The organism is Antarctobacter aquimaris, from assembly GCF_900184945.1.
GTDB classification, from domain to species: domain Bacteria; phylum Pseudomonadota; class Alphaproteobacteria; order Rhodobacterales; family Rhodobacteraceae; genus Maliponia; species Maliponia aquimaris.
The window spans coordinates 55,596-106,850 of the sequence record NZ_FXYF01000015.1 but is presented as its reverse complement, the minus strand read 5'-3'; the positions used below and the strand labels follow the sequence as shown (position 1 = coordinate 106,850).

At 65.8% G+C, this 51,255-nt stretch carries 55 protein-coding genes, 1 tRNA gene and 1 pseudogene (1 of these 57 cut by a window edge); 22 read left to right on the top strand and 35 right to left on the bottom strand.

The features are described from left to right. Positions 1-123: 123 nt before the first annotated feature. Positions 124-798 (bottom strand): ankyrin repeat domain-containing protein, encoded by a 675-nt coding sequence (locus MAA8898_RS21160; RefSeq protein ID WP_094023024.1) that lies wholly within the window; start codon positions 796-798, stop codon positions 124-126. Between the two features lie 146 nt (positions 799-944). Between MAA8898_RS21160 and MAA8898_RS27340 the strand changes: the two are divergent. After that, a pseudogene (locus MAA8898_RS27340) lies at positions 945-1,238 on the top strand (transposase); the annotation flags it as partial. 354 nt (positions 1,239-1,592) lie between these two features. Next, positions 1,593-1,796 (top strand): hypothetical protein, encoded by a 204-nt coding sequence (locus MAA8898_RS27335; protein ID WP_370738636.1) that lies wholly within the window; start codon positions 1,593-1,595, stop codon positions 1,794-1,796. Positions 1,797-1,943: 147 nt separating this feature from the next. On the opposite strand, the gene MAA8898_RS21145 is transcribed toward MAA8898_RS27335, so the two are convergent. From MAA8898_RS21145 to MAA8898_RS21110, 8 genes are read right to left on the bottom strand one after another with little or no spacing between them, the layout of a single operon-like run. Beyond that, on the bottom strand, positions 1,944-2,846 hold the full coding sequence (locus MAA8898_RS21145; RefSeq protein ID WP_094023022.1) for an FAD:protein FMN transferase: 903 nt from the start codon (positions 2,844-2,846) through the stop codon (positions 1,944-1,946). Positions 2,847-2,855: 9 nt separating this feature from the next. Continuing rightward, positions 2,856-3,404, bottom strand: coding sequence for a nitrous oxide reductase accessory protein NosL (locus tag MAA8898_RS21140; protein ID WP_176445265.1), 549 nt, complete (start codon positions 3,402-3,404; stop codon positions 2,856-2,858). Further along, entirely contained in the window at positions 3,401-4,222 is an 822-nt protein-coding gene (locus tag MAA8898_RS21135) for an ABC transporter permease (protein ID WP_094023021.1), read from the bottom strand. Before MAA8898_RS21135 ends, MAA8898_RS21140 begins: the two co-directional genes overlap by 4 nt. Continuing rightward, positions 4,219-5,106, bottom strand: a complete 888-nt coding sequence (locus MAA8898_RS21130) for an ABC transporter ATP-binding protein (protein ID WP_094023029.1) — start codon at positions 5,104-5,106, stop codon at positions 4,219-4,221. The genes MAA8898_RS21135 and MAA8898_RS21130 overlap by 4 nt, the downstream gene beginning before the upstream one ends. Then, the gene (locus tag MAA8898_RS21125) at positions 5,081-6,427 is read right to left on the bottom strand and encodes a nitrous oxide reductase family maturation protein NosD (RefSeq protein ID WP_094023020.1); all 1,347 of its coding nucleotides are present in this window, start codon (positions 6,425-6,427) and stop codon (positions 5,081-5,083) included. Before MAA8898_RS21125 ends, MAA8898_RS21130 begins: the two co-directional genes overlap by 26 nt. A gap of 2 nt (positions 6,428-6,429) precedes the next feature. Then, positions 6,430-8,373: a TAT-dependent nitrous-oxide reductase gene (gene nosZ, locus MAA8898_RS21120; RefSeq protein ID WP_094023019.1), complete on the bottom strand. Its 1,944-nt coding sequence runs from the start codon at positions 8,371-8,373 to the stop codon at positions 6,430-6,432. A 1-nt stretch (position 8,374) separates the two neighbouring features. After that, complete coding sequence (locus MAA8898_RS21115; protein ID WP_094023018.1) at positions 8,375-10,552, bottom strand: NosR/NirI family protein; 2,178 nt, start codon at positions 10,550-10,552, stop codon at positions 8,375-8,377. Further along, on the bottom strand, positions 10,552-10,977 hold the full coding sequence (locus tag MAA8898_RS21110; RefSeq protein WP_141194910.1) for a DUF2946 family protein: 426 nt from the start codon (positions 10,975-10,977) through the stop codon (positions 10,552-10,554). Before MAA8898_RS21110 ends, MAA8898_RS21115 begins: the two co-directional genes overlap by 1 nt. A 200-nt stretch (positions 10,978-11,177) precedes the next feature. Here MAA8898_RS21110 and MAA8898_RS21105 point away from each other — a divergent pair, with 200 nt between their 5' ends. The 3 genes from MAA8898_RS21105 to MAA8898_RS26410 all read left to right on the top strand — a co-directional run bounded on the left by MAA8898_RS21105 (position 11,178) and on the right by MAA8898_RS26410 (position 12,282). Beyond that, a complete protein-coding gene (locus MAA8898_RS21105) occupies positions 11,178-11,618 on the top strand; it encodes an RrF2 family transcriptional regulator (protein WP_094023016.1) in 441 nt (146 codons plus the stop codon). A gap of 301 nt (positions 11,619-11,919) precedes the next feature. After that, the gene (locus MAA8898_RS26415) at positions 11,920-12,057 is read left to right on the top strand and encodes a hypothetical protein (protein WP_176445264.1); all 138 of its coding nucleotides are present in this window, start codon (positions 11,920-11,922) and stop codon (positions 12,055-12,057) included. Then, a complete protein-coding gene (locus tag MAA8898_RS26410; RefSeq protein WP_176445263.1) occupies positions 12,058-12,282 on the top strand; it encodes a hypothetical protein in 225 nt (74 codons plus the stop codon). An 11-nt stretch (positions 12,283-12,293) separates the two neighbouring features. Here the strand turns inward: MAA8898_RS26410 and MAA8898_RS21100 are convergent, their stop codons facing one another. Then, complete coding sequence (locus MAA8898_RS21100; protein WP_217900526.1) at positions 12,294-17,255, bottom strand: RecQ family ATP-dependent DNA helicase; 4,962 nt, start codon at positions 17,253-17,255, stop codon at positions 12,294-12,296. 777 nt (positions 17,256-18,032) lie between these two features. Between MAA8898_RS21100 and MAA8898_RS21095 the strand changes: the two genes are divergently transcribed. After that, on the top strand, positions 18,033-18,749 hold the full coding sequence (locus MAA8898_RS21095) for a Crp/Fnr family transcriptional regulator (RefSeq protein WP_094023015.1): 717 nt from the start codon (positions 18,033-18,035) through the stop codon (positions 18,747-18,749). Positions 18,750-18,764: 15 nt separating this feature from the next. Here the strand turns inward: MAA8898_RS21095 and MAA8898_RS21090 are convergent, their stop codons facing one another. Next, positions 18,765-18,995 carry a DUF1858 domain-containing protein gene (locus MAA8898_RS21090; RefSeq protein WP_370738635.1) on the bottom strand — a complete coding sequence of 77 codons (231 nt, stop codon included), beginning with the start codon at positions 18,993-18,995 and terminating at the stop codon, positions 18,765-18,767. A 103-nt stretch (positions 18,996-19,098) separates the two neighbouring features. Between MAA8898_RS21090 and MAA8898_RS21085 the strand changes: the two genes are divergently transcribed. From MAA8898_RS21085 to MAA8898_RS21060, 6 genes are read left to right on the top strand one after another with little or no spacing between them, the layout of a single operon-like run. Next, a complete protein-coding gene (locus tag MAA8898_RS21085; protein ID WP_094023013.1) occupies positions 19,099-19,551 on the top strand; it encodes a c-type cytochrome in 453 nt (150 codons plus the stop codon). A 12-nt stretch (positions 19,552-19,563) separates the two neighbouring features. Further along, a complete protein-coding gene (locus tag MAA8898_RS21080) occupies positions 19,564-20,913 on the top strand; it encodes a cbb3-type cytochrome c oxidase subunit I (RefSeq protein WP_094023012.1) in 1,350 nt (449 codons plus the stop codon). Between the two features lies 1 nt (position 20,914). Further along, the gene (locus tag MAA8898_RS21075; RefSeq protein WP_094023011.1) at positions 20,915-21,709 is read left to right on the top strand and encodes a CbbQ/NirQ/NorQ/GpvN family protein; all 795 of its coding nucleotides are present in this window, start codon (positions 20,915-20,917) and stop codon (positions 21,707-21,709) included. 5 nt (positions 21,710-21,714) lie between these two features. Then, complete coding sequence (locus MAA8898_RS21070; protein ID WP_094023010.1) at positions 21,715-23,601, top strand: nitric oxide reductase activation protein NorD; 1,887 nt, start codon at positions 21,715-21,717, stop codon at positions 23,599-23,601. A gap of 1 nt (position 23,602) precedes the next feature. Next, positions 23,603-23,776, top strand: a complete 174-nt coding sequence (locus tag MAA8898_RS21065; RefSeq protein WP_094023009.1) for a protein NnrT — start codon at positions 23,603-23,605, stop codon at positions 23,774-23,776. Further along, the gene (locus tag MAA8898_RS21060) at positions 23,773-24,042 is read left to right on the top strand and encodes an NnrT protein (RefSeq protein WP_094023008.1); all 270 of its coding nucleotides are present in this window, start codon (positions 23,773-23,775) and stop codon (positions 24,040-24,042) included. Before MAA8898_RS21065 ends, MAA8898_RS21060 begins: the two co-directional genes overlap by 4 nt. Before the next feature lie 675 nt (positions 24,043-24,717). Here MAA8898_RS21060 and MAA8898_RS21055 read toward each other — a convergent pair. The 7 genes from MAA8898_RS21055 to MAA8898_RS21025 form a co-directional block, all read right to left on the bottom strand. Then, a complete protein-coding gene (locus MAA8898_RS21055; RefSeq protein WP_094023007.1) occupies positions 24,718-24,966 on the bottom strand; it encodes a ParB N-terminal domain-containing protein in 249 nt (82 codons plus the stop codon). A 182-nt stretch (positions 24,967-25,148) separates the two neighbouring features. After that, positions 25,149-25,223, bottom strand: a tRNA-Gln gene (locus MAA8898_RS21050). Positions 25,224-25,283: 60 nt separating this feature from the next. Next, on the bottom strand, positions 25,284-26,282 hold the full coding sequence (locus MAA8898_RS21045) for a GGDEF domain-containing protein (RefSeq protein WP_094023006.1): 999 nt from the start codon (positions 26,280-26,282) through the stop codon (positions 25,284-25,286). Further along, positions 26,279-26,881, bottom strand: a complete 603-nt coding sequence (locus MAA8898_RS21040; protein WP_094023005.1) for a heme NO-binding domain-containing protein — start codon at positions 26,879-26,881, stop codon at positions 26,279-26,281. The genes MAA8898_RS21045 and MAA8898_RS21040 overlap by 4 nt, the downstream gene beginning before the upstream one ends. A 170-nt stretch (positions 26,882-27,051) precedes the next feature. Next, positions 27,052-28,623, bottom strand: coding sequence for a trimethylamine methyltransferase family protein (locus MAA8898_RS21035; RefSeq protein WP_094023004.1), 1,572 nt, complete (start codon positions 28,621-28,623; stop codon positions 27,052-27,054). Positions 28,624-28,800: 177 nt separating this feature from the next. Next, on the bottom strand, positions 28,801-29,511 hold the full coding sequence (locus MAA8898_RS21030) for an HAD family hydrolase (protein WP_094023003.1): 711 nt from the start codon (positions 29,509-29,511) through the stop codon (positions 28,801-28,803). Further along, the gene (locus MAA8898_RS21025) at positions 29,508-29,792 is read right to left on the bottom strand and encodes a DUF3572 domain-containing protein (RefSeq protein ID WP_094023002.1); all 285 of its coding nucleotides are present in this window, start codon (positions 29,790-29,792) and stop codon (positions 29,508-29,510) included. Before MAA8898_RS21025 ends, MAA8898_RS21030 begins: the two co-directional genes overlap by 4 nt. 112 nt (positions 29,793-29,904) lie before the next feature. Here MAA8898_RS21025 and MAA8898_RS21020 point away from each other — a divergent pair, with 112 nt between their 5' ends. Further along, positions 29,905-31,365 (top strand): diguanylate cyclase, encoded by a 1,461-nt coding sequence (locus MAA8898_RS21020; protein ID WP_094023001.1) that lies wholly within the window; start codon positions 29,905-29,907, stop codon positions 31,363-31,365. A gap of 19 nt (positions 31,366-31,384) precedes the next feature. Here the strand turns inward: MAA8898_RS21020 and MAA8898_RS21015 are convergent, their stop codons facing one another. From MAA8898_RS21015 to MAA8898_RS21000, 4 genes are all read right to left on the bottom strand, one after another. Continuing rightward, complete coding sequence (locus tag MAA8898_RS21015; RefSeq protein WP_094023000.1) at positions 31,385-31,903, bottom strand: periplasmic heavy metal sensor; 519 nt, start codon at positions 31,901-31,903, stop codon at positions 31,385-31,387. 4 nt (positions 31,904-31,907) lie between these two features. Continuing rightward, a complete protein-coding gene (locus MAA8898_RS21010) occupies positions 31,908-32,309 on the bottom strand; it encodes a hypothetical protein (RefSeq protein ID WP_094022999.1) in 402 nt (133 codons plus the stop codon). After that, complete coding sequence (locus MAA8898_RS21005) at positions 32,302-32,895, bottom strand: RNA polymerase sigma factor (protein ID WP_094022998.1); 594 nt, start codon at positions 32,893-32,895, stop codon at positions 32,302-32,304. The genes MAA8898_RS21010 and MAA8898_RS21005 overlap by 8 nt, the downstream gene beginning before the upstream one ends. Before the next feature lie 78 nt (positions 32,896-32,973). After that, positions 32,974-33,558 (bottom strand): EF-hand domain-containing protein, encoded by a 585-nt coding sequence (locus MAA8898_RS21000; RefSeq protein WP_245853531.1) that lies wholly within the window; start codon positions 33,556-33,558, stop codon positions 32,974-32,976. A gap of 217 nt (positions 33,559-33,775) precedes the next feature. Between MAA8898_RS21000 and MAA8898_RS20995 the strand changes: the two genes are divergently transcribed. Genes MAA8898_RS20995 through MAA8898_RS20985 form a run of 3 tightly spaced genes read left to right on the top strand, consistent with a single transcriptional unit; the run spans position 33,776 to position 35,707 of the window. After that, a complete protein-coding gene (locus MAA8898_RS20995; protein ID WP_094022996.1) occupies positions 33,776-34,165 on the top strand; it encodes a DUF983 domain-containing protein in 390 nt (129 codons plus the stop codon). An 8-nt stretch (positions 34,166-34,173) separates the two neighbouring features. Beyond that, positions 34,174-34,881 (top strand): NUDIX hydrolase, encoded by a 708-nt coding sequence (locus tag MAA8898_RS20990; protein ID WP_094022995.1) that lies wholly within the window; start codon positions 34,174-34,176, stop codon positions 34,879-34,881. 58 nt (positions 34,882-34,939) lie between these two features. Next, entirely contained in the window at positions 34,940-35,707 is a 768-nt protein-coding gene (locus tag MAA8898_RS20985; RefSeq protein WP_094022994.1) for an alpha/beta fold hydrolase, read from the top strand. A gap of 160 nt (positions 35,708-35,867) precedes the next feature. Here the strand turns inward: MAA8898_RS20985 and MAA8898_RS20980 are convergent, their stop codons facing one another. After that, positions 35,868-36,833: a LysR family transcriptional regulator gene (locus MAA8898_RS20980; RefSeq protein WP_094022993.1), complete on the bottom strand. Its 966-nt coding sequence runs from the start codon at positions 36,831-36,833 to the stop codon at positions 35,868-35,870. A gap of 65 nt (positions 36,834-36,898) precedes the next feature. On the opposite strand from MAA8898_RS20980, the gene hisD reads away from it, so the two are divergent. Beyond that, on the top strand, positions 36,899-38,209 hold the full coding sequence (gene hisD, locus MAA8898_RS20975) for a histidinol dehydrogenase (RefSeq protein ID WP_094022992.1): 1,311 nt from the start codon (positions 36,899-36,901) through the stop codon (positions 38,207-38,209). Between the two features lie 12 nt (positions 38,210-38,221). Here the strand turns inward: hisD and MAA8898_RS20970 are convergent, their stop codons facing one another. Further along, positions 38,222-38,572: an arginine transporter gene (locus MAA8898_RS20970; protein WP_094022991.1), complete on the bottom strand. Its 351-nt coding sequence runs from the start codon at positions 38,570-38,572 to the stop codon at positions 38,222-38,224. A gap of 247 nt (positions 38,573-38,819) precedes the next feature. On the opposite strand from MAA8898_RS20970, the gene MAA8898_RS20965 reads away from it, so the two are divergent. Then, entirely contained in the window at positions 38,820-39,440 is a 621-nt protein-coding gene (locus tag MAA8898_RS20965; protein ID WP_094022990.1) for a hypothetical protein, read from the top strand. A 90-nt stretch (positions 39,441-39,530) separates the two neighbouring features. Here MAA8898_RS20965 and MAA8898_RS26405 read toward each other — a convergent pair whose 3' ends face one another. Next, positions 39,531-40,853, bottom strand: coding sequence for a hypothetical protein (locus MAA8898_RS26405; RefSeq protein WP_094022989.1), 1,323 nt, complete (start codon positions 40,851-40,853; stop codon positions 39,531-39,533). A gap of 153 nt (positions 40,854-41,006) precedes the next feature. On the opposite strand from MAA8898_RS26405, the gene lepA reads away from it, so the two are divergent. Continuing rightward, positions 41,007-42,812 carry a translation elongation factor 4 gene (lepA, locus tag MAA8898_RS20955; RefSeq protein WP_094022988.1) on the top strand — a complete coding sequence of 602 codons (1,806 nt, stop codon included), beginning with the start codon at positions 41,007-41,009 and terminating at the stop codon, positions 42,810-42,812. A 269-nt stretch (positions 42,813-43,081) separates the two neighbouring features. Here the strand turns inward: lepA and MAA8898_RS25935 are convergent, their stop codons facing one another. Both MAA8898_RS25935 and MAA8898_RS20950 read right to left on the bottom strand, forming a co-directional pair. Beyond that, positions 43,082-44,128, bottom strand: coding sequence for a hypothetical protein (locus MAA8898_RS25935; protein ID WP_141194907.1), 1,047 nt, complete (start codon positions 44,126-44,128; stop codon positions 43,082-43,084). 265 nt (positions 44,129-44,393) lie between these two features. Beyond that, positions 44,394-45,329: a methyltransferase domain-containing protein gene (locus MAA8898_RS20950; RefSeq protein ID WP_094022987.1), complete on the bottom strand. Its 936-nt coding sequence runs from the start codon at positions 45,327-45,329 to the stop codon at positions 44,394-44,396. A gap of 179 nt (positions 45,330-45,508) precedes the next feature. Here MAA8898_RS20950 and MAA8898_RS20945 point away from each other — a divergent pair, with 179 nt between their 5' ends. Then, complete coding sequence (locus MAA8898_RS20945; RefSeq protein ID WP_094022986.1) at positions 45,509-45,832, top strand: hypothetical protein; 324 nt, start codon at positions 45,509-45,511, stop codon at positions 45,830-45,832. A 4-nt stretch (positions 45,833-45,836) separates the two neighbouring features. Here MAA8898_RS20945 and MAA8898_RS20940 read toward each other — a convergent pair whose 3' ends face one another. From MAA8898_RS20940 to MAA8898_RS20930, 3 genes are all read right to left on the bottom strand, one after another. Continuing rightward, positions 45,837-46,142 (bottom strand): c-type cytochrome, encoded by a 306-nt coding sequence (locus tag MAA8898_RS20940; RefSeq protein ID WP_094022985.1) that lies wholly within the window; start codon positions 46,140-46,142, stop codon positions 45,837-45,839. A 39-nt stretch (positions 46,143-46,181) separates the two neighbouring features. Then, a complete protein-coding gene (locus MAA8898_RS20935) occupies positions 46,182-46,457 on the bottom strand; it encodes a hypothetical protein (RefSeq protein ID WP_094022984.1) in 276 nt (91 codons plus the stop codon). A 566-nt stretch (positions 46,458-47,023) separates the two neighbouring features. Next, the gene (locus tag MAA8898_RS20930) at positions 47,024-47,893 is read right to left on the bottom strand and encodes a DUF1353 domain-containing protein (protein ID WP_094022983.1); all 870 of its coding nucleotides are present in this window, start codon (positions 47,891-47,893) and stop codon (positions 47,024-47,026) included. A gap of 142 nt (positions 47,894-48,035) precedes the next feature. On the opposite strand from MAA8898_RS20930, the gene MAA8898_RS20925 reads away from it, so the two are divergent. After that, positions 48,036-48,215, top strand: coding sequence for a CTP synthetase (locus tag MAA8898_RS20925; protein ID WP_094022982.1), 180 nt, complete (start codon positions 48,036-48,038; stop codon positions 48,213-48,215). Here MAA8898_RS20925 and MAA8898_RS20920 read toward each other — a convergent pair. Next, positions 48,206-48,652 (bottom strand): low molecular weight protein-tyrosine-phosphatase, encoded by a 447-nt coding sequence (locus MAA8898_RS20920; protein WP_094022981.1) that lies wholly within the window; start codon positions 48,650-48,652, stop codon positions 48,206-48,208. The two genes, MAA8898_RS20925 and MAA8898_RS20920, sit on opposite strands and share 10 nt — an antisense overlap. A 46-nt stretch (positions 48,653-48,698) precedes the next feature. Here MAA8898_RS20920 and MAA8898_RS20915 point away from each other — a divergent pair, with 46 nt between their 5' ends. Next, positions 48,699-49,415: an NAD-dependent deacylase gene (locus tag MAA8898_RS20915; RefSeq protein ID WP_094022980.1), complete on the top strand. Its 717-nt coding sequence runs from the start codon at positions 48,699-48,701 to the stop codon at positions 49,413-49,415. 28 nt (positions 49,416-49,443) lie between these two features. Here MAA8898_RS20915 and MAA8898_RS20910 read toward each other — a convergent pair whose 3' ends face one another. From MAA8898_RS20910 to meaB, 4 genes are all read right to left on the bottom strand, one after another. Then, positions 49,444-49,917 (bottom strand): copper chaperone PCu(A)C, encoded by a 474-nt coding sequence (locus tag MAA8898_RS20910; RefSeq protein ID WP_094022979.1) that lies wholly within the window; start codon positions 49,915-49,917, stop codon positions 49,444-49,446. A 43-nt stretch (positions 49,918-49,960) separates the two neighbouring features. Beyond that, positions 49,961-50,266 carry a hypothetical protein gene (locus tag MAA8898_RS20905; protein ID WP_141194906.1) on the bottom strand — a complete coding sequence of 102 codons (306 nt, stop codon included), beginning with the start codon at positions 50,264-50,266 and terminating at the stop codon, positions 49,961-49,963. Positions 50,267-50,414: 148 nt separating this feature from the next. Continuing rightward, the gene (gene rpmB, locus MAA8898_RS20900) at positions 50,415-50,702 is read right to left on the bottom strand and encodes a 50S ribosomal protein L28 (protein WP_094023027.1); all 288 of its coding nucleotides are present in this window, start codon (positions 50,700-50,702) and stop codon (positions 50,415-50,417) included. A gap of 199 nt (positions 50,703-50,901) precedes the next feature. Next, on the bottom strand, positions 50,902-51,255 hold the final stretch of the coding sequence (gene meaB / locus MAA8898_RS20895; protein ID WP_094022977.1) for a methylmalonyl Co-A mutase-associated GTPase MeaB. 627 nt of this gene lie beyond the right edge of the window; 354 of the gene's 981 nt are visible here — the last part of the coding sequence; its start codon lies off the right edge, out of view; its stop codon occupies positions 50,902-50,904.

The following is a 51,255-nucleotide window of genomic DNA, read 5'->3' as shown; positions in this document are numbered from 1 at the left end:
GAGCGACAACACGCTCCCGAATGTCCATTGATAGCGATTTGCCCATGATCCACCTCCACACATGGTGAATCACAGAATCAGACCCGTGGGAATCCACTCGGTTCAGATTTCAAGGACGCCGCGCTAGTTCGGTCGGCGAAGCCGCTCTGCCATCTCCTTGAACCCCCGCGCCTCGGCGTGCCGAAGCGGCGTGACGCCATCGCGGTCGGCCAGCGACCGGTCAGCCCCTGCGGACAGGAGTGCATCGAGCACGGCCAGGTGATCCGGACCGCCGTCGCCCAAAACCACCGCCTCCATCACGGCAGTCCAATGCAGGTTGTTGACGTGATCGAGCGGCGCCCCCGCCGCGATCAGCCGCCGCACCACCTCGGCATGGCCAAGGTGCGCCGCGGCGATCAGCGCGGTGCCATCGTAGGGGCTGGTGACAAGCCCCGGATCGTTGCCCAGGTCGATGGCGAGCGACATCAGTTCGGGATCGTCCGCCACCGCGGCAATCGTCACGGCATCGTAGGCCCGATGTTCCAGCGCATTCATGTCGGCACCGGCCTCGGCCAGCGCCCGAAGCGCGTCATCCTCGGAGGCGAAGGCGGCCACGTGCACCGGTGTGCGGCCCCTTGAATCGCGGGCATCGACGTCGGCGCCTTCGGCGACCAGCTGCTCGATCATGGCGACATCGCCCTCATGCGCGGCACGGAAAAGGCCGTCATAGGCCGCGACTTCGCGTGCCGACGGAGCGGTTTGCGCCCAGACCGGGCTGGCAAACCCGACGAGTAGGGCAATCAGGGGGAAGTGGCGCATGGGTCTGCCTTTCTTGTGGCGTTCACGATGAAGGGTCCGCGCCCGAAACGCGGGCTCCAGAATGCCTTATTCGGCGGCGATCGCATCCAGACCGACACGGGCGCAATCTGCGTCGGTCGGCCCCCGACGGTGCACCACCAACGCCAATGCCAGCCACCAGCGCCCCACCGAACCGGATCGGCAGGCCGCCGGTTTGTTGGACAGGAAGAAAACATCGTGACGCCGACGCAGACCAGCAGATGAAGAGACGAACCTTCGGCAAGGAGTTCAAGATCGAGGCCGTGAGGCTGGTGACCGGGCGCGGCGTGGCCGTGGTCGAGGCCAGTCGGAAGCTCGATGTCGCCGAGAGCGTCATGAGACGCTGGATCACCACGGCTTTCTCCGGCAGTGGCCTACAGCGCGCAAACCCGGCCGAGATCGCGGCCCTGAAGGAGGTCGCCAAGCTCAAGGCGGGGCGTGACGTACCGAGCAGGACGGCGGCCTTATTGGCGCGGGAGTCGACAGGACGTTCGCTATCGTGCACTGTCCGGCCGGGCATTGCGCAGCAATGTCCCGAGAGGTGCCAGCGGGCGCCGTCCGAGGCGGGCAATTGGATCCACCAAGGCAGCCCTATACCTGTCGATCCGATACACCGAGCGGCTGGCAAAGGCCGGGACCGACACCTCGGGCGGCAGCGTCGGCGACAGCCACGGCAACGCCCTGGCAGAACGCATCATCGGGCTCTTCAAGACCGAGGCGATCAAGGTCCTCGGCCCTTGGAAATCGGCCGGCCAGGTCGAATGGGAGACCTTGAAATGGGTCGACTGGTACAACACCGGCACCGACACAGCGCCATCGGCTACGTCGCGTCGAACGAAGCAGAGGAGGATTTCCACAAAAATTCAAGCGCCGCAGAAAAACCCGCCCAGTCGTCGAACCAACATCTCTCCGGTAAACTTGGGGCGGTTCAGAACGCCTTTGCATGCGCATTTGCGGACGTCGTCATGTTCTGGGAATGATCTCTGACGTGAGCCAAGCCCGAAAGACGGAGAGAGGCCAAAGGCGACGCATGCCCGGGTGCGGCGCCATTGGCATCGTCGTTCGCTGACAGTCCCGCCATGTGGGTGGCGGGGCTGCCGCACGGCGGTCTCGCTGGTTGTGCCGCGTCAGACCAGCCGGCAGTCGCGCAGCTGCCCGACGACCTTTGTGGCCTCCGCCTCGTCCAGCAGGCAAAGCCCGGTCGAAAGCCCGTCGGCGAGGGCCGCGGTCGGCGCGGTTACGGACACGGTCCGCCCGGACACCCGCGCCGGCAGGCCGGTCCTGGGGTCCAGGATGTGACCGACCGTTCCCTGCTGGTCGAAGGATGTCCCAAGCGCCGCCGAGGTCGCCAGGGCACGGTCGCGCAGCCCGACCGCGCGCGTGTTCTCGATGCTCACCGGCCATGCACCGCCATCCTGCATCCCGCCCAGGGCGCGGAATTCCCCCGTGTCGATCAGGATCCGGTCAAGCCCCTGCATTTGCAGCAGCTTCGCGACGCGGTCGGCGACATAGCCCTGTGCGATGCCGTTCAGAGTGAGGGCCATGCCCGGCCGCGCGAACCCGATCCTTGACGGCATGACCTCGACCCCCGACCAGCCGACCAGGCGCCGCGCTTCGGCCAGCATCTCGGCGGTCGGCGCATGACCTGCTGCATGAGCCGTGGCATAGGCGTCCCAGAGCGGCTGCACCGTCGGATCGAAGGCACCCCCGGTGGCGGCATGGACAACCCCCGCCACCCCCAGGCATTCCACCAATTCGAACGGCGGCGCGTCGAGCGCCCCGTCACGGTTCAGCCGCATCAGGGCCGATCCGGTGCGATAGAGGCTGAAGATATCTTCGAGACGGTCGATTTCCTTTTGCACCCCGGCGACGATGCGCGCCGCGTCGGGATGGGACAGGGTGATCGACGCGTGCGCGCCCAGCGCAACGCCGGTCCAGTGCCTGGCCGGTGCGCCAAGGGCTGGACCGCCTGCCAAGACGGCAGCAGAGGCAGAGATCGCGATGAAACGGCGGCGGGAAAGGGTCGGCATCCTGTGCTCCTAGTCGATGACCGCCCCTTCGGGCGGGATGAAATTGCCCTCGGCGTCAAGCTCGAACTCGACCGGGGTCAGAACCGTGTCGTCGGGGACGGCAGCCAGGGACAGGATCTCGCCGCCATTGTCAGCGACAAAGGCCTCGGCGGCGCTGCGGTCGGCGAAGGGGACCAGTTCAGGCGCGCCCATGCCGCCGTTGATGCTGGCCCCGACGACGAACACGGCACTTTCCGCCGCGATCCAGTTGTCGGCGCCCGGGCTTTGCCAGCTGGGCGCGACGCCCATGTCGCTGACGTAGATCGCGGCGATGGCGTGGCTCTGTTCCGGCATGCGCTGGTAGGCGATGGCATCGCGCACCTGGCTGAAGAACAGCGGATCGGGCAACCCGTCCAGGTGGACCTGCGCCTTGGGGCCGGGATGCTCCAGCAGGTCCATCTGGCAATAGTGGCCCACGGCCTCGGCCGTCATCGACACCGGAAGCGGCCGTTCGGCCACCTCCTTCTTGCAGGCACCCAGGGCCAGCGCGAGTAGCGCAAGAACGATCAGACGGGTCATGGCCGCACCCGCCGGAACGCGAGGATGGCCAGCGCGAAACCGCCCGCCACCCACAGGATCAGCGAGGACAGCGCCCAATACGGCGGAATGGTTTCCGCCGCCCCCGCGACCCCGGCGGCGGCTCCCGCCGCCTCGGACGCCGCGAGGTTGTAGAGCCGGAAGGCGTCGGCCGGATTGGCCAGCAGCAGCCAGGGAAAGACCTGCGTCGTGAACACACCGCCGCTGTCGGCGACCACGGCCGCCAGCAGGCCCAGGTCATAGAGCACGACGCAGACCAGCCAGAGGCCGATGGCCGCGCCCGCCGCCGATCCCGGCCGCCGCGCCAGCGCCGAGACGGCGTAGCCGACGCCAAGGAAGGCCGCGCCCAGCAGCAGCGAGGTCAGCAGCAGCCGCGCCAGGGCCGGAAGCCCCGCCGCCGCGCCGGGATCAAAGGCAAAGGCGGCGCCTGCGGCCACGCCGTAGCCCACCACGATGGCAAGCCCCAGCACCGCCAGGTGGGCCAGGAACTTGCCCGCGAGGATCTCGCTCCGGCTGACCGGGTAGGTCAGGATCAGCGACAGGGTGCCGCGCTCGATCTCTCCCGCGACCGCGTCGAAGGACATCAGCAGCGCCAGCAGCGGCACCAGGTAGACGGCAAGCGAGGTCAGGCTTGCCACCGTGACCGACAGCCTGTCCGCCCCGACCTGCCCGGTGGGCGCGCTGCCCGCCGCCGACAGCACAAGCGCGAACAGCGCCATCATCACGACCGCGATCGCGACCCAGCGGTTGCGCAGGGCGATGCGCATCTCGGCGCCTGCGCCGGCCATCACGCGTGTCATTGTCCGGCCCTCCGGCTGAAATGGGTGTATAGGTCCTCGAGGCTGGGCGGGATCACCTCGACATCGTCAATCATCGCGCCAAGGCCGGCGATCTGGCCAAGGCGGGCCAGCTTGTCGCCATGCGCGCAGGTCAGGTCCACCCGGACGCCGTTCACCCGCGTCCCGGCCAGCCGCTCGGCCACGTCCCCCACCGTATCTGGCCGCGCGGCGACCTGGATGTGGATCGGCAGCCCGGCCTCGCGGCGCAGGCTGGCCAGCGTGTCGTTGGCGACGAGCCGACCCTTCGACAGGATGGCGATGCGGTCGGTGCGGGCCTCGACCTCGGTCAGGGCGTGCGAGGACAGCAGGATCGCCGCACCCTCGCGCGCCAGGTCGTCGAGGATGGCGTAGAAGTCGCGCCGCGACACGGGGTCGAGCCCGCTTGTCGGTTCGTCCAGCACCATCAGCCGCGGACGGCCGATCAGCGCCTGCGCCAGTCCCACGCGCTGGCGCATCCCCTTGGAGTAGGTGCCGATCCGGCGGTCGGCGGCATGGTCCAGCCCGACCCGTTCGAGCAGGCCGCCCGCCTTGGCCGCCGGTTCGCCGCGCAGGCGCAGGTACAGCGCGATCTGTTCGCGTCCGGTGAGCGCGGGGTGAAAGGCCGCGTTCTCGGGCAGATAGGCGGCGGCTTCGCGCGCGGCGCGGCTGCCCGGGGCTGCCTCCGCCACGCGGACCTCGCCCGAGGTCGCGGCGATCAGGCCCAGCACGATCTTCATCAAGGTCGACTTGCCCGCCCCGTTGTGGCCCAGCAGCGCCACGCGCTCGCCTTCAGCCACCGAAAGGCTGACATCCTTCAGCGCCTCGACGGCGCCGAATGTCCTAGTGACCCGAGAGCAGGTCAGCATCGCTCATCTCCTGTCTGTCCTGTCTGGCGGCGGCCCGGGCCCGGGCCTCGGCTTCCATCGCCGCGATGTTCGCCGGCACCGCGATCTGCGGCGCCACCATCAGCGGCGCGCTGTCGAGCACCCCGCCGGGCAGTGTCGCAGGAAAGGCGGCCTGGCTCCAGCGGACAAGCTGCACGGCGGGCGATCCCAGCAGCAGCTTGGCCGAGGGTTGCGACCACAGGATGTGGTCCATCAGGTCGTTCGGCCGGAACACGCCATCGGCGATGCCGTCGCCATCAAGGTCGAAGGCCGGATGGTCCGACCAGAAATTGCCGCGGCCCTCCGCGCTCCACTCCATGTGGCGCGTGCCGACGTATTTGACCTGGGTCCGGTTGCCGATGAAGGCATTGCCGGTGATCTGGTTGCGTTCGGACCCGGCGGTGAAATGGATGCCGATCTCGCATCCCTCGAAACGGTTGCCCTCGATCCGGTTCTTGTGGGCGTTGTAGATGAAGGTGCATTTCTCATGCGTGCCACCGCGCACGAGGTTTCCCGTGATCGTCGCGTTGTTGGCGTAGTTCAGCATGATGCCATGCGTGCGGTCGCCCAGCGACAGGTTGTCCCGCACCTCGATGCGGTTCGAGAACATCAGCGCAAAGCCCAGCGTGTTGCCCACCGAGACGTTGCCGATGACCTGGGAATTGTTGGTGTACATGTAGTGGACGGCAAACCGCAGGTCGCGGAAGGTGTTGTTGCGAAAGATGTTGTCCTTGGACGCATTGGCAAAGATGCCGTCGCGGCCCCAGATCACGTCGTTGCCCTCGACCAGGGTGCCGGGCGCGTTCCAGACATAGATGCCGTTGCCACGGTCGTTGACCCGCCGGTCCCGGCGGCCTTCGACCAGGTTGCCGCGCACGATGCTGTCGCGTGCGCCGTGGACGGTGATGCCATGCAGGTTGCCGGTCAGATGGTTGCCCTCGACCAACGCGTTGGTCGCCGTACGGGCCAGCTTGACGCCCGAGTCGATCTCGGCCCCGTCATTGCCGGACCCGAGGATCTGCAGCCCGCGGACAACCGCGCCATCGCCCGTCACGGTCACCACGCTGCCGGTGCCGTCGCCTTGCAGGACGGCGCCGGGCCGTCCTTCCAGCGTCAGGGGCATGTCTAGCGATACCGGGCCCTGGTGCAGGCCCGGCATCAGGATGAGCACGTCGCCGGGGCTGGCCCCGGCGACGGCGGATTTCAGCGCGCCCGGCACGGGATCGACCGTCACGGTTTCCGCGGCCGCCCCGGTGCACAGGACGACAGCGACGATCGACAAGAGGTGCCGGACGCGCGACATGCTCAGGCGCCCTGCGGTTCGACAAACATGCGGCCGCGCATCTCCATGTGGAGCGCGTGGCAGAACCACTGGCAGTAGTACCAGTAGACGCCCGGCTGCGCCGCCGTGAAGGTCACGGACGCGGTCTGCTGTGGCCCGACCTCCATCGCGACGCCGTGGTTGCCCATGGTGAAGCCGTGGGTCAGGTCGTCGATGTCGTCCATGTTGGTGACATAGACCGTCACCTCGTCGCCCTGCTTGACGGTGAACTTCTCCATGCTGAACTGCGGCGCGACGGAGGACATGTAGACCCGCACCTTGTTGCCGTCGCGGATCACCTCGTCGTGGCCCCAGTCAAGGTCCACACCATCCGCGGCGGCCTGCTGCCGCGCGTCTTCCCACGACGGGTCCTCGCGGTCCCAGACGTGTACCGGATTGACCTTCGAACGATGCACGAGGATCGAGTCGTGCGGTTCGGCAAAGGTCGGACCGTCGTGAAGCAGGGTCAGGTTGTCACCCTCGATGAGGAAGAGCTGCTCGTTCTCGGGCTTGAGCGGACCGACGTTGAGGAAGCGATCCTTCGAGAACTTGTTCATCGAGATGTAGTATTTCGCCGATGCGTCCAGCGTTTCGCCTTCGGCGGTCGAGTTGTGGCCCGGCTGGTAATGCACGTCCGTCTTGGAGATGATCGGATCCGCGCTTTCGCCGGCGTAGGCCTTGATCGCGTTGTCGATGTTCCATTTCACGACCTGGCTGTCGAGGAACAGGGTGGTGAAGGCATTGCCCTGCCCGTCAAAGCAGGTGTGCAGCGGTCCGAGGCCCAGTTCGGGTTCGGCCACCACGCAGGAACGCGGCTCTGCGCCGTCGTAGAACACGGCGTCCAGCTTGCGCACGTCGATCACGCTGACCGTCGGCGACAGCTTGCCCCCGATGCACAGGTGCACCTTGTCCGGCGCCATGTTGCAGCCATGCGGGTTGTTCGGGATCGGGATGTAGCGGACATAGTTCTTTTCCGCCCCCTTGCGCCCGTCAATCACCTTGACGCCGTTCAGTTCGATGAAATCGCCGGCTTCGATGCCCTTCTCGATCTCGGCGATGTTGTAGACCACCACGTGATCCATGTCCGCCGCCGTCATGTCGGCCAGCGTCATCCCCATTTCCGAGTTGTAAGAGGTCGAGAAGGCGTATTTGCCTTCGTAGTCCGCATCGGTGTTGTCGAGGTTGCCGGTCACCATGACCTGCCAGGCGATGGTCATGTCGTCGGCGTTGATGGCGGTGTAGAAGTTCACGTATTTCGACGGATCGTCGAGGATCTGACCGTCGTTGACCATCGGCGCCTCATCCTCGCCATTGGCAAAGACGTAGTTGGTGCGCGGCCATTTCTGCGGGCGCAGACCGTGGATGCCCTTGGCGTTGGGGATCTCGATGATCTTGTCGCATTTCATGACGTCGCAGCGCACCCGCGCGACGCGCGTGTTGGCCTTGTCGTTCATGAACAGGAAGCGGCCGTCGTACTTGCCCTCGGTAAAGGACATGTGGACGTGGTGCAGGTCGCCGTTGCGCGGGAATTCCAGCCCGTTGGCGGCAAGATAGGCCTTGGTTTTCTCGGTCAGGCCTTCGGTCAGGATCTTCTTGGATTCGTTGGTGATCCCCCAGCCGGTGGCCGAGCAGATGTTGAACACCGGCACGCGCATCAGTTCGCGCATCGACGGGACGCCGAGGATCCGCATCTCGCCGGTCTGGCCCGAGGACCAGAAGCCGTAGTATTCGTCCAGGTCGCCGGGGGCCACGTGACCATCGGCCGTGGCGGCCAGCGCCGGTTTGGCCGATCCCAGGAACGCGCCGCCCGCGACGCCCATCATCATGGCCGTGCCGGATACACCCAGCGTGCCCAGTGCGGCCCCGCCGGCCGTCGCGCCCAGCAGGCCGCGGCGGCTGATGCCGCCTTTCCCCATTTCGTCAGACATTTCAGGTCTCCTTTCTGTTGGGGTGATTGGTCAGAACCCTGTCGAGCGCCGCGGCACCGGCCGAGGCTGTGGCGCGGCGTTTCTCGCGGCGCTGGACGACAGGGCATTTCGTTTTCGACCGGTAGAGCACCTGGCAGTTGAGGCAGTTCAGGCACTCGTTGGGATTGATTTCCCCGGTCGGATGGATCGCCTGGACCATGCAGTCGTTGGCGCAGGTCTGGCAGGGATTGCCGCATTCCCGGTATCGCTTGAGCCAGTCGAACATCCGGATGCGCGCCGGGATGGCCAGGGCCGCGCCAAGCGGGCACAGGTAGCGGCAGTAGAACCGTTCGATGAACAGGCCGACGAACAGCAGGACGCCGACATACAGGACAAAGGGCCACGCACGGTCGAACTTGAGGACGATCGCGGTCTTGAAGGGCTCGATCTCGGCCAGTTGTTCGGCCTGGTCGATCGACGCCAGCGAGACGCCGAACAGACCCAGGAACAGGATGTACTTGAGCGGCCACAGCCGTTCATGCAGACCCCAGGGCAGGTGCCACTGCGGGATGTGGAACAGCTTGGCGATCCGGTTGGTCAGTTCCTGCAGCGCGCCGAACGGGCAGAGCCAGCCGCAGTAGGCACCACGTCCCCAGAAGATCAGCGCGGCGGCGACCGAGAACCACAGGATGAAGGTCAGCGGATCCAGCAGGAACGCCTCCCACGTGAAATCGGTGACCAGGGAGTGCGCCAGCGCCATCAGGTTCACGACAGAAAGCTGCGCGTTCGCGTACCATCCCAGAAAGACCAGCGTCACCGTCAGAAAGCCCATGCGGAACCACAGCGTCGCCTTGGCCGAGCGGGTCACGAAGTCCTGAAAGAAGAACACGATCGTGAGGAGACCCAGCATCGCGGCAAGGACGCCGATCTCGACCTTCTTGTCCCGCCAGATGCGCTGCCAGAGCGCTGTCTTGGCGGCGGCCTCGTCCGTTTCGGCCAGCAGGGCGGCGGCGGGCGCGGCTTGCGGTGCGATCTCGGTCAGGAACGCCGCGGGCGGCTGCCAGCCCATCTCGAAGGTCGTGTAGACGCGTTCGATGGCACCGACGTCGCGCTGCACCAGCAGTTGAAGGCGGAAGGGCTGTGTCGGATCGAAGCCGACATCGGCCGGAATGCGGAACATGTCCATTTCCGACAGCGAGGGCGCACCCTCGGCGGCAATTGCGCCGACGCGGCGATGCTCGCGGTCGCGGAAGCGGACAGAGATGTCGCCCTGGATCAGCTGAATGCGGTCAAAGATGCCGCCGCGGACATAGCCCGATCCCTTGAACGAATATTGCCCCCGCCCCGCGACAAGCAGCGCTTGTTCGCCTTCGGCCAGCCAGTCGCGCAGGTTCTGCGCCTCGCCGGGCTCCAGCAGCGCATCGGTGATACCGGGAATCGACACCAGCGTGGCGTAGAGGTCGATGAAGGTCTCGTCCTCTGGGCCGCTGATCGGACGCTGGGCCGCGCGGGGGTCCTCGACCTGTTCAAAGGCGCGGTTGACCTGGCCGACATCCAGCGACAGCCGCCGTACGGTGCCATCCCCGACAAGGGTGTGCCAGTCGTCGGCCGCCGTGGCGCCCGCGTTGATCTCGAACCGCGGGCCTTCGGGCGCCGCTTCGACGACCAGCCCGCCCAGGCCCAGCGCGCGGGCGACCCGGATCGAAGACCGCACGACGGAATCGTCGATCACCATGATCGTGACAGTGGCGCCGGAGATGATGTTCAGATCGTGCGCCGCGCCGCCCTGCGCGGCTTCGGCCGCGATGTCGAGGCCGGCATAGGAGGCGGTCAACGCCTTGACCTTCGCTTCGGGGATGCCGATCAGGACGATCGGTTCGGAATGCTTGACCAGCGTCACCGACTGCAGGACGGCGTCCGGCCCGATGGCGACCATGACATGAATGGGTTTGCCGGAATACCCGGTGGTGCCGACGAAATCCGACGTGACAAAGGCCCATCCGACGGTTTCGCTGCCGCGCAGGATCGGCGCAACCGGCAGGTCGGCACGGATCGGGCCAAAACCATCGGCCCCTTCGACAAGATCGGCTGCTGCCAGCTCGCCGATGAACTGGTTGAGGATCGGCGTCTGCGCCGCTGCCGGTGCGGCGACAAGGGTCAGCAGGATCAGGACACGGGAAACGAAACGGAACAGGGACATCATGATTCTTTCTCGAACGGGGGTCCGCGCGGGACAGGGCGACGTCCACGTTCATAGGCAAGGACCGTCGATTTCAGCGGCGGGCAGACAAGGGCCGAAGATTCCGCGGGCAGGCATTGTCCTGTCGCCGCGGGCGCCAGGAAGGGGGTGGCCAGGGTCGGGCAGCAGGCACACAGGCACGCGCAGTCGCCGTCGTCGGGCATCTTGACCGGATTGCCCTGATGGTCGAGCATGACCGACACCGGCCCGTCGCTGGAACAGATGACCATTTCGATGCCAGAGACAGCCAAGCCCGCCTGGGCGCGGCCATCGACGGCGACGCCGGTCGCCATGGCCACAGCCGCCAGAATCGCCAGAACACGGGCGATGCAGACCCCGAAGGACCACAGCCGTTCCAGCGGTTTATGGCAACCGATTCTAGGCATTCCGTTCTTTCGACATTTGGATCATCTGAAATCACCCTTTTCTGGCTGCCTTGTTGCACTTGGCGCGGACCGGCACATTGATTGAGATCAAGAGCGCCATGCAGAATTGGTGGTTAACTCGCCCCGTTCGCCGGTGCGGCCGCGGGAACGGGGTCCGGCGCGGGTGACGCGGTGTATTGACATGACCGGGGGGGCGGACGGTGCGGCTGACGAAGTTCACGGACTATGCGCTGCGCCTCCTGCTGCTCGCGGCCAGCAAACAGGGGCGGAACGTGACCATCGAAGAGGCGGCCGCGCTTTACGGCATCTCGGCGCCTCATCTCAAGAAGGTGGTCCGAACCTTGTGCGACGCGGGGTTTCTTGCCGCCCAGCGCGGCCCGCAGGGTGGGTTCCGGCTCAACGCGCCACCCGATGAAATCAACCTGGGCCAGGTCATCAGGGTGACCGAACCGGATTTTTCCCTGGTCGAGTGCTACCGCCAGGACAACGCGTGCGTCATCACGCAATCATGCGCCTTGCCCAGGGTCTTTGACCAAGCCCTGGCCGCGATGTTAGGCATTTTTGACAGCTACTGCCTCGCCGATCTGGTCGTCGATGACGCCACGTTCCGGGCGCTGATGCCGGATTCGAACTCCGCTTAGCTTGGGCGTTGTTGCCGCCCTCTGTTCGCGCAGACGTCACATCGGGATTCCAGTCGGCTGACCGGGTCGGATGAGCAAACAGGCACCCCCGGTATCGCTGTGTGGACGGGACCGGCCCATGAGCCAGATCGCAGGGCAGAAACCCGGATAACGGTTGAGGGCGCGTTCGGCAGAACACCCCGGCAGCAGCCTGCCAAGCCATGTCATGCCATAGCCGAGCGAAATATGCCTTTTCGCTACAAAGTCGCGCTTCCCCCAGAGGTGAACGTGATCTGGGCGCGGGTTTTCCGTGGTCAACCGCATGCTCTTGCCCAAGGCGTTTCGGACCAGCGTCGAAGAGAATTGCAGGCACCTGCGCCAACATGCACAGGGCTGGGACGTGTCGTGCCAGCGGCAGGCGCAGATCCGGGGGCCGGACGCCGCCGCGCTGGTGCATTGAATGGCCCTACGCATCATCGGCCAGGCGCGGGTGGGCGACGGGCTCTACGTTCCGATGATCGCGCCGAGTCATGGCAGCCGTTCCAGCCGGTGTCCGGGCATAGCCGCGACGGCAAGACGCGCGGGCGCGGTTTCAGCCCTGCCCCGTTTCGCCGGCGACCGTCGCGGGATCCTGTCCAGCCCGAACGGCCGCACCCAAAGGGAAGCAGTCGTCAACACCGATTGAGATTAATCGACTCACCGTGCAGTGATCTCAGGCAGGACAATTTCCCAGGCGTCCTGGCGCAGCTTGGACCGATGGTCCTCGCCGCTTTCGTGGGCAAAGCGCGTGACGATCGCGCCGATCTGAGCGGATAATCCCACATTGCCCTTGGGTGGGGTCCAGCCGGACTTCATCGCACCGATCCTGCGCCCCTTCGTATCGGTTATCCACCATCGCCCAGCATCGCTGTACAGGGTGACGGCATCGCCGGTCCGGGCCTCGGCGATGGCGCGGGCGATCGCGGAATTCGCCGCTTGCCGTCCCCCCCAGTCGATGAAGACTTCGGACAGGCTGGGCATCCGGTACTCGGTCGTCAGCACGGACCCCATCACGTCCCCTGGCGGGGCATGTCGCCGCAGGATGTTGTCTCCGCCTGCGGGAACGAAGGGATGCGTGCCTTGGGTCAGCACCGCCAGGCTGCGGCGGGCACGGGTCATGGCCACGTAGAACAGGCGGCGGGGGGCGTCGACATCCTCGCCCTTGGATGGCCGGTCCCAGCCGCCGTCAAGGATCACGATATCGTCGAACTCCAGCCCCTTTGCGCGATGCGCCGTCATCAGCAGCAGGCCGTGCTGCTCCCCCCGCGCGTCATGCGACCATTCCCCGAACCATTCGACGAGGTCGGGCACGGCAACCCCACCCATGCCGACCTCCTGCGCCAAGGCCGCGACACCTTCGGCCAGCAGGTTCGACCAACGGTTGGCTGGCAGGCCGTTCACGATGTCCAGCAGGTCGCCCACGTTGAACAGCCGCGCGCGATCCGCGCTCAGCTCTCCGATGAATTGCCGCATCTCGCGCATCCGCCAGAGACTGGGGATTTCCTCGTTGGCCATCTCGACCGGGATGCCTTGGGCTTCGGCATAGGCACGCACCGGGGTCAGCTGCCGCCAGTTGCGGGCGATGATCGCCGTGCGGGCCCAGTTCCAGCCGGGGCACAATGTCGCCAGCCGTTGCAGTTCCGTCACCGCCGCGACGGCCTGGGCAACGTCACCGGGCGGACAGTGCAGCAACTGCACGCGGCCTTGGCCAACCGGGTCGATGCCCGCCATTTCCCCGCCCGGGGCGGCAGCCGCCCGTTTTCGGTCCACGGTGATGGGATGGCCGGTCTTCATGCGGTCCGACGCGCCGGCAATCACCGTGTTCGATGCTTCGACGATGTGCCGGGTCGAGCGGTAGTTCTCTACCAGGTACTCGGGCTTGGCGCGGTAATCCTGTTCGAACTGCCGGATGTAGCGAATCGAGGCCCCGGCAAAGGCATAGATGTTCTGATCATCGTCGCCGACGGCAAAAAGGCTCAGCCGCGCATCTTCGTCTTCGACCGAACGCCCCGCCACGGCGGCGATCAGCGCATATTCCTCCGGACCGATGTCCTGGTATTCGTCCACGAGGATCCAGCGGTAGCCCTGGATCAGGGTTTCGCGCTGCGCCTCGGCCTCGGCCTTTGCCAGGCCCTCGCCGTTCAATTGCCGGACGGCTTCGCGAACGATGCCGTCGAAATCCTGGCTCCCGGCGCGTTCCCCTGCAAAGCTCGCCCCGACCAGCCGCATCGCAAGCGCGTGGCAGGTCGATACAGTGACCCCCAGCGCGTCGTCGCCGACCAGGTGGCGCAAACGGGCGCGGATCTCGACCGCTGCGTGGCGATTGTAACTCATGACGAGGATGCTGCGAGGGTCCTCGCGGCGCACCCGGATCAGGTAGGCGATGCGATGGACCAACACCCGGGTTTTTCCCGACCCCGGTCCCGCCAGCACCAGCACATTGGTCGCGTCGCGATCGTCCGCGACGATTTTCTGTTGCACCGGGTTGTCCAGCGCCTCGACCACCGCGGCCCAGGATTTTCCCGTCGTCTGGCGCTTGACCTCGGTCGTGCGTCCCTTCATCCAGCGACCCATGAAGGCCTCCTGGTCGAGGGTGAAATAATCTTGCGTCAGGGCCTCGGCCTTCTGCATGGAGATCAGGCCCGTCTCGGCGTAGGCCGCCATGACATGCGTCTGCACCGTCTGCTCGGCGTAATGGTCCTCCAGCGGCGCGAAATCCTTGACCAGGAAACGCCCCTTGCCGGGGGCAAGCGCCACCGTCATGGCCGGGCGAAAGACCGTCATCCCCTTGCCCAGCGTGACCACCTCCTGTTCGTGCAGCCACATCAGGGCGCGATCCATCAGGCGGGTCATCTCCTTGACCCGATCGCGCAGAAAGGCATCGCCGTTCAGGCTGGCCAAGAGATCGCCAAGCGTGGTTTCGACCTGCAGGTCCTTGCCGCGCTGTCCCTTGTCCAGGCGCCCCAGCAGATGGGTCAACAGCGCCTCTCCCGCCTGTCGGCGGAGATCGGCAGAGTGCTCCAAGACGTCCCAGGACCGGTTCAGGGCCACCGAAAGGCTGTTGCGCGCCCTCTTGTGCAGGCGAATGTTGCCCTTGCCGCCATCCAGATCCCGGCCATCGCGCGTCATGCCGCGCAACAGCTTTTCCACGATATCGGGACGCACCTGCGCATGTCCCTTGTCGCGCAGCTGCTGGCATGCGGGTTGCAGGTTCAAGGGCTGTGCCGTGCCGTCCTCGGCATCGGGCACAAGCTCGCGCATCAGGGCGACCAGATCGGTCTCCAGAGCCGCCGCCTGCGACAACCGCGCCCGGGAATCCTCCGAGAACCCGGAATGCACGAACACCGTCACGGCCGTGTCGTTCCGCGCGATCCCCAGCGTTTCCAGGTCCGCCAGCGCCCTTGTCAGCTGCCCGCCGGTCAATCCGCTGGCGCCGGTGAGATCATCGGTGGAAATCCCCTCGTCGGGCGGAGCGTTCACAAGGTGGCGCACCACGTCCATCAACTGCCTGCGACGCGTGTCGGTGAGGTCTTTCGCCTTTGCCAGCAGCGTGTTTGCCTCATCGAGGCTGCGCACCCGCAACGACGACGGGAAGACCTGGACACGGTTCTCTTCGCGGCGCAGCAGGTTTGCCTCTTCGAGCCAGGACAGCGCCGTCTTGACGCGCGTGTCGTCCGTCTCCTCTTCGCGCTGAAATTCGCGATCCAGCTCGGACCGCACGATCTCGCCCGAGGTTGCGACGACCACGCCGGTATTGCGGGTCTTGGCGTCGATCCGGCGCACCGCCTTCAGGATCGCCGCGATCTCGTGGCGCGCCAGCCGCGACCGCGCCGACATCTTGAACTGGCGTTCGACGTCATCGCCCGAGAACAGCAACACGCAGGTCGCCGGATCGCGATCCCGACCGGCTCGACCGGCCTCCTGAAGGTAATTCTCCAGCGAACCGGGGATATCGCCATGGACCACGAGCCGGATGTCCGGCTTGTCGATCCCCATGCCAAAGGCATTGGTTGCCGCAATCACCCGCAGCTCGCCGATGCGGAACCGCTCCTGGATCGTCTTCTTTTCGTCGGGTTTGAGCCCGGCATGGTAATGCGCCGCAGACAGGCCCTGCTGTTGCAGGAAATGCGCCACGTCCTCGGTCGCTTTCCGCGTCGCACAGTAGACCACCGCGCCGGACACGCCCTGCTCGGGAAGCCGCTCTTCGATGACCGACAGGATATCGCCCAGCTTTGTCCGCTTGCCCGTGGCGCGCACCTCGAAGCTGAGGTTGGTCCGCGCGGCACCACCGTCCAGCAACAGAAGCTCCGCCCCCAGCCGTTGCCGGAAGTGATCGCGGATGTCGCGCACCACCTCGGGCTTGGCGGTCGCGGTCAGGCAAATGACCGGGGCGGGTTCCGCGTCGCCCGCCGTCTCCTTGATGAAGCGCGAGACGTAGCGATAGTCGGGCCGGAAATCGTGGCCCCATTTTGACACGCAATGCGCCTCGTCCAACACCCAAAGCCCGATTTCGCGCTGCTTCAACACCGAACGCACCGAAACACTGCGCAATTGTTCCGGCGAGATCAGCAGCATCGCCGCCTCGCCCAAGCGCACCCGCTCCAGCGCCTCCTGGCGTTCGGGCACCGACAGCATCCCGTTGACTGTCACCGCCGAGGATATTCCCGCCCGCTCCATCCCCGCGACCTGATCGGCCATCAGCGCCACGAGCGGCGAGATGACGACCGTCAGCGCGCCGGTCCGGTCGAACTTTGCCAGTGCGGGGACCTGGTAGCAGACGGATTTCCCGGTGCCGGTCGGCAGGATGCCCAACAGGCTCTGCCCCCGCATCCCTTCGTCGACGATACGCTCCTGCAAGGGGCGGCCGTGCGCGTCTACTGGCGCGGGGCGGTACGCGTCGAAGCCGAACCAGCGCGACAACGCCTTGTTTGGATCGCCCTTTTCCCGGCACCACGCGCAACCGGGTGCGTCGCAGTTCGTGTCGCGCAGCCGTTTCACCATCCGCGCCGCATCAGGGAACTGCATCCTAACCCAAGGCGGCATGACAGAGTCGCCCCCCGCGACCGAGATCCAGGCCAGGGCATAGGCCAGCGGCCAGCCGGCCCCCGGCGTACCGATCTGCTCGACCAATCGGGCCACCGCCGCTCCGCAGGCCTCGTCCTTCAACAAGCCCCGCAAGACCTGTTGCGCCTCGGCCATCTGCGGCGCCGGCTTGCCCCGCACCGCACGGAACACCGCATCGAACCCGCCGTTGCCTTCGCCGCGAGTCGTCAGGAAATGGTAGGCAGCCAGCAGATCCGCCTGCCCTTCGGCCATCTTGCGGAAGGAATCGAGCTGGTTCTCCAGGACGTCGAAAACCAGCCGCGCATCCGCTTCGGGATTGTTCACGTGCCCCGACTGCAGGCGTCCGTCGTGATAATGTTTCACCAGCCGGTGGTAGGGATTGCGTGGAAAGGCCAGCGGGTTGAGCCAGAGCGTATCAATCGGTGCCTGCGCCAGTTCCGCGAGGCGAGGCCGCGCCGCCGCCAAATGCGGGAGGTCGTGGCGCAGGATGTTGTGGCCGATGATATGCGCCGCGTCAGCAAGCGCCGCCTCCAGCCGGTCGAGCGCGGCCGCCATGTCGCCGTTGCGGCAGCGATTTGACCGATCATCGTCCTTCCGGACTGCCGCCAGGTCAAACACCCTAGCCGTCCTGGGATCGACTTCCAGGTCAATCGACAGGCAGGAGCGAAGGAAACCGGACCACGACGCCAGATCGCCCGAAAGGCTTTCGGGCTCAGTCTCAGGCCGCGCCTTCGACAGCGAATTCAACAATGAGCGTAACAGGGCTGCTCCACGACGGTGGCAAAATCATACATTATATCAGGACTTTCCCCAATCATCGTCAAGATCCGCGCGCCCTCATCCGGTCAAAACACTTCGTCCGTGTCCCACCCGGCACGGTGCATCTCAGGCCGAACACGCCATGCCTTGCGCTCTTTCACGGGCTGATCTGCGATTGCCAAGGGGACCGCGCGTCCGTCTTGAAACACGCCTGGCAGTGCTCTCTTGTCGAGCGTTGTCCGGAGAATCATGTCCTTCCTCGCCTCGACAGTATCAATGCACTGGTTTCAGGAGCCCGAGCCTTGCGCGGACGCACGCTCCGTTTCACGACAAATCGTGCCGGCCTATGCTCCGGTTCCGCGGTCATGCTTTCGCCGCGCCACTTCACCGCCCTGCCACGATATCGGCGGGCCTCGCCGGGGGACAGCACCTCTTGATGCCGGTCCAATTGACTTGGGACTGTGCTGGCAGGCCGGGACAAGATGATGCTGCCCCCTTTGGAGATTGTTCCGATGGCTCAACGCTGGGTTCGAGGAACTGGTACGGCGCCCACGGATGTGGCACAGGATTTTCATGAACCAGGAAGCCTCCAACAAGACACTGCCGCGGCTGGACGAAAGCCTGCTGTCTCACCTGCCGCCGTTTTCGCGGCTGGACCGGCGTCAGATCCGCTCGGTTCTGGATCTGGCCAGTTCACGGCGGTACCACGCGGGGACGCACATCTTCAACGAAGGCGATCCGGCGGACCGGTTCTTCATGTTGCTGGATGGTTATGTCCGCGTCATGCGCGTCACCGCCACCGGAGAGCAGGTCACCGTGTTGCACATTCCGTGCGGCCAGCTTTTGGGGATCGCCCGGGCGCTGGGACGCGACACCTATCCGGCAACAGCGGTGACGGCGGCCGAATCCATCGCGCTCAGCTGGCCCACACGGCTGTGGGACAGTTTCGTGGCGGACTACGATGGGTTTGCCACCGAAACCTACAAGACCGTCGGTTTCCGGGTTGGCGAGATGAACAACCGGATCGTCGAAATGGCGACACAACAGGTCGAACAGCGGGTGGCGAACGCGTTGCTGCGGCTGGCCAACCAGGCCGGGCGCAAGGTCGAGGACGGCATCGAGATCAACTTTCCGATCACCCGCCAGGACCTGTCGGAACTGACGGCCACCACGCTGCATACGGTCAGCCGCCTTCTCAGCGGATGGGAAAAGCAGGGATTGGTGCAAAGCAGGCGCAAGCGCATCACGGTCTGTGATCCGCATGCGCTGGTCGTTCTCAGTCAGGCCTGACACACGCCCCCTAACTCACGGCTTTTCATTGATCGCCTCGCGAAGCTCGGCGACAAAGGCATTCACGTCGAGGTGATACTCGGCGCAGGCGTCCGTGATCGTGTGAAACGGCGCGATCAGGCATCCCACGCAGAGCATCCCGTGGCGCATGAACACCGCCGCCGTCGCGGGCCAGCGGACCATGAGGTCCGACAGGGGCAGCTTGGGATCGTCAAACCGTGGTCCGCGCATGGCAAATCCTTTCATGGGTATGATCCATACCGTTCCGGCCCGAACGTTGTTCTGGCGCAAATTTCCGCATTCGGCGCCGCGCTATGCGTGGACGACCTGAATGACAAGGAGGCCGGACATGGCTGAATTCCTAACCAAGTCACGGGCGCGCAACGTTTTCTACGGAGGGTCGATCTTTTTCGTGGTCGTCTTCATCGCGTTGACCGTGCAAAGCCACAACTACGTGGTGACGACATCGACGGCCGGCATGCCTCTTTCCGAAGAGGTGGTTCTGGGCAAACACGTGTGGGAGCGGCATTCCTGCATCAACTGCCATTCGCTGCACGGCGAAGGCGCGTATTTCGCCCCCGAGGTCGGCAACGTCATGACCCGCTGGGGTGTGCTGGACGACCCCGAAGGCGCCTACGAAGTGCTGGATGGCTGGATGAACGCACAGCCTTCGGGCATCGAGGGCCGCCGCCAGATGCCGTACTTCGAACTCACCGAAGAAGAGATGCGCGGGCTGGCGGAATTCCTGCGCTGGGCCGATCAGACCGACACGCAGGGCTGGCCGCCCAACGATGCCGGCTAAGGAGAAAAAACCATGAAGTACAAATCACAAAAGGTGGCGCAAGCCTACTTCATCTGCGCAATGGCCCTGTTCGGCATTCAGGTGCTGGGGGGATTGCTGGCGGGCTGGGTCTATATCTCGCCCAACTTCCTGTCGGAGCTTCTGCCGTTCAACATCATTCGCATGATCCATACCAACGCGCTGATCGTCTGGCTGCTGCTGGGCTTCTTCGGGGCGGCCTATTTCCTGATCCCGGAAGAGTCGGAACGTGAGATCTATTCGGTCAAACTGGCCTATCTTCAGTTGATCATCCTGATGGTCGGCACGCTTGGCGCGGTCGGATCGTATCTTGTCGGCATCCACGGCGGGCGCGAGTTCCTGGAACAGCCCCTGTGGGTCAAGTTCGGCATCCTTGTCGCCGCGCTGATCTTCCTGTTCAATATTTCGATGACCGTTCTTGCGGGCAAGAAAACCGCCATCACAAACGTGCTGCTGATGGGGCTGTGGCTGTTGTCGCTGCTCTGGATCTTTGCCTTCATCAACCCGGACAACCTGTCGCTGGACAAGATGTACTGGTGGTTCGTCGTTCACCTGTGGGTCGAGGCGACCTGGGAACTGGTCATGGCGTCGATCCTGGCCTTCCTGTTGCTCAAGCTGACCGGCGTGGACCGCGAAGTGGTCGAGAAATGGCTGTATGTCATTGTCGCCACGGCGCTTTTCTCGGGCATCCTTGGCACCGGGCACCATTTCTACTGGATCGGTCTGCCGGGCTACTGGCAGTGGGTCGGCTCGATCTTCTCGACTTTCGAGGTGATCCCCTTCTTCCTGATGATGAGCTTTGCCTTTGTCATGGTCTGGAAAGGCCGCAAGAACCACCCCAACAAGGCTGCCCTGCTGTGGTCGCTGGGGGCCAGCACGGTTGCCTTCTTCGGCGCCGGTGTCTGGGGGTTCCTGCACACGCTGCACGGGGTCAACTTCTACAGCCACGGCACGCAGATCACCGCCGCCCACGGGCACCTGTCCTTTTACGGGGCTTACGTGGCGCTGAACCTGGCGATGTTCACCTACGCGATGCCGATGCTGCGCAACCGCGAGCCCTATAACCAGGTGCTCAACATGGCATCGTTCTGGCTGATGACCGGCGGGATGGCCTTCATGACCTTTGTGCTGACCTTTGCCGGCACCATCCAGACGCATATGCAACGCGTCGTGGGGGACTATTACATGGACGTCCAGGACGGCCTGACGCTGTTCTACATAATGCGCTTTGGGGCGGGTGCCGCTGTCGTCGTCGGTGCGCTGCTGTTCATCTATTCGCTGCTGGTGGTGCGCAAGCGCGAGATCATCACCCCCGGCGCGGCCAACCCCGCTCTTGGAGGCTGAGATGAACATGCACGTCAATCCCACCCTGCCGTTCTACCAGCCGACAGCGCAGGAATGCGCGCTGTTCGAGACGGCCTATGACCACGGTTTGCCCCTTCTTCTGAAGGGGCCGACCGGCTGCGGCAAGACCCGCTTTGTCGAACACATGGCGGCGCGACTGGGCAAGCCGCTGTACACCGTGGCCTGCCATGACGACCTGTCGGCCGCCGACCTGATCGGACGCTACCTGCTGAAGGGCGGCGAAACGGTCTGGGTGGACGGGCCGTTGACCCGCGCGGTGCGCGAGGGCGGCATCTGCTACCTCGATGAGGTCGTGGAGGCCCGCAAGGACGTGACCGTGGTGCTGCACCCACTCACCGACACGCGGCGTACCCTCATGATCGACCGCACCGGAGAGGAACTGGTGGCGCCCAAAGGCTTCATGCTGGTGGCCTCCTACAACCCGGGCTACCAGAACGTGCTGAAACGGCTGAAGCCGTCGACGCGCCAGCGGTTCCTGTCGATTGCCTTCGATTTTCCGGCGGAAGAGGCCGAAATCGCGGTCGTGGCGCGCGAAAGCGGGCTGGAACCGGGGCGCGTCGCCCCTCTGGTCCGGCTTGCCGGGCGTATCCGGAAGCTGTCCGGCATGGATCTGGAGGAAGGCGTCTCGACCCGCCTGCTGATCTACGCCGCCACCCTGATGGCGGGGGGCATGGGCGTCGACCAGGCGCTGGAAGCCGCCATCGTGCAGCCTCTCAGCGACGAGCCCGACGTGGGCGTTGCACTGCGTGACCTTATCGCGACAATCTACGGATGATAAAGATGCGCCTGTCCGATCTCATGGAACCGGAAGAAACCGTCGGAAATCTCTGGCACGACATGGCCAGCGGGATCGGACAGGCCGTCACCTATCCTGAGGCGGGCGTACCGCTTGCCTCCGTCCGGCCCAGCCTGTCGGTGCTGTTCCGCGCCCTGGGCGGGGCGGCGGGGGTGGAGTTGTCCGAAACCCCGGCAACCCTTGTCCGTCACCGCCAGCTCCTGCGCCGCAAGCTGGGGGCGGAACGCGACCGCGAATGGGTGGCGCAGTATGATGGCGAACGGCTGTCCCTGCCCCCGTTCATCGCCGCCTTTCCCGAGGCGCGGCTGAACCGCGCCGCCTATTTCTGGCTGACCGCGCTGGCGGCTGTCAGCGATCCCGCCACGCTGGGTCTGGCCGGCGAAGGCCCCGCGCTGGACGGCGCCCAGATCCGCGCCAATGCCGCCGCCTCTGATGCCGCTTATGCGCTGTGCCCCGGCCTGCGTGAGGATTATGCCGAAATGGCGCGCCTTTGCGCCGCTACACGGACCGATCTGGCGCGCCCCGCGCAAGAGGCCATCTTTGAAACCGCCATCCGCGACCAACTCTGCGGGGGCACCCCTGTCGTCGCCTGTTCCGGCACGCCGCGCGGCTACATGCCCTTTGCGCCGGTGCCGATCTGGCTGCGCTTTGCCGTACCCGGTTCGGGCAGTGCCGCGACCGAAGAACAGGCCGATCCCGCCGCCCCGCCGCCCACTGCCGCGCTGACCAGTCGCAAGCTGGGCATGCGCAAGGATCAGGATCAACAGAACCGCAAGGACAGCTTTATCATCCACCGGTTCGAGTCGATCCTGTCGTGGGTCGAGTCAATGAACATCAACCGCAGCGTCGACGATGACGACGATGAAAACGCCCAGAAGGCCGCCGACGATCAGGACAACATCACCCTGTCCAAACACGACCGCAAGGCCGCGACCCGGCTGCGCCTGCATCTGGATCTGTCCCCCGCCGATGCTGACCACGAGGCGCTGGCCGGCGAACACACCTATCCGGAATGGAACCACCGTTCACGCAGTTACATGGACGGCCATTGCCGGGTGCTGGATGCCCCCGCGCAGCCCGACGCCGCGCATCCCTACCGCGCCGATGAGCGTCGCATTCGCGAGGTGCGCCGCCAATTCGAGGCGCTGCGCCCGCGCCGCATCCTGCAACCGCGGCAGGTGGACGGGACGGAACTGGACCTGGATGCGCTGCTGACCGCACGCGCCGATCTGGTCGCCACCGGGCGCGGATCGGATCGCATCTGGCAGGCCGCGCGCCAGACCGAACGCGACCTGTCGGTCGCCTTCCTGATCGACACGTCGCGGTCGACAGAGGCCGCGATCGGCGACACCTCCGTGATCGAAGTCGCACGCGAGGCCATGGCCGCGCTGGCCGCCGGGATCGACGCCGCCGGCGACCGTCTGGGGATCTGGGGTTTTTCCTCGTTGCGCCGGGACCGCGTGTTCCTGACCCGCTGCAAGGATTTCGATGCGCCGATGAACGCGGCGATCACCGCCAATATCGGCGCCCTGAAACCTGGTCACTACACCCGTCTCGGCGCCGCCATCCGCCATGCCAGCGCGCAGCTGGCGGCCGAACCCTCGGCCCGCAAGCTGCTGATCGTGCTGACCGACGGCAAGCCCAACGACCTCGACCACTACGAGGGCCAGCATGGCATCGAGGACAGCCACATGGCCGTGCGCGAGGCCCGCCTTGCCGGTCACGCCCTGCACGGCGTCATCATCGACGAGGACGGGCAGGACTGGTTTGCCCGCATCTTCGGGCGCGGCGGCTTTACACTGTTGCCCAACCCCGAGCGCCTGACCCGCGCCCTGCCCGACATCTACCGCAGACTCACTCAGGAGACCTGACATGCGCTATATCCGTTTCCTCCCCGCCCTTCTTGTGACCCCCGCATGGGCCGAAGGCTTTGACCGCCCGATCCCGCAGGCGCAATCGGCCACGGCCGAGTTCTGGTACGCCCTCGCCTGCATCGCGCTGATCGTGTCGATGATCGCCGTGCACCGGCTGGTGTCCCGGCGATGACCCGCCAGGGCTGGTCGACGGCGCGGATTGCCCTGGTCCTGTATCCGTTCGGAGCAGGCGCGATGGGCGTCAACGTTTTCTTCGCCGCGCTCATCTTCAGCTGGGTTGGCGGGCCGGTGCTGTCGACCGGATGGGCCATTGCGATCGGCTGTTTGATCGGCGTTCCGGCAACCTGGACCTTTGCCCGCCATATCCGCCACCTGATGGATAAATCCGACACGCAAGCGGCAGACGAAGGAGCCTCACACGGCACGGACTTCGGCTGAGTAGATGCGCGCATGGCCGGGACCGGCGCCGTTCGGGTTGCGCCGGTTATTTTCTGTTCACCGCGCTTTGAGCGTCGTTTGCCATGGCCCTGCGGATCATCGCATTGGCGGGTGCGCTGGATTTGCCGACACGGGGTCACCAGTCAATGCCGATCCACTCCAAGAACGCCTCGTGGGCGAGCCAACCCGACTCCTGAACCTGCTCCGGTGCCCGACAAGGCTGACTGCGCGGGAGTTCGGTGATCCTTGCTGGACCGCAGCGGAATTTCCAGCTTTGTCGCGCAACAGCCGAAAAGGACTCATCGCGGACCCCAGCGTGGCAGCTGTTGGGCACAAGCAAACCCGATCCGCCAACCCACAAGACCAGAACCTGGGAAACCTGCAACGAAGCCGCGAAGCTGCGTGGCTCCCCGACGATCCATTGCCCGGCGGTCGCTGCTCGCAACGATGCAAGGGAGGGTCGAGCCGGATACGGTCCGGGTGCCGCCACCGACCGGCTAGCGCCGCCGACATCCTAACTACGGTGATGCCATGATCCGGAAGGGTGGCAAAGCCTGGCGAGCGTGACGGTGCAACTGCCTGTGGTCCCCGATGGAGACGACCCTGGGTATTCCTTCGAGAGACATGGTTTTCAGCGGTGGGATTGCCCAATGTCACAGGCCGCCGACTTGCCAGCTAGTGCAAGCGGGCCCTGACAATATACGCATCCACAGAGGTCTCCCCCAGGATGCGAAGAGCTTCCAGCCGATGCAGCCCCTCCACCAGTACGTAACTGGTGCCGTCCGCGCGCACTTGAATCGGCGTAAGTTGACCGTCCTCGATGATGCTCTCGGCGATCAGTTGTACCTTTGCCTCATCCAGCGTCTTCTTCCGCTTGAGCGGCACACGGACATCTTCGATCGCGACGCTTTGCTTTACCAACATTCCAAGAGCATGCTTCAGTTGCGGCCAACAAGCCAGCGTGCAATTCAGGACAGCCTGATGAGCCGGTGGGACCACTTGGGCGTTCCGCTCACTCTCAATCGGGGCCGCGCTTGGGGCAACGGCTCCGAAGTGGCCTTCAGCGACAGCTTGCAAAGCAAGACGTCATGAGCGGATCAAGGAACTGGCTGGGGTGGTAGGATTCGAACCTACGGTACGCGGTACCAAAAACCGTTGCCTTACCACTTGGCTACACCCCAACCGTGGCGCGGTGAATACGCCGAGCGAAAGGCAGGATCAAGACCAAACTTGCCAGAAATTTACCGGCCTTCGACACGTGCTTCTGCCCCTCCCGAGGCTGCCGGATCGTAGAAACTGTACTGCGCGCGTCCTGACCGTTTCGAGGCATAAAGCGCCTCGTCCGCGCGTTCGAGCAGCTGCGCGGGATCGGCCGCGCCGTCATGCGACGTGGCGATTCCGATGCTCGCAGAGACGTGGCAGAGGTGCCCGTCGTAGGTGAGCGGCTCCTCGATGCGGCGGATCAGGCGCGCGGCGATCTCTCCCAGGCGGCCCGGATTCGCCAGGTTGGCGAAAATGATGACGAATTCGTCCCCCCCGACCCGCGCTGCGGTGTCTTCCTTGCGGGTGATTTCTCCCAGCACCCGGGCGACATGCCGCAGGACCATGTCACCGGCCGCATGACCCATCGTGTCGTTCACCTGCTTGAAGAAATCGAGGTCGATGTGCATCAGCGCGTAGACCTCTCCGCTGCGGCGCAGCCGGTCCAGCACCGCCTCCAGCGCGCGGCGGTTGCGCAACCCGGTCAGCGTGTCGGTATAGGCACGTTCCTCGGCGGCGACCATGGCGCCCTGCAACCGGGTGTTGAGGTTGCGCGACGATTCCATCGCGGCTGACTTCGCCTCCACCAGGTACAGCATTTCGACGGCCAGGTCGGTGGGCGCAAAATCCGTGCTGGTCAGGGCATAGTCGCGCACCGCGTCGACGACATAGATTCCGAACGACAGGTTGATGACCGCCCCGCCCTTGCCGTCGGACAGCAGGACGCCGTACAGCATGGTGCGCATCCCGCTGCGCAGGCGTAGGCGGATCTTGCGCCCCTCGGTTTGCAGCAGTTGCTCCATGCTGGCCACGGTGCGCGGGCGGTAGACTTCGAAGATTTCGAGAAAGCGCGCGCCCTCCAACCGCTCGCGGCTGAGCTTGTGGAGAGTCGGGCCGGCCTGTCGTATCTTTCCCTGCGGGTCCAGCACCACGTGCATCGGGCACAAGTGGTGCAGGATTTCTTCTGGTATGGTGCTCATTCCCCCACTCCTGCGCCCTTGCTGGCGGCAAGCTCGAATTCCCGGCCTTCGGCATAAGCCGTTTCGATCACCGTGATCTCCAGGACCTGTTCACCACGCTGCCCGCTCTCGGCGTCCAGAAGCGCGAGCGCGCCGTAGTCATCGGCCATGGCGCGCAGGACCCCCATCATCACGTAACCGAAGCCCGGCAATCCGACGCCGACGCGGAGACGGAACCGGTTGGCCCCGGTCTCGCTCAACTCCAGGTCGGGCAAGACCAGGTCTGCCACAGCCAGGCGCGTCCGGTCCGGCAGATCGTCCAGGGAATGCAGGAACTCGATGAAATCGACGCCGCCAAAGCGCAGCAGTCGGCGCAGCCCTTCGCTGTTGGGATGCGAGACAAGGTAGGTCCCCACGTCCTCCCAAATCGTTTCGGCGGGTTTGTTGAGCTGCCGTTCCGTGGCCCCGATCAGGGCCGTATAGGTCTGTGCATCGTAGTTGAGCATGGCCTCGAAGTCAGGGACCTCGAGATTTGCCCGCTGGGCGATGTCGGACCAGACCGCAGGCCCGTATGTATCCTCGACAAAGACCTGGAAGGTCCTCAGGATCAACCCATGCATATCACCAACCTCATCCTTGCGAGAAGCATGGCGGCGGGCGATTAAAAATCATGTAACAGGAAAAATTGTGAGGGTTTTGGCCGGGCGCGATCCGGCCGAGAACCCGGCGTTCGCAGCCAATTGGCGACACCCATCCAGCATCGGTCGCACCGCCCCCCGCGGGGCGCGGTTCAGAAATCGGTGGGCGCGCCGCCTTCTTCCTTGCGCTTGGCCACGAAGGCTTCGAGTTCCTCGCGAATGGCCGGGTCCATCGGCGGCTCCTCGAACTCGGCAATGATGCGCTTGAACTGCGCATGCGCCCGTTCCGGCGTCCAGAGCCCGCCGGAGGCCTCCCAGGCCTCGAAATTCTTCCAGTCCGACAGGAACGGTTGGTAAAACGCCGTCTCGTAACGGTCCTGGGTGTGCTGCACGCCGAAGAAATGCCCGTTCGGGCCCACTTCGCGGATCGTCTCGACCGCCAGCGCATCGTCCGAGACATCGCAGATCTCGGGCTCCATGTAGCGCTGCAATTGCTGCAACACTTCGCAATCCATGATGAATTTCTCTGGACAGGCGATCAGCCCGCCCTCCAGCCAGCCCGCGGCGTGGTAGACCATGTTGGTCCCCGACTGGATCGCCGCCCAGAGCGAATGCTCGGTTTCCCACATCGCCTGCCCGTCGGGCACGTTGGCCGCGCAGACGCCCGATGAGCGCAGCGGCAGACCGTAGTAGCGCGCCATCTGCCCGGTCATCTGTGTCGCGCGCATGTATTCCGGCGTACCAAAGGCCGGTGCGCCGGTCTTCATGTCCACGTTGGAGGTAAAAGTGCCGATCACGCAGGGCACGCCCGGGTTGATGATCTGCGCCAGCACCACCGCCACCAGCGCCTCGGCCAGCGACTGAGCCACGGCGCCCGCCATGGTCACCGGCGCCATTGCGCCCGCCAGCGTGAAGGGCGTCACCACCAGCGCTTGGCCCCGCCGCGCCAGCCGCATCCAGCCGTCCATCATCGGGAAGTCATGCTTGAGCGGCGAGGTCGAGTTGATGTTGGTGTACATCCGCGGCGTCGCATCGAACTCCTCGTGCGTGAGGCCGCCGGCGATGCGGACCATCTCCATCACGTCCTCGACCCGCTCCCTGCCCAGCGAATAGGCGTGCATCACCTTGTCCGACAGCGTCAGCTTGTCGAACAGCACGTCCAGGTGGCGCACGCTGGGGTGGATGTCGACCGGCTCTACCGGGTAGCCGCCGGCGAAATGGATGCAGTTGAAGAACTGTGTCAGCTTCAGCAGGTTGCGGCACTGCTCGCGCGTGCCGGACACCTTCTTGCCGATCTCGAGGTCGTAGTAGTTGGGCGGGGACGACACGTTGCCGAACAGGATGTGACCACCGCCGATCACCAGTTGGCGGTCCGGGTTGCGCGGGGTCAGGGTGAACTGCGCGGGCGCCTTGGCGACGTAGTCCATCACCATGTCGCGGCCCATGCGGACGTTGTCCCCCTTCACGGTGCAACCCGCCGCGCGCAGGATCTCCAGCGCCTCGGGGTTCAGGAACTCGATCCCGATCTCCTCGAGGATGCGCATGGTCGCCTCGTGCATCCGCGCCACGCCTTCCTCGGTCAGGGGCTCGGTCGGGCGGTCGATGTTCACCGGAAGGCGCCAGGGCATCTGGTCGATCACCGAGCCACCCCGGCGCGTGTTGCCGGAACGTCCCCCGGTGCGGCGGCGTTTGGGGGCGATGATCTGCTCTGCGGCGTCGGACATGGTGACCCTCCGTGTCATGTAGCGCCCATGACACCGTGCCCGCATCGGCGTTTCGCCGCCGTTTCCGACGAAATCCGTCGCAATCGAAGTGTCACTTGGGCGGCCGTCAAGGCGATAGGTGACTGTCGCCCATCGCCGCGGGTCCGTCTGATCCGTTTGCGCCCCGCGTCTTGCCTTTCAGCGACGCGCCGCCTGGCTCAGCCAGCCGGTCAGGTGGCCGATATCGGGCAGCACCACATCCGCCAGCGGCGCGAGCACGTCGGCCGAGGCCATCCCTGTCAGCACGCCGGCGGTCCACATGCCCGCGGCCCGCCCCGCGGCAAGATCGTGCAGGCTGTCGCCCACCATCACCACCCGGTCGGGCCGGTGCCCGGTGGCCCTGGCAAAGGCAAGGAGAGGCAGGGGCGATGGCTTGGCGCCGTGGCCGCTGTCCGCCCCGGCAACAAAGTCGAACATGCCCTCGATGCCCGCCGTGCGCAGGTGCGCGCGCGCCACGCTTTCGCTGTCGTTGGTCATCACGCCCAGCGTCAGCCCGCGCGCCGCCAGCCCGGCGAGGAACGGCACCAGCGCCACCGCTTCGCGCAGCGGTGCGGTGGCCGCCTCGCGCACAATCAGCGCCTCCAGCGCGCCAACCTCCCGCCCGGGCAGCACCCGGGCCAGCAGTTCGGCCACTTCGCGGTTGGTTCCCGCGATCACCGGGCTGTGCGGCAGGAAACTGCCGGTCTCTAGGTCGAAGACCAGCGCCTCGGCCAGCGCCCGCCGCCGGCCGGCATCGCCTTCGGCGAGGTGCTCGATCAGACCGGCAGCAAAGGCGTTCCAGGTGGCGCCGAAGTCGAACAGGGTGCCATCCTTGTCAAAGAGAACAGCCTCGATCCGCGGTCCGATCATGTCCAGTGGACCGTTTCGCCGCCCGGCAGATGGGCACGCGCCAGCATCGGCAGGAGCGGCTCCAGATCCTGTTCGGAACAAAAGGCCGTGATCCAGGCATCGTCCATCAAAAGGAAGTCCAGAACCGCTCCCTGAAAGGCCGGGTCTTGCAGGCTGGCGCGAAAGTCCGCCTCCGACGCGCCCGTCGCGCCCAGGAAGACCGGCAGCAGGTCATCGTTCGCCGCCAGCCAGGCCACCGCCTGCAAACCGACCGTTTCGGCGACTTCCCGCGACAGAGTCATTTTGATCACTTTCCGAAAGGGTTTCTTAACCAATCTTCATCAAATCTGAGGTTATGTGAAAGTGCAAGCAGCCTGCTTGCTGACGCGCCGCACGCAGCGGGGGGTTCGGAAGATGTCAGGACGAATACTTGTTGTGGACGCAGTGCCCACGAATCGCATCATCTTGCGTGTCAAACTCTCTGCCGCCTACTACGAAGTGATTCAGGCCGACAGCGGCGCCAACGCGCTGGACCTGGCGGCCCGCGCCTCGCCCGACCTCGTGATCATCGCCGCAGACCTGCCGGACATGAGCGGGCGCGAACTCTGTGCCCTGCTCGACGAACAATCGCCCGACCTGCACATTCCCGTGATCATCGTCCACGCCGAGGACGATCCGGGCGAACGGCTGGCCTCGCTGGCCGCCGGGGCCGACGACGTGCTGGCGCGCCCGGTCGACGACATGGTGATGCTGGCGCGGCTGCGCTCCTTGCTGCGGGCCCGCGACGCCGAGGCCGAGCTTCAGCTGCGTGACGACACGCGGCGCGCCTTGGGCCTGGCCGAACAGGGCGCCGATTTCGTCGCGCCGGCACTGGTGCGGCTGGTCGCGCCGCCAAAGCACCCGGCCACGCGTGCGCTCTTGGACGGGCTGAAGACGCGGATTTCCGACCGGATCGAGCTTGTGGACCCGGACGACGCCCTGCGCGAACAGAACCGCCCGCCCGATGTCGTGATCATCGCCGAGGCGCCGGGCAGTCTGGGCGAGGGCCTGACCCTGCTGCCGCAGTTGCGCGCCAGCCGGCACACCCGGCACTCGGCGTTGATCTACATCGCCCAGCCGCACCAGCGGCGCGAAGCGGCCAGCGCGCTCGACATGGGGGCGAATGACCTGCTGTCGTCCGGGCTCGACCTTGACGAACTGGCGATCCGCCTGAAAAAGCAGATCGACCGCAAACGCACCAATGACCGCCTGCGCGCCAACATGCGCGACGGCCTGCGCGCGGCGGTCTGCGATCCGCTGACCGGGCTCTACAACCGCCGCTATGCCGTGCCGCACATCTCGCGCCTGGCCGAGCGGGCGGCGCAGAAGAACCGTCCCTATGCCCTGCTGCTGGCCGATCTCGATTTCTTCAAGCGGGTGAACGATGTGCATGGCCACGCGGCGGGCGACGCGGTGCTGGTCACGCTGGCGCAGCGCCTGAAGGACAACCTGCGTGCCGCCGACCTGATCTCGCGCTGGGGGGGCGAGGAGTTCCTTGTCGCGATGCCCGACGCGGAACGCACCGCCGCCAAGCACACCGCTGAACGTCTTTGCCGGATCATGGCACGCCATCCGGTCACCCTGCCCGACGGCAAGCAACTGACGATCACCCTGTCGATCGGCGTCGCCATCGGCACCCCTGGCTCGGGCGCCGGTCCGCTCGACCTGATCGAACGGGCCGACCGGGCGCTGTACGCGGCCAAGCATGGCGGCCGCAACATGGTGGTCATGGCGGACACGGTCCACCCTTTGCCAGCCCGCGACAAGTCCAGGGTTCTGCGGGCGACCCGTAACACCGAACTGCCGCCGTCACCGCGCCGCGCGGGCCTGACCTGACCTGACCTGAGGATATGTGTCAGTCGCGCCCGGGTGCGCCGCGGTGGCGGTCTTCGCCGCCCCCGCGCCGGTGCATCTTGCCGATTTCCTGCTCGAGCCGATCAGCGTAGGCCCGCCGCGCCTCGGGGTCCATCGCGGCAAGATAGGCGCTCAGCACCTTCTGGCCGCGCGCGCGCACTTCGGCGCCCCGCGCCGCCTGCGCCGCCAGCAGCGCCTCCATCCGCGCCGGGTCGTAGGGGTCGGCCCGCAGGATTTCCAGCGCCGTGCGATAATCCTCAAGGTAGCCCTCGCGCAGCGGCGCGCCTTCGCGCGGCAGGCCGCTGCGCAGGTCGCGCCACAGCGCGTGCCGCTGGTCTTCGTCGAAGGCGCGCGTGTAGGGCAGCACGGGATCGGCCCGGTCGCCCCGCACCAGCTGCGGACCCTTGAGCACAAAGCCCGTCACAGCGCCCACCACCAAGAGGTTGAGCGCCAGCGACACGAACAGCAGGACCCGCACCCAGCGGCGCGGACCACCCTTGATGTCATGACTTTCGGTCATCGGCTCACCCTTCCAGCAGCGACAGGTCGAACCCGCCGAGCGGATCCACGCCCAGCGTTCCCAGCCCGGCCGCATCCACGCCCCAGTAGTCCGACAGGCTGTCCGGCGGGCTGACCCCGATCCAGATTCCCGCAGCACAGGCGGCAGCCAGGCCCGCCATGCCGATCCAGCCGCCCAGCGCTTCGCGCAGCTGGCGGACCAGCCCGGCGCGGCGTGGCGTCACCGGACCCGTCGTCGGGCGAGCCGCCGGTTGTTCGGCCAGCGCCAACGCCTCCATCCGGGCCAGGAAATCCCCGCCCGGCTGCGGCGTCGTGGCCCGCGCGGCGGCGAAAAAGCCGTCAAGCGCGGCCTCATCCCCGCCAAAAGGGGCAAACAGGCCGTTCCGGTTGTCCTTGCGCTCAGTCATCGTCCCGATACCCCAGTTCATCGCGCCGACCCAGCAGCGCGTCCTCCAATGCCCGTTTGCCGCGCGCCACCAGACTCTCCACGGCGCGGGGCCCGATGTCCATGATCTCGGCGATCTCCGGGTTCGAGAGCCCCTCGATGTGCCGCAGGATCACCGCCTGGCGTTGCCGGTCCGGCAAACCGTCCAGCGCGCCCTGCAACGCCTCGGCGCGCGCCTGCTGTTGCAGGCCCTCCGCGGCCGAGGGGGACTCGTCCGCCGGTTCCGGCACCGCGTCCAGGTCGGTCCCGCCGCGCCGCCGCCGCATCCGGTCGATGCAGAGGTTGGCCGTCACCCGGTAGAGCCAGGTGGTGACCTTCGCCTCGCCCCGGCGCCAGCCGGGGGCCGCGCGCCAGAGCCGCAGCAGCGCCTCCTGCGCCACGTCCTCGGCCTCGGCCCGGTCGCCGCCCAGCATCCTTGCCGCATGGGCAAAGACGCGCGGTGCCAGGCGCTGCGTCAGCGCCCGCGCCGCGGCGGCGTCGCCGGCGGCATAGGCGGCCAGCAGGTCCTCGTCCGCATCGGCGCTCATGGCTTCGAAAGGCATCTGCAATCCATCGTTCCGCGCTACCCCGGCAAGGCGCCGCGTGCAACGGTCCGGGCGACCGTTCGCGCCGCCCGGACCTCATGGTCAGCCGTCGTCCGACATGTCGGGCTTGCCGAAGAACGGAAAGCCGTGATGCCCGCCGCGGTGCCCGCCCTCGCGGTGGTGATCACCACGGTCGCCACCAAAGCGGCCCATGCCGCGTTCCCGGCCGAAGGCGCCGCGCGCCTGCTGCATCTCTTCCAGCGTCAGCGCACCGTCGCCATCGGCGTCAAGCCGGTCGAACATCGGCTCCGGGCCGCGCGCTGCCTGCGGTTGACCCGCGGCCAGTTCCTCGGCGCTCAGCAGGCCGTCACCGTCGGTGTCCATCCGCGTGACCATGGCCTGCACCCGCTCCATGCGCCGGGCATCGCGGGCGGCTGCCATCTCGTCCTGCGACAGCTTGCCGTCGCCGTCGGTGTCGGCCGCGGCAAAGCGCGCCGCGCGAAAGGCCTCGATCTCGTCCTTGGTCACCTTGCCATCGCTGTCGGCGTCGATCTGCGCGAACATTTCTTCCATCATCGGCGCCCCGGCGCCGCGGTCGCCGTAGCCCTTGCCGTGGGCCATCGCGATCCCGGCCGTGCCCATTGTCACCACCAGTGCGCCCGTCATCCAGAGTGCAGTGCGTTTCATGTCGTGTCCTTCCAGAGGTTGTCTCAGGGTTGCGATCCGCCCTCGCTTGGGGCGTTTCTGTAGGCTTTCACGGCCCGGCCCGCGCATTCCGTCGAAAAAATCGCCCCGCTCGGGTCACGCTGCCGTGATCTGTGACATCCGGCCGCAAGGACGTTTTGCGCCCTTCCGGCCGACCCAAGCAGCCGCCATTTTCGGGCACGGACAAGCGAGGCAAGACATGACAGAAACGCAACACAGCGAGGGGCGCGACCCCCTCTGGCCGACGCTTTGGCGCGGCTGGCGCCGGCGTTGCCCGAAATGCGGCAGCGGACAGATGCTGACCGGCTACCTGACAGTGCGCGACAAATGCCCGGTCTGCCGCGAGGACCTGCATCACCACCGCGCCGATGACGGCCCCGCCTACCTGACGATCCTGATCGTCGGCCACATCATGGCGCCGCTGCTGCTGATCGTGTTCACCACCTGGCGGCCGGAACCGCTGGTGCTGTTCACGATCTTTGCCGTTGGCTGCATTGCACTCTCGCTCTACCTTCTGCCAAGATTGAAAGGGGTGATCGTGGCCTTCCAGTGGGTTCGCGGCATGCACGGCTTCGCGCCCCACAGTTGAGGGTGCCTATGACCGACAAGACCATGGACAAGACCGCGATCCGCGATGCCGCCACCGTCATCGTCCTGCGGGACCGCGAAACGCGGCCCCGCGTCCTGATGGGACAACGCGGCGCCAAGGCGGCCTTCATGCCGAACAAGTTCGTCTTTCCCGGCGGCGCGGTCGATGCGGCCGACGCGGCGGTGCCGCTGGCCCGCCCGCTGCCGGCGATCTGTGCCGCCCGCCTGGCCGAAGACGCCGCGCGCGACATGACGCATGCGCTGGCCGTCGCCGCGGTGCGCGAACTCTGGGAAGAGACCGGCCAGGTGCTGGGCCTGCCCGGTCCCTGGCCCGGCGCCATCCCGGGCGACTGGCTGAACTTCGCCGGCACTGGCCACCGGCCCACGGCCGACGCGCTGCAATTCGTGTTCCGCGCCATCACGCCACCGGGCCGCCCGCGCCGGTTCGACGCCCGCTTCTTCCTGCTGGATGCCGATGCACTCGCCTCCGATCCCGACGACTTCGACGCCGCCGCGGACGAGCTGTCGCACCTCCAGTGGATCGCCATCGACGAGATCCGCAACTACGACCTGCCGTTCATCACCGAAGTCGTCCTGGCCGAGGTCGCGGCGCGCGCCACCGACACGACACCGCCCACCTCGGTGCCGTTCTTCCGCAACGACGAGGAGGAGAGCCTGTTTCTCCGCCTGCGTGGCGCCCCCATGGTCGAAGACTGATCGCGGACCGGGTTCGCCTGGTGGCGTCCACCGTCCCGAGGCTGCACGTGAGACAGAGATGCTGAACACGCTTTCATATGGAACGCCCGGCGGCACGCCCCTGCTCATCGTGCATGGCCTGTATGGCTCGGGCCGCAACTGGGGGGTGATCGCCAAGCGCCTGTCAGAGCGCTGGCACGTTCTCACGCCGGACATGCGCAACCACGGCGACAGCCCGTGGAGCGACACCCACGCCTACCCCGACCTCGCCGCCGACCTGGCCGAGGTCATCGACGCCTACGGCGGCCGCGCCCATGTGGTCGGGCATTCGATGGGCGGCAAGGCGGCGATGGTGCTGGCGCTCAGCCAGCCCGACAGGGTCGCCTCGCTGCTGGTCGCCGACATCGCGCCGGTCGGCTACACGCACAGCCAGATCCAGTTCATCGAGGCGATGCGCGCGGTCGACCTGGCGCGGGTCGACAAGCGGGCGGACGCGGTGGCGCAGCTGGCGCATCACGTCCCGGACAAGACGCTGCAAAGCTTCTTTACCCAGTCTCTGGACCTCAAGGAAAAGCGCTGGAAGCTGAACCTCGACACTCTCGCCGCCGAGATGCCGAAGATCCTGGGCTTTCCCGAGATCGAAGGCAGCTACGACGGCCCCACCCTGTTCCTGTCGGGGGGGCTGTCGGACTACGTGCGCCCCGAACACCGCGACCGCATCCGCGCCTTGCTCCCCCGCGCGCGCCATGCCCGGATGCCGAACGCCGGGCACTGGCTGCACGCCGACGACCCGCGTGGATTCGAAGCCTCGGTCCGCGCCTTTGTCGACCACGTCTCTCGGCCCTAGGGCGGGGACATCCCCGCCACCCGCCGAGATTCCGATTTCCTGAAACTGCCGGATTTCCTTCCGAAATCCGCGCGCGGACCGTGGACAGGCGCAGCCGCTGGGGCAATCTGGCGGCATGCGACAGGATCAGGACTCTCCGGCACGCAGAGGGCGCGCGCCGTCAGGTCTCCAACACCCTCAGTTCCCCGTCCAGCCAGGGCAGCTTGGTCAGCGCAGGCGCGATGACCATGTCGCTGACCAGCATCCGCATCGTGCGCGCCACGTCACGCGGCACGCGGTCGGCCCAGTCGGTCCCGGCAAACAGCGAAATGGTCCGCGAAAAGGGTTTGAAGGGCACCGGGTGCGCCTCCATCTGCTCGTGGTAGCGCCCCGCCCGCATGAACCCCAGCGGCGTGGTGATCGTCCAGCCCATGCCGCGCGCGACCAGCGTCATCAGCGACAGGTGCGCGCCGATCTCGAAGCGTTCGGCAAAGGTCAGTTTCTGCCGCGCCAGATGCGCCTCGATCTGCCGCCCGATCAGCTGCGCGCGGTCGTAGCGCAGGATCGGCAGGCTCTCCATCATCTGGCGCACGCCCCCCGCCGCCTCCACCGCACCGCGCGCGCACACCAGGATGTAGGGATCGCGCACCAGCGGGTATTCGATGATCTCGTCCATGACCTCGCCGCTGGAGGCGGCGATGGCCAGGTGCAGACGCCGCGCCCGGATCTCCTCGGTGATCTCGTGGCTGGGGGCGGTGATCAGCTTGAACCGGCAGCGCGTCATGCTGTCGGCCAGGATCGTCACCAGCCGCGGCGTCAGGTCATTGTCGAAATCGTCGATCACGCCCAGGCTGAGGGTCGACAGATGCGTCAGGTCCATGACGGTCAGTTCGTTCTGCGCCAGCCGCAGCTGCCGCAGGATCGCCTGTGTGCGCAGCAGGAAAGACCGCCCCGCCGGCGTCAGCTGCATCGGCCGGCGGCCATGGTCCAGCAAGTCCGCGCCCAAGGCGGTCTCGAGGTTGCGCATCTGCTGGCTGACGGCCGGTTGGCTCAGCCCGGTCAGTTCGGCCGCCCGCGCGACCGAGCCGGTTTCGGCCAGCGCCTCGAAGACTTCCAGACCCCGCAGGGTCACACCTTTCATCATCATGGCTTTACCTTGCACCGCGCCCTTCAAGTTCTTGGTATTCCGGCCTCCCGCGTCAAGGAAAACGCATGTCACACCGTCTGATCAAATCCGCAGAGGGCCTGGCGCCTCAGGCGCAGGCAGATATCGTCGACACCGTCCAGATCATGCTTGCCCGTCTCCGCACGGGACGCGAGGCGGCGGCGCAGGATTATGCCCACCAGCTGGACGGCTGGTCCGGCGCCATCGTGGTGCCGCCCGAAGAGGCCGCCGCCGTGCGGGTGCCCGACGCCCTGCGTGAGGCGCTGGACTACGCGCACGCCAACATCCGTCGCTTTGCCGAGGCACAGCGCGCTTCGCTGACGGATTTCGAGACCGAGCTGCGCCCCGGGCTCTTTGCCGGGCAGAAGAGCCTGCCGGTCCGCGCCGCCGGTGCCTATGTGCCAGGTGGGCGCTATGCGCATATCGCCTCGGCCTTGATGACCATCGTCACCGCCAAGGCCGCCGGGGTGCCGCATGTGACCGCCTGCGCGCCGCCGCGCCGCGCCGCTGACGGCACCGCGCTGGGGATCGACCCAGCGACGCTCTACACCATGCACCTGGCCGGGGCGGACACCATCCTGTGCCTGGGCGGCGTGCAGGGCGTGGCGGCGCTGGCCTACGGCATGTTCGGCACCCCGCCCTGCGATATCCTGACCGGCCCCGGCAACGCCTATGTCGCCGAGGCGAAACGCCAGCTGTTCGGCCCGGTCGGTATCGACATGTTCGCCGGCCCGACCGACGTGCTGATCTTGGCCGACGCCACCGCGGACCCCGCGCTGGTCGCGCTGGACCTGGCCGGGCAGGCCGAACACGGGCCCACCTCTCCCTGCTGGCTGATCACCGATCACGAACCGCTGGCCCGCCGCGTGCGCGACCTGATGCCCGAGACCTGCGCCCGGATCGGCGGCGACAACGGCCGGACCGCGCTGGAGGCCTGGGAGGCCATGGGCGAGATCGTCCTGTGCGACTCGCGCGAGGAGATGGCCGCCGAGGCCGACCGCTACGCGCCCGAGCACCTGCACGTGAACTGCGCCGACCTGCCCTGGTGGCAGGCACGGCTGACGGCCTATGGCTCGCTCTTCCTCGGGTCAGAGACGACGGTGGCCTTTGGCGACAAGGCATCGGGGCCGAACCACGTGCTGCCTACGGGTGGTGCGGCGCGCTACACCGGCGGGCTGTCGGTGCACAAGTTCCTCAAGACGGTGACCTGGCAGCGGGCCGAGGCGGAGGCGCTGCCCGCATTGGCGCACGCCACCTCGGTTATCTCGCGCGCCGAAGGCATGGTTGGCCATGCCATGACCGCAGAGGCGCGCCTGGCCGGACTGGCGCCGCGGGCCACGCTGGTGCGACAAGGCTGAGGTGAGGCAGCGTCAGACGCCGCGGCAGACCTGTTCGGCCCGCTCGGCAAATGCCTTGTAGCGCTGCCAGAAAGCCTCATGCCGCGGGTTGTCCGACTGGCGGATCACCTGCGCCTGGTGCGGATCGGCAAAGAAACTGACCGCAAGCCTCTGGTCCGCGGACGACAGGCCCTGATCGGCGACCCCCTGCACGCAGCCGCACAGCTGCCGCGTCGCCCCCTTGCGCCCCGCCCGCAGGCAGGCGTCCGCGATCGGGCCGGAGGCAAGCCGCACCTGTGATCCCGACGGGCCGCGCTCGGTCCTGTTGCCGCCACCGCAGGCCGCGACGGCCAGGCACGCGGCCAATATCACTGCTCTTTTCATAACCACCTGTCTCTCGTTGCCCGGACGCGGATTTCCCGTCTCTCCCGGCACTGCCCTCGGGCGGCATGATGCGTCAATTGCGCGGCGGCTTCAAGAATCCTCGGGCAACCGGCGCGCCGCCGTGTCCCCGGCACCGCAGCCTCCTGTTGCACGGGTCCAACACCCAGGCGCCCCTGCGCCTCGGCAAAGGTTGAGTCCTGCGCCCCACGTGGCATCCTGCCCGGCCATGACAAGAAGGACAGCAGCGATGCGTCCAGCCGCATGCCTCTTTTGGATCTGCACCAGCCTGATGCTTGCGGGCTGCGCGGTGGACAATGGCAGCCTGGAGCGCGCGCGCCAGAATTACGGCGTCACGAAACCCCGGCCCGAGGCCTTCAAGGTCTGCGGCGGCCACGACTGCCGCAAACGGCTGGATGTCTCGCTGACGGCCGCCGAATGGCGCTCTGTCCGGGCCGCCTTTTCACCCCGCCCCGGGACACCGGGCCAGGAACGCCGGGCGCTGGCCGAGGCGCTGCGCCGGCTGGAGGTGATCGTCGGGCACAAGACCGGCTACACCTCGGACCTGGCCTATTCGACGCTGCAACTGGCGGGCAAGGCGCAGGACTGCGTCGACGAGATGGTCAACACCGCCGTCTACCTCAAGATGCTGGACGACGCCGGCCTGCTGCGCCTGCACCGCCCCGGCCCGCGCGTCACTCTGGGCTTCATGACCCGCCGCTTCTGGACGCACACCGTGGCCTCCATCGTGCAGAAGGACAGCGGGCAGCACTTCATCATCGACACCTGGGCGGTGAAGTTCGGCGAGACACCCTACATCATGGACCGCACCGCCTGGGCCGAGAACGAGCCGTTCCGGCGGGATTTCTGAGCGGCGCATGCTCTGCCGAAGAGGCGGGGCACGACCTATGGCCGACGCGCGAGAAGGTCAAAAGCCGACGCTTCTTGGGCAAGATCCATCTCAAGGGGTTCCAACATCGGCCCCAACGTCCGGCTTCATCAGTTCTTTCGCCGCTTGCCCCGGCTTCATCTGGTTGACAATGAGCCCTCCGACTGCCGCGCCCGCCAAAGGCGAACCCATCATTGCCCCAACGCCCGTCGCCCCCAAAATAATCGCAGTCGGCACGGTGGCTTCACCGACATTCTCCGGCGACGAATAGTGCGCCAATTTCGTCATCAAGACCGTGCGGTAGCCACGAAGCCATAAGGCAAGCCGATTGCTGCGTTCTTCGCCGACCGCTTCGCCAGGCGGCGGGAGGTCATGCAACAAGGCTTCCAGTTGACCGCGAAAGTGATCCACAAATCCCAGGATTTCGTCGCGCAAGTCCTGATCCAGCGCGTTCATACCTCGAACGCGTTCTCGGAACGCGTCCAACTGTTCCAGCAGAGATGCGGAGGATACCGCCAATGCATCTCGATTGAGTGACACCCGCTGGGTGACAACAGCCAACTCTTTCTCTGTGACCGGCGCGGATGTTTCTCCTCCAGCCCGCTCAGCCCCCCAAGCCGCCTCGATCTGCGCAATCGCCTCGGCCACGGCATCCACCCCGGTCTCCCAGGTGTCTGGCGGGATCAGCGCGACACGGCGCTGCAACTCCCAGTCCAGCGGCTGCCCCCGCACCATGCCGTCATACCAACGCCGGAAGAAGTCAAAACGCGGGTCGGTGTCCAGCGGGGTCGGGCCGATATCCTCCGGCGTCAGCTTCTCGGGCGGTCCGGGATCGTGCCAGAGCCGCGTGGACATCATCGCGATAGGGGTTAGAGCCGCATCGGCACAGGCGGCGTCGGCGGCGAAGGCGGCGGCGGCGGCATAGGCGGCGTCAGCGGCCAAGGCGGCGAAGGTGGCGTTGGTGGCGTTGGTGGCGGCGATCGCTGCGGCGTCGGCGGCATTGGCGGCGTTGGTGGCGGCGTTCGCTGCGGCGTTGGCGGCGTTGGTGGCGGCGTTCGCTGCGGCGTTGGCGGCGTTGGCGGCGTTGGCGTTGGCGGCTCCGGCGGCGGCGTTGGCGTTGGCACCGAAAGCGGCGGCGTGGGTAGCGGCGTTCGCTGCGATTCCTATTTCGGGGGTTGGATTTGTGCTCGTAACCCCCGAAATCAGATTACACCGCGCTGTCAAGAGGACAAGGCTCTGCTGAACCTTGCGCGCTTCGTCCGTCGCTTTCCAGAATCTCGGCGCCACAATAAAAAGCCAGACCCGCAGCGCCGCCCGCGTCGCAATCGCCACGCAGACCTCCTGGCTCTGTTCCTTCAGCCAAGCCTCGAACGCCTTTCTATCCTCGAACTCCACCGCACCCTCACACACCCGCCCGCCTCACAGTACACAGGCCCGCGCACCCGGCAACCCGTACCCGCCCCAGCGCGCCACAGTCCCGCCACGCATCGCCGCCCAACCCGCAACCAACCCTTGACCAAACCCCACTTCCACAGCATATCCCGCCCCATGACCACACCCCGTTCGCGCATCCGCAACTTCTCCATCGTCGCCCACATCGACCACGGGAAATCCACCCTGGCCGACCGGCTGATCCAACTCACCGGCACTGTCGCCGAACGCGACATGAAGGAGCAGTTGCTCGATGCCATGGACATCGAGCGCGAGCGCGGCATCACCATCAAGGCGAACACCGTCCGCATCGACTACCCGGCCAAGGACGGGCACACCTACGTGCTCAACCTGATCGACACGCCCGGACACGTCGACTTTGCCTACGAGGTCTCCCGCTCCATGCGCGCGGTCGAGGGATCGTTGTTGGTGGTCGACGCCACGCAGGGGGTCGAGGCGCAGACCCTGGCCAACGTCTACACCGCCATCGAGGCCGACCACGAGATCGTGCCGGTGCTGAACAAGATCGACCTGCCCGCCGCCGAGCCCGAGCGCGTGGCCGAGCAGATCGAGGACGTGATCGGCATCGACGCCTCCAACGCCTGCCTGATCTCGGCCAAGACCGGCATCGGCATCCCCGATGTGCTGGAAGCCATCGTCACCCGCCTGCCCGCGCCCAAGTCGGGCGATCCCGACGCGCCGCTCAAGGCGATGCTGGTCGACTCCAAGTACGACCAGTACCTGGGCGTGATCTGTATCGTGCGGATCATCGACGGCACCCTGAAAAAGGGCGACCGCATCCGCATGATGAAGACCGGCGGCACCTATGACGTGGACGACGTCGGCGTCTACCGCCCCGTGATGACCGCCGTCGAAAGCCTGGGCCCCGGCGAGATCGGCTATCTCAACGCCTCGATCAAGCAGGTCCGCGACACCCGCGTCGGCGACACCATCACGCACGAACGCCGCCCCTGCTCCGAGCCGCTGCCGGGCTTCAAGCCGTCCATTCCCGTCGTCTTCTGCGGCCTCTTCCCGGTCGACAGCTCGGAGTTCGAGGACCTGCGCGACGCCATCGAAAAGCTGGCGCTGAACGACGCCTCCTTCACCTACGAGATGGAAACCTCGGCAGCACTCGGCTTCGGCTTTCGCTGCGGGTTCCTGGGGCTCTTGCACCTCGAGGTGGTCCGCGACCGGATCGAGCGCGAGTATGACATCGACCTGATCACCACCGCGCCTTCGGTGATCTACCACCTCTTCATGCGCGACGGTGAGCGGATCGACCTGCACAACCCCGCCGACATGCCCGACATGTCCAAGGTCGACCACATCGAAGAGCCGCGCATCAAGGCGACGATCATGGTGCCGGACGACTACCTGGGCGCGGTGCTCAAGCTCTGCGAGGACCGCCGCGGCATCCAGATGGACCTGACCTATGTCGGCGGCCGCGCGATGACGGTCTACGACCTGCCGCTGAACGAGGTGGTCTTTGACTTCTACGACCGGCTGAAATCGGTGACCAAGGGCTATGCCTCGTTCGACTACCACCTCATGGGCTACCGCGAGGACAGCCTGGTCAAGATGCAGATCCTGGTGAACGACGAGCCGGTGGACGCGCTGTCGATGATGGTGCACCGCGACCGGGCCGAGATGCGCGGCCGCGCCATGTGCGGCAAGCTCAAGGACCTGATCCCGCGCCAGATGTTCAAGATCCCGATCCAGGCGGCCATCGGCGGCAAGGTGATCGCGCGCGAAACCTTGAGCGCGCTGCGCAAGGACGTGACGGCCAAGTGCTACGGCGGCGACGCGACGCGCAAGAAGAAGCTGCTGGAAAAGCAGAAGGCCGGCAAGAAGAAGATGCGCCAGTTCGGCAAGGTCGAGATCCCGCAAGAGGCGTTTATCTCGGCGTTGAAGATGGATGAATAGTTCAGGTTGAGTGGCGGTGGGTGAAAGCGTCTTCTGACGAGGCCTCGTTTCGGACGTTCAGGCGAGGACCAGAAAAAAACGTCGATAACGTGCCAAAACACTCAAGCACGTCAACCGCATGTATTGATTCGGAGTTTCCTTTTTGGCGCCGATCTACAGAACGACAAATAGTTTCAGATCTCCAATTTGGCCAAGCAGAATGAGACTTTGAAACACATTTCACTCTCCGCCGCCCCATAATATTAGCATGCGCATGTGACGTCACGGGGTTAGTTAAAGAGAGCTCGAGCAGCACCCCACAGTTCATACGACACCCCTGCAACAATCAACTCCAGAGCTATCAAAGAAACATAGATTAAGGCCTTTCTAACTGTTATCCTATTTTTTCTCCTTACACTTTCGTTTCTTATTGAATCACCTCTCGTGAAAACGAAATTGAGCGGAGACTTATGTGATTCTAAGCTCCTTGAAACTCTCCGACCCAACTCATTACCCAAGGCGCTGAAAATGACAAACGACACACCATAGAAAAATAGGTATGTGCCAGCCTCACTGAATGCTGGAAAAAATGCGCTAAAGGAATCCCCCAACCTAAATGCAAACACGAGGCCTGCAACTGAGCCCACCGTTTTTCCAATATGCGGGAAGCGATTTGATAATCGCGAGACCGTTTTTCGAAAGCTCGACTCTTCTTTCTCTAGCGCCCCCTCCCAATCCTCTATTGTAGACATTATATTTTTTCCCAGAACGTAATTAATATACTTAACGTTTGCCTGCATGGATACAGTCGGAGAGACATCGATCTCACCAGACGAAATTCGTATCGGACCAAAAGAAATCGCGATTTCCTTCATTATATTGAAAACGGAAATCTCCACCTCATAACGCTCCGGAAGCTCTTGCTCCACTCTAATCACATCAAGAATTATCTCGATGGAAACTGAATGGGTCCAAAACTTTTGACTACTGTCAAACTCTTCAAATTCGCGCCAATTTCGGAAATCATAGCGCTGATTATTCGAAAAGTGTATTGTTACAGATGCTGTTTGAGAAAGGATGACGCAGGAATGGAACTCCTCCACAACTTTCTCTACAAGCTCCCGCAAGTCCGATACCTTAATTGAGTAAATCCCGCGAAAGTTTTTTCCAACCTTTTGGCTTCGCTCGTTTAATTTTGATATTATCGCCTTTAACGCCCCTTTGGGAAGGCCCTCGAGATCAACAGAGTGCCGCGAGTCGTCGGGACCGATGATATCACTAGATTTTGACACTTCTATTCTCTCCAAATGTGCTTTCAACAAGATTGCACAGCCCATTGGAGAATTGCAAGCCGGCTTGAAGCTGGCTTGCTAACCGTTAGCAAGCGTAGGGTGCGTGCTCGCACGCACCACTCCCACCGCTACCATCGGTGCGTGAAATCACGCACCCTGCGCCAGATCCATCCCCGGCCTGAACCACGCATCTCGATGCGCCGAGGAAAACGGCCAATCCTCCGGCCGCTCCACCAACCACACTCATACCCCCCCAAACGAAAAAAGGGGCGCAGACCCTGCGCCCCTCCTCCCATCCGTCACGACAAGATCACAACCGGCTGTCGAGGGTCAGCACCGTGCCTTCGGGGTCGCGGGCTTCGGGCTTGGTCGCCTTGATGGCGGCGGTCACGTCGACCGAGTCCACGCCGTCATGCACCGGCAGCGCCGGGTTCAGCGCCTGATCGGCGTACTTGGCCGGATCCTTGGCCGGGTAGGTCTCGATGGCCATGTATTCCGCCAGCTCGCGCATCATCAGCTTCTTGCGGCCCCATTCGTCATCGGCGTGCAGCTGCTGTTCGCCGGTCAGCACGCAGCGCAGGGCGACGCGGGGCACGTGCATGTCCTTGTTCTCGCCGTACATGTACTGGCCGGCGTTGACGTAGGACACGTCGAGGATCCTGAACCCCAGGTAACGCAGCGTGTAGTCCAGCCAGCCGGTCGACACCTGGTAGTAGTTGGTGAAGGAATAGAAGCGCCCGGCGTTGTTGAACTGCATCAGGCACTCGGAGTCGGTCACCGCCGAGGTCTCGATCACGAAGGTCGAGCCCACCGCCATCATGCAGCGCGCGTAGTAGAGGAACAGCAGCGGGTCGATGGTGTGGTACAGCACGCCCGACATCACGACGATGTCGAACGGCGCCAGCTTGTCCGCCTGTGCCTGCTTGGCGAAGTTGTGAAAGGTCTTGCCGCCGTAGTAGTCAAAGCTGGCGTTCTGCGTTTCCTTGACCAGGCCGATCTTGTCGGTCCAGTCGACGCGGTCATAGCCGACGACCTTGGCGCCCTCGCGCTCCATCAGCACCGACAGCGCCCCCTCCATCACGCCGATGTCCAGCAGGTAGGCATCCTTGAGATGGCACGAGCGCAGCAGCTTCTTGGTCGGGACGACGTTCTGGTAGTTGTAGCCCGGCGTGACTATCCCGTCCCCCAGGTCGATCTTGTAGTACCACTGGACAGTATCGAAATTCTCTTTCGAAAGCTTCTTCATGACAATCGGGCCTTTCAGATCAGGGTCACGGCGAATCACGTTTAGGGTGTGCCAAAATTCGCCCCACGCGCCAAGCCCCGGCAAGCGCGGCAGGAGGACAAGCGCCGCCCTCCTGCCCCCCGCATTGCCCTGCACGGCAAGACGGCCTAGGCTGCCGTGTCCATAAACAAGACGTGCAGATGATCCGAACAGTCCTCATCCCGGCCGCCCTTCTTGGCCTGCCGCAGTCGCTTGCCGCGCAACAGGGCGAGGAATGCCTTGGCTACGACCTGACGCATCCTGACCGGTCCATCCCCATGGACCCGGCCACGGACGCCTGGTCGCTCTACAACCTGGGACCGGGGCGCGTGGTCATCCGTTCCAGCACCGGCGAAACCCTGCCGGGGCCGGCGCCCAGCAGCCAACCTCGGCCGACCGCCTTTCAGGGCGACACCGACAAGAGCTATGCGATCACGCTGGAAGGACCCGGCCTGGCGATCGTCTACATCTGCCCCGAGGACTGACCGCTTACTCCAGCGACAGGATGTAGGCCGTCACGTCCGCGACCTGGCCCATGTCCAGAAACGTCCCCCACTGCGGCATGGATGTGTGCAGGTCCGGAAAGATGATCCTTGCGCGGATCTGCTCCTCGGATCGGAAAAGCGCGATCGAGTCAAAGCTCGGCGGATAGGTCTTCATCGCGCCGCCGTCTTCGATGTCATGGCAGCGGGCGCAGAACTCCTCGGCCAGCGCCCGGCCCTCGGCCACGTCCTGCGCCTGAGCCGCTCCGGCGAGCGCAAGCACAAGGGCCGCTGTCATCATCCATCGGGTCATGGTCTCTCCTCCTTGCGCTGGCAGAGCCCTGTCCGCGCCCTAGCTGGCGCCCCGGGCGGCATCGGGGTGCTCCTTGAGGAAGTGGTGCAGCACGCCGTAAAGCTCCCGCACGTGCGTCTTGTCCCCCCGGTGCAAGGCCGCGCGGATGTCCTCGCAGATCATCTCCTGCACCCGCGCCGGCCCGTGGTGCTGATGCATGATGTAGTCGGCCAGGCAGGCCGCGTTGACCTCGGGCAGATGGCCCAGTTCGGCCACGGCCTCGATCTCTTCGCGTGTGAGACAGGTCATGTCCTCGATATCGTCCAGCGTGATCATCGCTCCCCCCCAAAGGCCTGAAATCAGCATGGGTTCAGGGTAACCCGGCGCGTACCGACCCCGCCTTGATCCGGATCAGCTTTGCGGAGTTTAAGCCAACCGGCGCTCCACCTACGGGGATCCGCCACCGTGAGTTGCGGGGGACGGGAGGCGCTGATCAGACCGTTTTCTGTTCGAAATCAGGGCAATGGGTCGAGACACCCGGAAGTCCGCCACTGGATCCGCAAATCGACGCGCAGCCAGATGCCCCACCCCGGCAGACCGCCGCACCCAGGCGTGGGCAGGGCCTGGCAGCTCGGGTGGGCGGGATATCACGACCGTTTCAAGAGATGGCCGAAGTCCAGCCTTTGCATGTCCACCCGCAGGCTCATGCTGGTCGAACTCGACCTTGACCCGGGCGCAGTGCCCCCTGGCCCGCGAGCTGCACGGCCCCTTGCTGAGAGGCGCGCGCCGCCCGTGTCCGCTGGCCGGCGCCACATGGACTGCGCTGATTGCTGCCCGCGCGGCTTGACCGTCGCAACGACGCCTGACCACCAATCCCGCGCGCGCCCTGCGCGGACCGGACCTCAGATCGAGCCGGGCGATCCGGGGTTGCCCACCGCGCCCGCCGCCGGAGCAAGACCGCCCACTCCGCCGCCTTCGTGCCCTTCTTCTGGGGTCGGGGGCTGATAGGTCCACGCGCCATTCTCGTCATCGACCAGGCCAAAGGTCTCTTCCAGCATGCGGCGCTCCTCGGTCTCGAGAAAGCGGATCAATCGCGGCAGGCTGGGCCGGTTGCCCTCGATATAGGCCTTGGCCCTGCGCATGGCCTCCTGCATGCGCCAGACCGGCACCCGCTCCAGCTGGTTGACATAGGCCACGCCCCGCCCCGCCGCCTGGCCCTGGGTCGACACGACCGCGCCGGAGGGTTCGGCCCAGCGCGGACCGCCCAGCCAGACCGCCGCGAACATGATCTTGGCGCGGACTTCGTCCGTGCCTCCGACAATCAGGCCGTCATAGAACATGACGTGCACATCCTGCCACTTGGCGCGCCGGAAGTTCGGCCCCTTCTCGTTGCCGACGCCGCAATAGGCATCGTGCACCGCAGCCGCGTTGATGTAGTTGGGCGAGGTCGGATCGCCGACGATGGCCACGAAGATCGTGGGGATCGAGGCGCCGTCGGTCAGTGTCCGGGCGGGCGCGGTCCAGTCGACGCCCTGCGCATCGACAAAGCGCAGCGGCTCTGCCGTGGGAAAGAACTTGTACGGGCGCTTGGGGATTTCGACCGGCTCGTTCAGGACACGCAGCGGCGACAGGCTGAAGGTACAGCCGCCTTGCGGCCGGGTCAGACAGGAAATCTCGGGCGCCTCAGAGCGGCTGCTCTGGGCCAGATATTGCGTCGTGTCGCAGGCCGCGACGGCCAGTGCGCAGACCGACAGGAAAACGACGTTGCGCATCTGTGATCCAATGGTTTGAGGAAGATGGTGTGACACTACGTGACACCCGCGATACGATCAAGGATTGGCTGACCTGGATCAAGGCCGACCCATTCCGATTCCCCTATGCGACTGGCAAAGGACAACCTGACGGGAGAGCCCCATGTTCCGGCTTGCCAGCATTCTCTATTCGTTGATTTCCACCTCGCTCGCCGGGTCGGCGATCATCGCGGTTCTGGTCGCAGGGTATGACACCCTGACGCCGATCCTGATCGCCGCCGCCCTCGGCTTTGTCGTCGCCGCGCCGGTGTCCTGGGTCATCGCACGCAAGCTCTACAGCTGATCCAGCAAACCCTCGGCGCAAGCCTCGATCAGGTCCAGCGCGCCGTCAAAGTCCCGTGTGTAATACGGGTCAGGCACGTGGTCGGCGCCGGTCTGCGGCGCGTAGTCGGTGAACAGGCGCAGCGATGCGCCCCCGGTCCTTGCCAGGCGGCGCAGGTCGGCCAGGTTCTGCCCGTCCATCGCGACGATCAGGTCGAACCGCCCGAAATCCGCCCGGCTCACCTGCCGCGCCCGGAGCGGCGACAGGTCGTAACCGCGCGCAGCGCCGGCCTGCTGCATCGGCCCGTAAGGCGGGCTGCCGATGTGCCAGTCGCCGGTCCCCGCGCTGTCGAGATCGAGCGCGACGCCACGCGCGGCGGCCTTGCTGCGCACCACCGCCTCGGCGGCGGGTGAGCGGCAGATGTTGCCCAGGCAGACAAAGAGGATACGGTAGGCCATGCCCCTGCTGTAAACCGCCGGGGCGCAACAGGACAAGCGGGGACAGATGGCCGACAAGATCGTGATCCTGACCGGCGCCGGGCTTTCGGCGGAAAGCGGGCTGGGAACCTTCCGCGATGCAGGCGGGCTGTGGTCCCAGCACCGGATCGAAGACGTGGCGACACCCGAAGGCTTTGCCCGCGACCCGGCGCTGGTCCATGCCTTCTACAACGCCCGCCGAAAACAGGCGGCCAAAGCGGTGCCCAATGCCGCCCACGCGGCGCTGGCGCGGCTGCAACGGGATTGGCCCGGCGAGGTGGTGATCGTCACCCAGAACGTGGACGGACTGCACGAAAAGGCCGGCGCGCGGGCGTTGCACATGCATGGGATCCTGGCCGGCGCGCTCTGCGCTGCCTGCGACCACCGCTGGGACGCGCCGCTGGAGATGACGCCCGCGGACCCCTGCCCGGCCTGCGCCGCCCCCGCGACGCGCCCCGATGTCGTCTGGTTCGGCGAGATGCCCTACCAGATGGACGCGATCGCCGACCACCTCGGCAGCTGCGCGATCTTCGCCGCGATCGGCACCTCGGGGCAGGTCTATCCGGCGGCGGGATTCGTGGTCGAGGCGGCGATGGCCGGGGCCGAAACGGTGGAGCTGAACTTGGAGCGCACCGATGTCTCGCGCGCCTTCACCCGGCACCACATCGGCCCGGCGACCGAGGTCGTCCCCGCCTGGGTCGATGCGCTGCTGACAGGCGGCGCGCGCCGCCTGTCGTTCCGGTAGGGCGGGGTTCACCCCCGCCGCCCGCCCCTCAGTTCGACGCGCCCATGCCGTGGCCCATGCCCTGCCCGGGCATACGGTCCAGGTCGACGGGGATCTCCACCACGATCTCGCCCGCCTTCTCGAAGGTCAGGGTGACGGTCACGGTCTCGCCCTCCAGCATGGGCGAGGTCAGGCCCATGAACATCACGTGGTCGCCGCCGCGCATCAGTTCGTGCGTGCCGCCGGTCGGGATGGCAAAGCCTTCCTCGACCTGCATCATCCGCATCACGCCTTCGCCCATGTCCTTGTGGGTGTGCAACTCGACGCGCACCGCCTTGTCCGAGGCGGCGGCGACAAGGCGATCGTCCTCGCTTCCGGTGTTCTCGATCACCATGAAGGCGGCACCGGCCTTGGCCATGGGGCCGGAGCTGCGGGCATAGGCGTCCTTGACGAGGATGTCGGCAAACGCAGGGGTGGAAAGTGCCAGCGCACAGGCGCCGGCCAGAAGGGTCTTCAGTGTCATGATCTTGTCCTTTGGGTCTCTGTCAGTCTGGGTCGTCGAACTGTCAGAGCACCACCGGAGGCCCCCGCGCCCGCGCCGCCTGCCCCCACTGCGCAACTCCCACACTGTCCGCCCCCGGCCAGGCGATCGCGTCCCAGGCCACGGCACGAGACACCAGCGGAGCCGCGTCCCCCACATGGACGAACAGCGCCAGCGCCGCGTCCGGGCAGACGTGCGCCTGTTCGACTGGCTGGCCTTCCGCGTCGACCAGGATGGTCACCACGGTCAGCCCCTGGCAGATCACCAAGGCGCCCGCCGGCCCCGCCTGGCCGCGCGCCTGCGCGACAGACAGGCCCGTCACGGCCAGCACGGCCGCGAGCAAAACACCTGCGAATGATCGAATGTATTGTCTCATCGTTGCGCATATAGGCGCGCCACACGCGCCACCGCAAGCGACAAAAGGAAACAGCCCCACACCCTGCGGTGCGAGGCTGCCCTCACGGTCCCTCGGAAGGCGATCAGGCCTCGGCCTGTGCCTTCTTGATCTCTTTCTTGACCTTCAGCGCGCGGTCGGACAGCTCGATGTCCTTCGCCTTGGCCAGGAACTTGTCCAGCCCACCGCGGTGATCGACCGACCGCAGCGCGTGCGCGGAGATGCGCAGCTTGACGCCACGGCCCAGCGTCTCGGACTGCAGGGTCACATCGTTCAGGTTCGGCAAATACCGACGCCGGGTCTTGTTGTTGGCGTGGCTCACGTTGTTGCCCGTCATCGGGCCTTTGCCGGTCAGTTCACAGACACGCGACATCGCTTCGTCCTCATCCACTGGTGGCAAGGCTTGCACCCCGCCGGTCTCATCCTTGCAAGACCGCAGGCAGCCTTGCCAATATCAAAGGGCGCCGCCCGTTTTCAACGAATTGGGGGCGCCCGGAATCTGGTTCGACGGTGCATATGCACATGCGCCGGAGTCGTCAAGTCCCCGATGCAAACTCTCACGCCCCTCGCGCTCACCCCATCTGGAGATGATCGCGCAGGAATTCCTCGGCCGCCGCCGAAGGCGTCAGCCCCCCCGCCTCGACCTGTCGCGCCAGCGCCTGCATCGCGCCCTTGACCGGTTCGCGGGTCAGGCGGGCCAACAGGCGCTCGCGCACCTCCGCCTCGAACCAGTGCCGCGCCTGCTCGGCCCGGCGCGCCGCGAAATACCCGGTCTCGCGCCGCCAGGCCGCCAGCGCCTGCATTTCCTCCCAGGCCCGCGCCAGCCCGTCCTCGGACTTGGCCGAAACGGTCATCGCCTTGGGAAACCCCTCCGGGTCCTGCGGCCGCTTGCGCAGCAGCCGCATGGCGCCGGCATAGTCCGCACA

Bases quoted from the DNA above. Each gene is read 5' to 3' on its own strand.
- MAA8898_RS20915 (WP_094022980.1), top strand. From the start codon at position 48,699: ATGGCCGACAAGATCGTGATCCTGACCGGCGCCGGGCTTTCGGCGGAA.
- MAA8898_RS21010 (WP_094022999.1), bottom strand. From the start codon at position 32,309: ATGACTGAGCGCAAGGACAACCGGAACGGCCTGTTTGCCCCTTTTGGC.
- MAA8898_RS21015 (WP_094023000.1), bottom strand. From the start codon at position 31,903: ATGACCGAAAGTCATGACATCAAGGGTGGTCCGCGCCGCTGGGTGCGG.
- MAA8898_RS20980 (WP_094022993.1), bottom strand. From the start codon at position 36,833: ATGATGATGAAAGGTGTGACCCTGCGGGGTCTGGAAGTCTTCGAGGCG.
- MAA8898_RS21030 (WP_094023003.1), bottom strand. From the start codon at position 29,511: ATGATCGGACCGCGGATCGAGGCTGTTCTCTTTGACAAGGATGGCACC.
- lepA (WP_094022988.1), top strand. From the start codon at position 41,007: ATGACCACACCCCGTTCGCGCATCCGCAACTTCTCCATCGTCGCCCAC.
- MAA8898_RS21125 (WP_094023020.1), bottom strand. From the start codon at position 6,427: ATGTCGCGCGTCCGGCACCTCTTGTCGATCGTCGCTGTCGTCCTGTGC.
- MAA8898_RS20965 (WP_094022990.1), top strand. From the start codon at position 38,820: ATGCGTCCAGCCGCATGCCTCTTTTGGATCTGCACCAGCCTGATGCTT.
- MAA8898_RS25935 (WP_141194907.1), bottom strand. From the start codon at position 44,128: ATGGGCTGTGCAATCTTGTTGAAAGCACATTTGGAGAGAATAGAAGTG.
- hisD (WP_094022992.1), top strand. From the start codon at position 36,899: ATGTCACACCGTCTGATCAAATCCGCAGAGGGCCTGGCGCCTCAGGCG.
- MAA8898_RS21065 (WP_094023009.1), top strand. From the start codon at position 23,603: ATGCGCTATATCCGTTTCCTCCCCGCCCTTCTTGTGACCCCCGCATGG.
- MAA8898_RS21055 (WP_094023007.1), bottom strand. From the start codon at position 24,966: ATGTTGGTAAAGCAAAGCGTCGCGATCGAAGATGTCCGTGTGCCGCTC.
- MAA8898_RS21040 (WP_094023005.1), bottom strand. From the start codon at position 26,881: ATGCATGGGTTGATCCTGAGGACCTTCCAGGTCTTTGTCGAGGATACA.
- MAA8898_RS27335 (WP_370738636.1), top strand. From the start codon at position 1,593: ATGGGTCGACTGGTACAACACCGGCACCGACACAGCGCCATCGGCTAC.
- MAA8898_RS21115 (WP_094023018.1), bottom strand. From the start codon at position 10,552: ATGTCCCTGTTCCGTTTCGTTTCCCGTGTCCTGATCCTGCTGACCCTT.
- MAA8898_RS26415 (WP_176445264.1), top strand. From the start codon at position 11,920: ATGCTCTTGCCCAAGGCGTTTCGGACCAGCGTCGAAGAGAATTGCAGG.
- rpmB (WP_094023027.1), bottom strand. From the start codon at position 50,702: ATGTCGCGTGTCTGTGAACTGACCGGCAAAGGCCCGATGACGGGCAAC.
- MAA8898_RS21075 (WP_094023011.1), top strand. From the start codon at position 20,915: ATGAACATGCACGTCAATCCCACCCTGCCGTTCTACCAGCCGACAGCG.
- MAA8898_RS21025 (WP_094023002.1), bottom strand. From the start codon at position 29,792: ATGACTCTGTCGCGGGAAGTCGCCGAAACGGTCGGTTTGCAGGCGGTG.
- MAA8898_RS21135 (WP_094023021.1), bottom strand. From the start codon at position 4,222: ATGACACGCGTGATGGCCGGCGCAGGCGCCGAGATGCGCATCGCCCTG.
- MAA8898_RS21145 (WP_094023022.1), bottom strand. From the start codon at position 2,846: ATGCCGACCCTTTCCCGCCGCCGTTTCATCGCGATCTCTGCCTCTGCT.
- MAA8898_RS21070 (WP_094023010.1), top strand. From the start codon at position 21,715: ATGCGCCTGTCCGATCTCATGGAACCGGAAGAAACCGTCGGAAATCTC.
- MAA8898_RS26410 (WP_176445263.1), top strand. From the start codon at position 12,058: ATGGCCCTACGCATCATCGGCCAGGCGCGGGTGGGCGACGGGCTCTAC.
- MAA8898_RS21110 (WP_141194910.1), bottom strand. From the start codon at position 10,977: ATGCCTAGAATCGGTTGCCATAAACCGCTGGAACGGCTGTGGTCCTTC.
- MAA8898_RS21000 (WP_245853531.1), bottom strand. From the start codon at position 33,558: ATGAAACGCACTGCACTCTGGATGACGGGCGCACTGGTGGTGACAATG.
- MAA8898_RS21090 (WP_370738635.1), bottom strand. From the start codon at position 18,995: ATGAAAGGATTTGCCATGCGCGGACCACGGTTTGACGATCCCAAGCTG.
- MAA8898_RS20945 (WP_094022986.1), top strand. From the start codon at position 45,509: ATGATCCGAACAGTCCTCATCCCGGCCGCCCTTCTTGGCCTGCCGCAG.
- MAA8898_RS20940 (WP_094022985.1), bottom strand. From the start codon at position 46,142: ATGACCCGATGGATGATGACAGCGGCCCTTGTGCTTGCGCTCGCCGGA.
- MAA8898_RS21035 (WP_094023004.1), bottom strand. From the start codon at position 28,623: ATGTCCGACGCCGCAGAGCAGATCATCGCCCCCAAACGCCGCCGCACC.
- MAA8898_RS20995 (WP_094022996.1), top strand. From the start codon at position 33,776: ATGACAGAAACGCAACACAGCGAGGGGCGCGACCCCCTCTGGCCGACG.
- MAA8898_RS21060 (WP_094023008.1), top strand. From the start codon at position 23,773: ATGACCCGCCAGGGCTGGTCGACGGCGCGGATTGCCCTGGTCCTGTAT.
- MAA8898_RS21045 (WP_094023006.1), bottom strand. From the start codon at position 26,282: ATGAGCACCATACCAGAAGAAATCCTGCACCACTTGTGCCCGATGCAC.
- MAA8898_RS20950 (WP_094022987.1), bottom strand. From the start codon at position 45,329: ATGAAGAAGCTTTCGAAAGAGAATTTCGATACTGTCCAGTGGTACTAC.
- MAA8898_RS21020 (WP_094023001.1), top strand. From the start codon at position 29,905: ATGTCAGGACGAATACTTGTTGTGGACGCAGTGCCCACGAATCGCATC.
- MAA8898_RS20925 (WP_094022982.1), top strand. From the start codon at position 48,036: ATGTTCCGGCTTGCCAGCATTCTCTATTCGTTGATTTCCACCTCGCTC.
- MAA8898_RS20935 (WP_094022984.1), bottom strand. From the start codon at position 46,457: ATGATCACGCTGGACGATATCGAGGACATGACCTGTCTCACACGCGAA.
- MAA8898_RS21095 (WP_094023015.1), top strand. From the start codon at position 18,033: ATGAACCAGGAAGCCTCCAACAAGACACTGCCGCGGCTGGACGAAAGC.
- nosZ (WP_094023019.1), bottom strand. From the start codon at position 8,373: ATGTCTGACGAAATGGGGAAAGGCGGCATCAGCCGCCGCGGCCTGCTG.
- MAA8898_RS21160 (WP_094023024.1), bottom strand. From the start codon at position 798: ATGCGCCACTTCCCCCTGATTGCCCTACTCGTCGGGTTTGCCAGCCCG.
- MAA8898_RS21140 (WP_176445265.1), bottom strand. From the start codon at position 3,404: ATGACCCGTCTGATCGTTCTTGCGCTACTCGCGCTGGCCCTGGGTGCC.
- MAA8898_RS21085 (WP_094023013.1), top strand. From the start codon at position 19,099: ATGGCTGAATTCCTAACCAAGTCACGGGCGCGCAACGTTTTCTACGGA.
- MAA8898_RS21130 (WP_094023029.1), bottom strand. From the start codon at position 5,106: ATGCTGACCTGCTCTCGGGTCACTAGGACATTCGGCGCCGTCGAGGCG.
- MAA8898_RS20930 (WP_094022983.1), bottom strand. From the start codon at position 47,893: ATGCGCAACGTCGTTTTCCTGTCGGTCTGCGCACTGGCCGTCGCGGCC.
- MAA8898_RS20985 (WP_094022994.1), top strand. From the start codon at position 34,940: ATGCTGAACACGCTTTCATATGGAACGCCCGGCGGCACGCCCCTGCTC.
- MAA8898_RS20990 (WP_094022995.1), top strand. From the start codon at position 34,174: ATGACCGACAAGACCATGGACAAGACCGCGATCCGCGATGCCGCCACC.
- MAA8898_RS20910 (WP_094022979.1), bottom strand. From the start codon at position 49,917: ATGACACTGAAGACCCTTCTGGCCGGCGCCTGTGCGCTGGCACTTTCC.
- MAA8898_RS21100 (WP_217900526.1), bottom strand. From the start codon at position 17,255: ATGGCGGCCGCGCTCGACCGGCTGGAGGCGGCGCTTGCTGACGCGGCG.
- MAA8898_RS20920 (WP_094022981.1), bottom strand. From the start codon at position 48,652: ATGGCCTACCGTATCCTCTTTGTCTGCCTGGGCAACATCTGCCGCTCA.
- MAA8898_RS20970 (WP_094022991.1), bottom strand. From the start codon at position 38,572: ATGAAAAGAGCAGTGATATTGGCCGCGTGCCTGGCCGTCGCGGCCTGC.
- MAA8898_RS21080 (WP_094023012.1), top strand. From the start codon at position 19,564: ATGAAGTACAAATCACAAAAGGTGGCGCAAGCCTACTTCATCTGCGCA.